Here is a 56,283-nt window from a genome sequence, read left to right as displayed (position 1 = left end):
GTCGGCGACCAGGTAGCTCTCGGTACCGTGGTCGAGCACCAGCTGGTAGCCGAACTCCTCGGCGATCCGGACCGCCGTCGCGATGTCGTCCGCACGATGGCAGTGCTGGCGCCAGGGGATCTCCCGGTCGAGCACGAGGCACAGCGCCTCGTTGACGAGGCTGTGCTCCGCGGGGGCGTCACCGTCCTCGCGGTGGGCCAGCCGCGCCTGGTAGTCGCGGGCCTCGGTGAACGCCTTGCGCAGCGTGAGCGCGACGCCCAACCGGGTCGAGGGTGTCTTCTTCTGCTCGCCGTAGACGCGCTTGGGGTTCTCCCCCAGCGCCGCCTTCAGGCCGGACGGCGAGCGCATGACCATCTCGTCGACATACCGGCCGTAGGTCTTGAGGGCGACGGCAAGCCCCCCGATCGGGTTGCCGGACCCCGGGTTGACGTTGACCGAGGTGATGCCCCCTGCCAGCGCGTCGTCGAAGCCACGCTCGCGTGGGTTGATGGCGTCCAGGGCGCGTGCCGCCGCCATCACCGGGTCGGTCATCTCGTTGGTGTCCTGGCCGGCCCACCCCTCGCCCTCCTCCCACACGCCGAGGTGGACGTGGGCGTCGACCAGCCCGGGCAGCAGCCAGCGCCCCTGCGCGTCGACGACCTCGGCTCCGTCGGGGACCGCGACGTCCGCCCCGAGCGCGGTGATGGCACCGTCGTCGACGACGACGGTGCCGTCGAACGCCGGCCCCTCCACGGGGACGACATGGGCGTGCGTGATGGCCAGGGTCATGAGGGCTCCTCGGAGTCGGTTGCGCGGGCAGGCCCACTCTAGGCAGGCCGCTGTGGCGGTGCGGTGTGAGGGAGACCTCAGCGACCTGGCCCGGAAATATCGCAGTAACCCTTGTGCTGGGTGACCGCGCCTGTGAGGATGGAGGACGCGCCACGCCGAGGTCTGCTCACGCGTGCGCAAGCGCTTTCGCGGGATGATGAGATGTCGCACGACGAGGTGCGACAGCGCGAGAGCCGCCGGACGAAGCGGGAAACAAACCCGCCACACCCAACGTTACACCGGTCGAAGTGGTGGTCGTGCACCGCTTCGGCACCGCACCAGACGAGCCACGACGACCACGCCTCGGTCAGGTCCCCGGACCGAGGAGCGACAACCAAGGAGCACCGACATGGACTGGCGCAGTCGCGCTGCCTGCCTGGACGAGGACCCGGAGCTGTTCTTCCCGATCGGCAACACGGGACCCGCCCTGCAGCAGATCGAGGAGGCCAAGGCGGTCTGCCGGCGTTGCCCGGTGATCGACACCTGCCTCAAGTGGGCGTTGGAGACCGGTCAGGACGCTGGTGTGTGGGGCGGCTTGTCCGAGGACGAGCGCCGCGCACTCAAGCGCCGCAAGGCGCGGGCCCGCCGAGCCGGCTGAGGAAGGCCTCTCCCGGACACATCACTCAACCGACCGTCCTGAGCCGCACGACGAACCTCGCAACGGTTCCGTGCGGCTCAGTGCTGTGCCACGCGATCTCCCCTCGAAGGTCCCCCAGCAGGGCCTCGACGATCTGGATGCCCAGCCCGGATCCCGGCGGGGCGGCACGACCAGCGGGCAGACCCTTGCCGTTGTCGCAGACCGTGACGGCCAGCAGCTCACCGTCGCTGCCCTGCCTGCGCTCCGCGTGGACCGTCACCGCGGCCCGGTCGCCCTGCTGCACCCACTGGTCGTCGAAGCCGTGCTCCACGGCGTTGTGCACCAGCTCTGCCAGGATCATCGCGAGAGGGGTCGCGTCCTCGGCGCGCAACCTGCCGAAGGAGCCGGTCGTGACCCACGACACGGACACCGCCGGTGAGGCGACCTCGACAATCCCCCGTGCCAGCCTCGAGGCGATGTCGTCGAAGACCACCGTCTCGTCGAGACCGTGGCTGAGCGTGTCGTGGACCAGGGCCACGGTGCTGAGCCGACGCCCCGCCTCGGCCAGCGCCGCGCGTGCCCCCGGGTCGTCCAGACGCCGTGACTGCAGACGCAGGAGCGCGGCCACGGTCTGCAGGTTGTTCTTCACCCGGTGGTGGATCTCCCGGATGGTCGCGTCCTTGGTGAGCAGCTCGCGCTCGCGCCGGCGCAGCTCGCTGACGTCCCGCAGGAGCAGGAGCGCGCCGACCCGCGTGTCGGTCTCGAGCAGCGGCACGCAGCGCAGGGTCAGGTTGATGCCCGGGGCCTCGATCTCCGTGCCCCAGGGCGCGCGCCCGGTCAGCACCAGGGGCATCGTCTCGTCCACCGTGGCGCCGGCAGGCAGCCGGTCGGTCACGATCTCGGACAGGTCGGCGCCCGCCACCTGGTCGGTGTGGCCGAGCCTGCGCAGGGCGGACACCGCGTTGGGGCTCGCATAGTCGATGCGGCCCTCGGCGGTCAGCCTCAGGACGCCGTCCCCGACGCGCGGTGTGCCCCTGCCCACCCCGGCCTGGCTGTGCGGCGTAGGGAAGTTGCCCTGGGCCACCATCGTCATCAGCGACTGCGCGATCTGGAGGTAGTTGACCTCCAGACCGCCCTGCTGACGCATGTTCTGCAGGTCCGTATGGCGCACGAGCACGCCGACGACGCGCCCCACCCGGACCACCGGGACGTACTGCTCGCTGACATGGCCGCCCCCTCGTGGAGTCGTCGGCCGGTCCTCCTCGGCGACCCGGTCGAGGTGGGCCGCGCGCTCGGGCTCGGCGGGCCTCCCGACGACGTCGTCGTGGTAGAAGTTGGGACCTGTGCTCGGACGTGCGTGCGCCGCGAGCACCCACGACCCGTTCTGCAGACGGACCCAGAGGGTCAGGTCGGCGAAGGACAGGTCGGCCACCATCTGCCAGTCGCCCACCAGCCGGTGCAGCCACTCCGCGTCGGCAGCACTGACGCCCGATCCACCGGAGAGCACATCGCGCAGGGTCGGCACCCCCGCAGACTAGCCCTAGTCCGCGGTCCCCTGGCGCACGAGTCCGCGCAGCGTGCGCAGGGCGACCGACACCGGCGCGAGGCCGGGCTCCTCCAGCCCGCGGACCGTCGAGAGCACCTGACCGACCCGCTGGAGGGCCTCACGCTGGTCGTCCATCCACGCGCGCACCCGTGCCGGCGCGGGCCGATCCGCGCCCGTGCCTTCCAGGACCGCCCGGGTGAGCGCACGCATCACGCCGTAGAGGTCGTCACGCACCGCCCCCCGGGCAAGGGAGGCCCAACGGTCCGCGCGCGGGAGATGGGAGACCTGGGTGAGCAGGGCATCGATGCCGAACGCCTCGGAGACCGCGAAGTAGGCCTCAGCCACCTGGCGCACGTCGCCGTCGGCCGTGCGCGCCAGCTCCGCAGCGTCCAGCAGGGAGAAGGAGTCGAGCAGGCCTGCATACCGCCGGGCGAGGTCCTCGGGCACACCCTTGTCGACGAGCTCCTGGCACTGCGCCGTATACCGTTCGCGCTCCGTCCCCTGCAGCATCTGCCCGATGTGCGGCACCAGGTCCTGCACCGGACCCGCGAAGCGCTCGATCTCTGCGGCCATGTCCCTGCTCAGCGACCGGTTGTTGAGGAACCATCGGACCGAGCGGTCCATGAGCCGGCGGAACTCCAGGTAGAGCTCGGTCTGGACGGCTGTGGGGACCTTGTTGTCGAGCGCCTCGACCTGGGTCACGAAGCCGGCCAGGTCGAACACCTCACGGCACACGACGAACGCACGGGCGATCTGCGTCGAGGTGGCACCGGTCTCCTCGATCGCCCGGAAGACGAAGGTGATCCCTCCCCGGTTGACGATGGCGTTGGCGATCTCGTTGACGACGATCTGACGGCGCAGGGGGTGCTGCTCGAGCTCATCCCTGGCACGCTCCCGCAACGGCTCCGGGAAGTAGGTGAGGAGGGTCGAGACCATGAACGGGTCGTCCGGGATCTCGGACTCCAGCAGGTCATCCTTGAGCGAGAGCTTCGCGTAGGCGACCAGCACCGAGAACTCCGGGGAGGTCAGGCCCTCCCGGTCCCGGGCGCGCCGCCGCAGCTCGGCGCCGTCCGGCAGGAACTCCAGCGCAGGGTCCAGACCCACCCGCTCGGTGAGGTACCGCATCAGTCGCTGGTGCACGGTGAGCATGCCACCGCCCTGGTCCCGTGCGTTGCCGATGAGCACGTTCTGCTCGTAGTTGTGCCGCAGGACCTTGCGCGCGACCTCCTCGGTCATCGAGGAGAGCAGCTCGTCACGCGACTCCGGGGTCATCTCGCCGCTCTTGACCAGCGGGGTCAGGGCGATCTTGATGTTCACCTCGTGGTCGGAGGTGTCGACGCCCGCGGAGTTGTCGATCGCGTCGGTGTTGATGCGCACCCCGTGCGCTGCGGCCTCGATGCGGCCCAGCTGGCTGAAGCCGAGGTTGCCGCCCTCGCCGATGACCTTGACCCGCAGGTCGGCCCCGTCCACCCGGATCGCGTCGTTGCTCCGGTCCCCGATCTCGGCTGCGCTCTCGCGGGACGCCTTGACATAGGTGCCGATGCCGCCGTTCCAGAGCAGGTCGACCGGCGCCAGGAGGATGGCCCGCAGCAGGTCCGTCGGACTCATGGCCTCGGTGTCGTCGGGCAGACCGAGAGCCTTCCTGACCTGGGCGCTGACCGGCACCGACTTGGCCGAGCGCGGGTAGACGCCGCCGCCCTCGCTGATGAGGTCGGTGTCGTAGTCCGCCCAGCTCGACCCGGACAGCTCGAAGAGGCGACGACGCTCGGCATACGAGGTCCTCGCGTCCGGCTGCGGGTCGAGGAAGATATGACGGTGGTCGAAGGCCGCGACCAGACGGATGTGCTCCGACAGCAGCATGCCGTTGCCGAAGACGTCACCGCTCATGTCCCCCACGCCGACCACCGTGAAGTCCTCCGCCTGGGTGTCGAGCCCCATCTCGCGGAAGTGCCGCTTGACCGACTCCCACGCGCCACGTGCCGTGATGCCCATCCCCTTGTGGTCATACCCCGCCGACCCACCGGAGGCGAAGGCGTCGTCCAGCCAGAAGCCGTACTCCCGCGCGACGCCGTTGGCGATGTCCGAGAAGGACGCGGTGCCTTTGTCGGCGGCCACCACGAGATAGGGGTCGTCACCGTCGTGACGCACCACCCGGTCCGGGGGCACGACCGTGGAGCCGTCCCGGTTGTCGGTGACGTCCAGCAGCCCGCGGATGAACGTCTTGTAGGCCGACACACCCTCGTCCATCCAGGCTCGGCGGTCCACCGACGGGTCGGGCAGCTGCTTGGCGAAGAACCCGCCCTTGGACCCCGTCGGCACGATGACGGCGTTCTTGACCATCTGGGCCTTCACCAGCCCGAGCACCTCGGTGCGGAAGTCCTCTCGACGGTCGCTCCAGCGCAGGCCTCCGCGTGCCACCTGGCCGAAGCGCAGGTGGACTCCCTCGGCCTGCGGTGAGTAGACCCAGATCTCGAAGGCAGGGCGCGGCTCGGGGAGCCCCTCGACCTGACGTGGCAGGATCTTCAGGCTCACGTGAGGGTGCGGACGTCCGTCGGCGGAGCGCTGGTAGAAGTTGGTCCGCACCGTCGCCTGCAGCACCTCCACCACGAACCGCACGATCCGGTCCTGGTCGAGGCTGGCGACGTCGTCCAGGGCGTCGTGGATCCGCGCCCCGACCTCCTCGGCCGCCGCGTGCCGGTCGTCGGCGAGACCGGCCTCGAGGTCGGGGTCGTAGCGCACGCGGAAGAGCTCGACCACCAGCCGGGAGATGCCGGGGTTGCTCGTGAACGCCTCCTCGATGTAGTCGAGGCTGAAGCTGGTGACCTGCCGCAGGTAGCGCACGAGGGCGCGCACGATGACCACGTCGCGCCACCCGAGCCCCGCGGTGAGCACCAGCGAGTTGAGGGAGTCGCTCTCGGCCTGCCCGTCCCGGACGGCCGCGAACGCGTCCTCGAACGCAGCCGCCACCTCGCCCGCGGTGCCGCGGGCCTCCCAGACCCGCGGGTCCGTGACCCGCAGACCGAAGTCGTAGATGTAGCTGCTCCCGTCGGCCGCCTCCAGCTCGTACGGGCGCTCGTCGGTGACCTCCACGCCGAGGTGCGCGAAGGCGGGCAGGACATCGGTCAGCGACATCTCCTCGCGTCGGTAGACCTTGAGCCGCCTCAGCTCCGGCGTCGCGCCGGGCTCGGCATACAGGTGCGGGCGCAGGTCCGACAGGTCACGGTCCTCGTCGAGCTCGGCGAGGTGCTTGAGGTCGTGGAAGGCCGTCGTCGCGTCGAAGTCCTCCTTGTAGGCCTCGGGGAAGGCCCGCGCGTAGCTGGCCAGCACGTCGCCGGCCACGCCGTCGTCGTCGTAGTGCCCCTCCACCACCTCCGCGAGCCGCTCCGCCCACGTCCGCGTGGCGTCGAGCAGCCGCTCCTGCAGGGCATCGACGTCGACGTCCGGGATGTCCCCTCCGCGGGGCATGTGGATGACGAAGTGCAGCTGCGCCAGCGCAGACTCGGACACCCGCGTGCGGTAGTCGACCGACTCGCCGCGGTAGGCCTCCTTGAGCAGGTCCTCCATGCGCAGACGAACCGCGGTGGTGTAGCGGTCCCGGGGGATGTAGAGCAGCGCCGAGACGAAGCGGCCGAACTCGTCCGGCCTGACGAACAGCTTGGACCGGCGACGCTCCTGCAGGTGCAGCACCTCGTGCGCGATGCCGCTCAGCGTGTCCGCATCCGCCTGGAAGAGCTCGTCACGGGGATAGGACTCCAGGACCCCGAGCAGGTCCTTGCCGGAGTGGCTGTCAGGGGCGAAACCGCTGGTCTCCAGGATGTGCCTGACCTTGCCTCCGATGATCGGCAGCCGTGTGACCGACTCGGCGTACGCTCCCGCAGTGAAGAGGCCCAGGAAGCGGCGCTCAGCCACCACCCTGCCCTCGTCGTCGAAGCGGCGCAGACCGATGTAGTCGAGGTAGACGGGCCGGTGCACGGTGGAGCGGGAGTTGGCCTTGGTGATGGTCAGCAGGCGCGGCTCGGTCGCGGTCCGCTGCGCCTCCGGCTGCAGGCGGCTGACCGTCGGCTCGGTCCCGCTGTCCCGCAGGATGCCCAGCCCGGAACCGGGCACCGAGCGCAGCGCGGGCTCCCCCTCGTGCTCGACCAGGTCGTACTCGCGGTAGCCGAGGAAGGTGAAGTGGTCGTCCTCCAGCCAGGTGAGGAACTCGATCGTCGGCTCGACGGTGGACGGGTCCACCGTGTCAGGCACCCCGGCGCGCAGGTCGTCGACGATGTCGAGGCAGGTACGACGCATCAGGCGCCAGTCCTCGCAGGCGCGCCGGACGTCCCCCAGGACCACCTCCAGCCGCTGCTGCAGCTCCTCGCGCTCGCCCGCACCGGGGATGCGGTCGATCTCGAGGTACATCCACGACTCGGTCCTCGTGCCCTCGGGCGCCTCCAGCGGGTCGACGTCGACGACCTCCACACCGCCGTCCTCGTCACGACGCACGACCATCTGCGGGTGCACGAGCAGGTGGACGGCCAGGTTGCGCTGCCGCAGCTCCCCCAGCACGGAGTCGACCAGGAAGGGCATGTCGTCCATGCATGCCTGCACCACGGTGTGGCGGCTGGTCCAGCCGTCCTCACGCGAGGGGTTGACGACGCAGACCACCGCCTGGTCGTCCGTCCTGGACGCCGACAGAGCACGCGCGGCCCGGGCGATCGCCGTCAGCGACACCTGGTCCCGGCCCTCGAGGTCGGCCTCCGCGACGTGGAGGAAGAAACGGTGGACGAGCGTCTGCTCCGATGACATGGCGGTGACAACTCCTGATCCTCGACCCTACGGTGCACGTCCCTGTGCACCAGCACCCCGAGCCTAGCCCCGCGCGCCTAGAGTGGCAGCCATGTCGACAGCGCCGGCCGCCGACCCGCGGCGGTTGCTCCTGCTCGTCGACGACCTGGCCTCCGTCCACGCCGAGGTCGGAGAGGCCCGCACGCACGCGTTGCTGGCGGCGGTGGTCGACGCGGCATCACACGCCGTGGTCGACCTTGCCGATGGTCGGGTCAGCCCGAGCACCGCGACCTCCGTGCCGCCCGAGAGCGGCGCCCACGGGCACATCGGTCGGCCCTCCTGCAGTGCCGCTGCAGCCTCCCTGCGCCGCGTCCGCAGCGAGGTGCTCCGGCTGACACCCTGCCCACCGCATCCGTCGTCGACCCTGCGGACCGACCTCCTGCAGTGCCTGGCCGACCTCGCCGACGCGCTGCAGCGCCTGGCGGTCGCCACCCCGGGCAGCCGGCCACGCTCAGTCCTTCTCGGGGTCCACCGCACGCTGCGTCGCTGCCACCGCTGCCTGCAGCCGCCGGATACGTTGTCCTCATGAGGATCACCGAGCGCATCGAGCACACGGCCGACCCCACCCGGGTCTACGCGATGCTGGTCGACGCGGACTACCAGCACGAGCGGTGTCGCCGCAGCGGCAGCACCGAGCACGAGGTCACGCTCGAGGAGGTCCCGGACGGCCTCATCGTCGTCACCCGCCGACGGATGACGACCGAGGAGTTCCCCGATGCCGTCAAGGGGTTCGTGGGCTCCAGCCTCGCGGTCGTCGAGACGATGCAGTGGGGCCCGGCCGACGAGGACGGCAGCCGCCAGGCCGCCTACACCCTGGACGTCGAAGGCACTCCTGTCGAGATGACCGGCGGCATCCACCTCACCCCGGGAGGAGCCGGCACCGTCCACCTGGTCGACGGTGAGCTCAAGGCACACGTGCCGCTGTTCGGGGCTCGCGTCGAGGAGGCCGTCAAGCCGGTCGTCACCCGAGCCGTGGCCCTGGAGAAGTCCTTGGGGCAGGAGTGGCTCGCACCCGAGTGAGACCTCCCGTGGCCCTCGCCGAGGAGGGCCACGGGACTCCACGGAGGATCAGCCCATGTGCGGGTAGCGGTAGCCCCTCGGGGCGTCGAAGGTCTCCTTGATGACGCGGTGGCTCATCCATCGCATCAGGTTGGCTGCCGAGCCGGCCTTGTCGTTGGTGCCGGAGGCTCGCGCACCGCCGAAGGGCTGCTGTCCGACGACCGCCCCGGTCGGCTTGTCGTTGATGTAGAAGTTGCCGGCAGCGAAGCGGAGGCGGCTGGTGGCGTCGGCGATGACCGCTCGGTCCCGCGCCATGATCGAGCCGGTGAGGGCGTACTTGGCGACGGACTCCATCTGGTCCAGGACGGCGTCGTAGTCCTCGTCAGGGTAGACGTGGACCGCCAGGATGGGGCCGAAGTACTCCTCCCGCAGCATCTCGTGCTCAGGATCCGTGACCACGGCCACCGTGGGCCGCACGAAGTAGCCGACGCTGTCGTCGTAGGTGCCTCCCGCCACGATCTCCACGGCCGGGTCCGCCTGCGCCGCGTCGATCACGGCCTTGTGCTTGGCGAAGGCGCGGTCGTCGATGACGGCGCCCATGAAGTTGTCGAAGTCGCGGACGTCGCCGACGGGGATGGAGTCGGTCGTCTCGACCAGCTCGTCCTTGACCTGGCTCCACAGCGACTCGGGCACGTAGGCGCGTGAGGCCGCCGAGCACTTCTGCCCCTGGTACTCGAACGCCCCTCGCACCATGGCGGTGACCAGGATGCCCGGGTCGGCCGACGGGTGCGCCACGATGAAGTCCTTGCCGCCCGTCTCTCCCACGATGCGCGGGTAGGCCTTGTAGTCGGCGATGTTGCGGCCGATCTCCGTCCAGAACATCCGGAAGACGGGGGTCGACCCGGTGAAGTGGATCCCGGCCAGGTCGGGATGGGTCAGGGCCACGTCGGAGATCTCCTTGCCGTGGCCCGTCAGCATGTTGATCACTCCGGGGGGCATGCCGGCCTCCTCGAGGACCTCCATGATCATCGAGGCCGCACGCTGCTGGGTCGCGGCCGGCTTCCAGACCACCGTGTTGCCCATCAGGGCAGGTGCCGTCGGCAGGTTGCCGGCGATGGCCGTGAAGTTGAACGGTGTGACCGCGTAGACGAAGCCCTCGAGCGGACGGTGCTCCAGCCGGTTCCACACACCGGTCGAGTTGCGCAGCGGCTGCTCGGCGAGAAGCTCGCGGGCGAAGTGGACGTTGAACCGCCAGAAGTCGATGAGCTCGCACGCGGCGTCGATCTCGGCCTGGATCGGTGTCTTGGACTGGCCCAGCATGGTCGCTGCGTTGATCCTCGCCCGCCAGGGCCCCGAGACCAGCTCCGCGGCCTTCAGCAGGATCGCTGCGCGGTCGTCGAAGGACAGCGCGCGCCAGGCCGGCGCGGCAGCGTTGGCCGCGTCGATCGCCGCGCGGGCGTCGTCGTGCGTGGCGTTGCGCAGCGTGCCGAGCACCTCGCTGTGGGCGTGCGGCTGCACGACGTCGATCGCCTCGCCCGCACCGGCCACCCGGCTCCCGCCGATCACATGCGGCAGGTCGACGGGGTGGGTGGCGACATCGGCCAGGGCCGACTCCAGCTCCGCCCGCTCGGCGGTGCCGGGGGCGTACTGGCGGACCGGCTCGTTGAAGGGCTCGGGAACAGTGGTGATGGCATCCATGTCGTGCGGGTCTCCCATGCGTCGTCGGTGCTCAGAGCAGGTCCACGAGGTGGTCCAGCTCCGTCGTGTCGTACCAGGAGAGCTCGATCTCCTGGCTGTCCGGGTCGATGACCAGGCCGTCGGCCACCACGTCGTCGCCGACGTGGAGAGCCGCCACGCGCGGCAGGGTCACCGTGCCGCTAACCTCTACCCTGGCACTCGTCCCTGAGTCGCTGTCCACCTGGTCGGTCTCCACGTCGGCCGCCGCGACGATCACCGGCTGGCCGGCGGCGTGCGCGTGGCCGGCTGCCTGCTGCAGCGCGGCGTACTCCCACTCCTCCGCGTCCGCGTCGGGACGGGCGTCCCTCATGTCCTGGGTGACGGCGAATGCCGTCAGGGGCGGCTCGAGACGACGGTCCTCGCGGAGGGCGAGGACCTGTTCCGGCCGCAAAGGCAGGTACAGCCGTGTGACGGGGGCCGTCATCGGCTCATCGGCAGGTAGGCCGCACTCGCACGTGGTGTCACGTCCGCCATGCTTGCAGACTTTTTCAGGAAGCACGCCATCGGTGGGCACGACGCCGCCTCCGGCGCTCGGCCACCGGTCCGCGAAGACCGTCCGCAAGCCGCACGATCGCCTGGTGCGCCGGGCTCCCCGGACGTGTCTCTGCCAGGGTGCGTCCCCGGAGCAGTGCGGTATCCACAGCGGCGGGGTCGTCGGGCACGACGTGGATCCGGGACACCCCCGCGAAGCGTTGCAGCGCATCACGGATGCGTCGGTCCGGGTCCCGGCCGACGGCGGCGGCTCGCACCCTGTTGACGACCACCGTCTGCGGAGCGACGGTGTGCGCGGCCAGCTCGTCCACCGCTCTGACCAGCCGCTGGAGGCCCACAGGGTCCGCACGGCCGACCACGACGACAGTGTCGGCAGCCGAGACGGCGGCCAGTGAGGCACCGTTGCGGCGCGGCGCCGCGGTGTCGAAGGAGAGCTCCTCGTCACGTTCGAGGCAGAACCCGGCGTCCACGACCGTCCACCGTGCGAGCCTCGTGCACTCCTGCAGGACGTCGGCCACGGCGTGCTCCCGCAGCTCGGGCCAGCGGTCCGCCCTTGGCAGGCCGGTCAGGACACGCACCCCCGGCTGCACCTGGGGGGCGAGCCGGGCCAGCGCCGGGCGGTCCAGCAACCCCTGGTCCGCTGCCCGCACAGCCGCCGCCAGCCCCGGAGCCTCGTCCAGCACACCGAGGCACTGGGCGACAGCCGCGCCGTAGGTGTCGGCGTCCACGAGCAGGCTCGGCGCGTCGGGGGTGCCGAGCTCGGCAGCCAGGTTGACCGCCACGGTGGTGCGGCCCGGGGCGCCCGTAGGACCCCAGACAGTGACGATGCTCCCCCGACCGCCGTCCGGCCCGGCCGGGTCCCGTCCCTCGACACCGCCGTCCCCGCCCTCCGGGTCCGCAGCGGGCCTCGGGTCGGCCGGTGCCAGGAGGGGTGACCCTGCCTCGGGCACGCGCACGGCGGGCTCGCTCACGACCACAGCGAGCGCGGCCTCGACCACCTCGAAGCCGGCGTCGGCGCTCACCACCTCGCTCACCCCCCACCGGCGCAGCGTCCGGGCGCCGACCTCGTCCGCGGGCGGGTGGACCCCGAGGACACGGACCCCGTAGCCACCGAGCTCGGCCACCGTCGAGGCGTCCAGGCCGCGGAGGTCGACCGAGACCGCGGCGACGCGGGCGATGCCGGCGGCAGCACAGCCCAGCAGCTCGGCGAGGTCCGCACAGCGCCGCGCGACATGGACGTGGCCGCTGCGGTCGAGATGGGCCGCGAGGTCGCTCTCCCACCGATGCGTGACCGCGGTGAGCGCCGGCAGCGTCATCGGCCCGGTCCCTGCGCAGCCCGCGGCGCCGGGACGAGCGTCATCCGAGCCTCCTGGTCGACACCGGCGATGACGGCGGCCACCTCGTCGGCGGGGACGACGACCTGGACCGCGGCGCGACCGACCCCCATCCCGAGAGCACCCGTCTCCGACGGCACCTGCGCCACCACGGCCTGCTCCAGCAGCAGCTCCGGCTCCAGGTAGCGCACCCCGGCCTCGTCCGGGTCGCGGCGGCTCACCCAGACGTCGACGACCGTGCCCGCTCCCAGCGTCGAGGCAGCCGCCGGGTCCACCGGCACCGTCACGGTCTTGTCCTTCGCCTCGCGCGCAGTGCCCAGGGCGGCCGCCGGCACCAGCTCGCCCTGCTCCACGGCACGCAGGGCGAAGGTGCCCGGCTCCAGTCCGCGGGACCCGTCGAGGTAGGCCGGCAGCGAGTCGTCCATCTGCACCGGGACAGGCACCAGGTCGGCGGCCATGACCTCCTGGCCAGGTAGGAGCGTCCGCGCCGCGGCGTAGACCGGCGTCCTGTCGTCCACCGCCGCGACCAGCCGGGCACCGGCCAGGACGGAGAGGAGGACGAGCAGCACGCCCACCACCAGACGGACATCCCGCCAGCCCGGTCGTTGCAGACGACGGGCCTGGGGCACAGCAACCTCGGACATGGTGTTCCCTCCCTGATGATCCCTCCCCGCCGCAGCGGGACCGCAGACATTATGCGGGGCTGCTCCACCCTGGCCGGCACCGGTGTCCACAGCGCCCGCGCGGCCGTGCGACCACGCGCCATAGAATCGCCGCAGCCCTGTCCGGTGCGCATCGAAGGAGGACCCGCTGTGGAGCGACGCTTCCTGACGCTCACGGACGTCTCGGAGATCCTCAACGTCACGATGGCGCAGACCAAGGCGCTGGTCCGCAGCGGTGACCTGCCTGCCATCAAGATCGGCGGTCGAGGGGCCTGGCGGGTGGAGCAGAGCGAGCTCGAGGCCTACATCCAGCGCATGTACGAGCAGACCCGGGAGTTCATCTCCCGGGACGAGGACAGCCGCCCTCACACCTGACGCACGGCCGCGACGGCCGTGAAGGGCACGGCATGGTACAGGCGAACGGCCCCGGGACGACGGGGGACGTCGTCGGGGTGGTCGGCGAGGTCGAGATGGTCCAGACCCACCCGGTCGATGGTCCCCGTCAGGTCCGCCCCGTCGACGTCCACCAGGCGGACCACGGCCCGGTCCCGGCTGAGCGCCCGGAGCGCGTGCCTCAGGTCCAGCCGACGCGGAGCATGGGTGGCCGGCCGGTCCGCGCGGACCGGCAGCCCGCCGAGCGTCGACACCGCCGGGAGTGCCACGAGGACCGGTCGGCGCCGCTCGGGCCCGGCCACCGAGGTCTGCAGGACGCACCAGCCGGACCCCACCTCCACGAGCACCCCCACGACGGTGCCGGCCCCGCGCACGCGCAGCCGCACCGTCGCGCCGACGGATGCGGCGAGCCGGTCTGCCAGCGCGACCTGCCCTCGCTCCGCACGCACGTGCTCGGCGACCTCGAGCCCGAGCTCCACGCGGTCGACCTCCGCCAGCTGTGCCTCGAGGTCGTCGAAGAGCAGGGACCAGCGCATGTCGGCAGTCTCTCAACAACCGGGGGTCCTCGAGCAGCTGGCGTCCACACCCTCTTGCGCGATGCGTCGCATCTGGTTTGATATGAACGCAAACGGACGCAAACGAACGCATTGGGGACAGACATGGGACGAGCGGAGCAGGTGCCGCAGTCGGGCCGGGCGGCCGCGCTGGGGCTGGCGGTCACCGGGGGGATGCTGGTGCTGGCTGGGTGGACGGCACAGCTGACCTGGACCGGTCTGGGCTCGGCCGGGCACGGGCACCCGGTGGAGGTCGAGGCGGGCATGCTCGTCCTGGTGTCGGCGGTCAGCACCGTCTGTGCCGGCGCCTGCGCCTGGGCGGCGCTGGTCGGCGCTCTGGCGGTCATGCCGCGCAGAGCAGGACATCCCCAGGCGCGGGTCCCCGCGCCTGGCTGGGCGCCGCGCGCGGCGGCGGTCCTGCTGGCTGTCAGCCTGGCCACACCCGCGACGGGGGCCGCGGCGACAGGGCAGACGACCGTCCAGGTCACGACCGCGGCGGCAGCGGCCGGTGCGGCGTCCGTGCCCGACGCGCCGCGCGAGTCGACGCAGGTGCCCGTCCCGGGGTGGACCCCACCTGCTGCCCCCGTGCCCGCTCATGCTCCGGACCTGGTCAGCCGGGGCAGCGCGCAGGACCGGACCGTGGTGGTGCACGGTGGCGACACCCTGTGGTCCATCGCCGCGCACCACCTCGGCCCCGACGCGACGGCCGAGGAGATCGCGGCGGCCTGGCCCCGGTGGCACGAGGCGAACCGCGGCGTCATCGGCGACGACCCCGACCTCGTGCTTCCGGGTCAGCAGCTCGTCGCTCCGCGGCCGCAGGGAGAGCTCCGATGAGCGTCCTGGCGCCGCTGAGAGTGCTCCCCGTCCCCCGGAGTGCTCCTCCTGTGGTGGTCCTCACCCCAGCGGACTGGAGCACCCCCGTAGAGGAGGAGTACGTCCAGGGCACGCTCGCCGTCGACGTGCACCCCCTCGACCACGACCCGCACTTCGGGCCCCAGGCCACCCGGGCTGCGGACCTGCCCGACCCCGCCCCCTGGGCGAGGCAGATCATCCGTGTCTGCCTCGAGGTGGTCGACGGTGTCAGGCCGGCCAACCAGCTCACTCGGAGGGTCAGCCCGGAGCTGCGGGAGAGTCTGGCACGACGAGGGGTCCTGGCCCGACGTCGACGGCAGCGGCAGCGGCATGCCGTCCGGGTCCGTGCGCTCCTGTGCAGCCAGCCGGCGGACGGGGTCGCCGAGATCTCGGCGGTCGTCACCCACAGCTCCCGCGTGCGCGCCCTGGCCTTGCGGATGGTGGGGGTCGACGGGCGCTGGGTGGTGACGGTGTTCGACCTGGGCTGAGGGCCCGGAACCGCCGGCGTCAGCGGCCGGTGCGCCCCGCCTTGCGACGCTCCGCCCGGTTGCCGGAGCGCTGGGGGGTGCTGCCGGACAGCGGGGTGCCGTCTCCCGACACGCGCCGTTCGGACACCGAGCCGTCCTCGCTGGGGGCTGAGTACGTCAGTGCGGTGGGGCGCCGCGGCTGCCCGAGGCCGCCGGTGGCGCCACCGGCCATGGCAGCGGCGGCGGCCGAGGATGCATCCAGCCGCACACCGGCCCCCGGAGTGGACGAGGTCTGCCCCTCCGCGTCGGTCTTCTTGATCTCGGCGTTGAACAGGAACCGGACCGACTCCTCCTTGATCGCCTCCATCATGGCCTGGAAGAGCTGGTAGCCCTCACGCTGGTACTCCACGAGCGGCTCCCGCTGGGCCATGGCCCGCAGGCCGATGCCCTCCTTGAGGTAGTCCATCTCGTAGAGGTGCTCCCGCCACTTGCGGTCGAGCACCTGCAGGACGATGCGCCGTTCGACATCCCGCATCAGCTCATCCCCGACGGTCTCCTCGCGCTCGTCGTAGGCGTGCTGGGCGTCGGAGGTCAGCTGCTCGAGCAGGAGAGCGGGAGTGATCGCCTGCTCACCTCCTGCCACCGCGGCGACGTCCGCGCGCGTGATGCCGACCGGGTAGACCTGGCCCAGCTGCGTCCAGAGCTCGTCCAGGTCCCAGTCGTCGACGAAACCCTGCCCGCTGGCGATCTGCACGTGGTCGGCCACGACGTCGTTGATGAAGTGCCGCACCTGCTCGTGCAGGTCCGCGCCGGCCAGGACCTTGCGCCGCTCGGCATAGATCACCTCGCGCTGCCGGTTGAGGACGTCGTCGTACTTGAGGACGTTCTTGCGGGTCTCGAAGTGCTGGGCCTCGACCTGGCTCTGAGCCGATGCGATGGACCGGCTGAGCACCTTGGACTCGATCGGCACGTTGTCGTCCATGCCCGCGGTCGACATCACCCGGTCGACCATGCCGGCGTTGAACAGCCGCATCAGGTCGTCCTGCAAGGAGAGGTAGAAGCGGCTCTCGCCCGGGTCGCCCTGGCGGCCGGCGCGTCCGCGCAGCTGGTTGTCGATGCGCCGCGACTCGTGCCGCTCGGTCCCCAGCACGTAGAGACCGCCGACATCACTGACCTCGTCGTGCTCGGCGGCGACGGAGGACTCCGCCCTCTCCAGGGCCGCGTCCCAGGCTGCCTCGTACTCCTCGGGCGTCTCGTGCGGGTCGAGCCCTCTCCGTCTGAGGTCCTGCACAGCCATGAACTCGGGGTTGCCGCCGAGCATGATGTCGGTGCCGCGACCTGCCATGTTGGTCGCCACGGTGACGGCTCCCTTGTGACCTGCCTCGGCGACGATGGCCGCCTCCCGGGCGTGCTGCTTCGCGTTGAGCACCTCGTGGGGGATGCCCCGCCGTCGCAGCTGCTCGGAGAGGTGCTCCGACTTCTCGACGCTCGTCGTCCCGACGAGGACGGGCTGGCCCTCGGTGTGACGCTCGACGATGTCGTCCACGACCGCCGCGAACTTCGCCTCCTCGGTGCGGTAGACCAGGTCGGCCTTGTCCGCACGCACCATGGGGCGGTTGGTGGGGATGGAGATCACACCCACCTTGTAGATCTGGTGGAGCTCGGCAGCCTCCGTCTGGGCCGTGCCGGTCATGCCGGCCAGCTTGTCGTACATCCGGAAGTAGTTCTGCAGCGTCACCGTGGCCAGGGTCTGGTTCTCGTTCTTGATGTCCACCCCCTCCTTGGCCTCGATCGCCTGGTGCATGCCCTCGTTGTAGCGCCGTCCGGCCAGCATGCGGCCGGTGTGCTCGTCGACGATCATGATCTGGCCGTCGACGTTGACGTAGTCCTTGTCGGCCTTGAAGAGCTCCTTGGCCTTGATGGCGTTGTTGAGGTAGCCGATGAGCGGGGTGTTGGCGCTCTCGTAGAGGTTGTCGATGCCGAGATAGTCCTCGACCTTCTCGATGCCGGCCTCGAGGACCCCCACGGTCTTCTTCTTCTCGTCGACCTCGTAGTCGCCGGTGCCGTCCTCGCCGCGTGTCAGACGCTGGGCGATCTTCGCGAACTCGTTGTACCACTTCGTCGCCTGGTCGGCCGGACCGCTGATGATCAGCGGCGTGCGGGCCTCGTCGATCAGGATGGAGTCCACCTCGTCGACGATCGCGAAGTGGTGCCCACGCTGCACCAGGTCGTCGAGGGACCACCCCATGTTGTCGCGCAGGTAGTCGAAGCCGAACTCGTTGTTCGTACCGTACGTGATGTCCTTGGCGTACTCGGCTCGCCGCTGGGTCGGCGTCATCGCGGAGAGGATGCAGCCGGTCTCCAGACCCAGGGCACGATGCACGCGCCCCATCAGCTCGGACTGGTACTCCGCCAGGTAGTCGTTGACCGTGACGACGTGAACGCCCTCACCGGTGAGAGCGTTGAGGTACGACGGGAGGGTCGCGACGAGGGTCTTGCCCTCACCCGTGCGCATCTCGGCCACGTTGCCCATGTGCAACGCCGCGCCTCCCATGATCTGCACGTCGAAGTGCCGCTTGCCGAGGGTGCGCTTGGACGCCTCGCGGACAGCGGCGAAGGCCTCGGGCAGGAGGTCGTCGAGGGTCTCGCCGTCGGCCAGTCGCTTGCGGAAGGAGTCGGTCTCGGCGCGCAGCTCGGCGTCGGAGAGTCCCTCGAAGTCGGGTTCCAGGGCGTTGACCTGCTGGGCGACGGCTTCGAGCCGTCGCAGGGTGCGGCCCTCACCGGCGCGCAGGAGCTTCTCGAACAGTTTCGGCACCCCCCTAGGCTAAGCCGTTCGGGGAGCAGATGGGGCAGGAGGCCCGATGACGACGCACGAGCAGACCGGAGCCGGTCCGGCGACCGCACCTGTGCTGCGCTCGGGCGAGGTCGTCCTACGCCCCCTGGCGGAGCACGACATCCCCGCGCTGGTGGAACAGGAGCGCGACCCGCAGACGCAGCGGTGGACACCGTCGGAGCCGCTGTTCGGACCCGAACAGGCACAGGCCAGGGTCCGTGCCGCGCGCGAGCAGTGGGCCGCTCGCTCCGCGACGACGCCCCGCCGCTGGGCCATCGGCCTGGGCGAGGGAGAGCCGGGCCATGCTCCCTATGCGGGCACCGTGGAGTACGTCCCCGACGGTCACGGTGGCGCCGAGGTCGGGTTCGTGGTCCACCCCGCCCGACGCGGACGCGGACTGGCGGTCCTGGGTCTGGGCCTGGCTCTGCGACACGCGCACACGACCGACCGGGTGGAGGTGGCCCACTGGCGCAGCGAGGTGGGCAACTGGGCCTCTCGCCGGGTGGCCTGGCGGCTGGGCTTTCGGGTCGAGGGGACGGTCCGGGGCATCGCGCCGCACCCCGACGGCCCGCGGGAGGGGTGGTGGGGCACCCGGCTCGCCGCGGACCCGCAGTCGCCTGCCCACGCGTGGTGGGAGACGCCGCGTCTGGAGAGCGACGCGGTGCTGCTGCGTCCATGGGAGGACCGGGACGCCGGTCGGGTGCCGGGCGCCACCTCGCTCGTCTCGGCCGGCGAGCAGGACGTCCGGCAGCCCGCGGAGGGTCCAGCCTTCACCTCGTGGCTCGACGCCTGCCGTGCCGGCGCAGCGTCCGCCTCCCGCGTGACCTGGTGCGTCGCCCGGGCCGACGACGGCCCGCCGCAAGGGGCCCTCCACCTGCGGGTGAGCAGCGGCGCCCGTCGCGGGAGCGGCGAGCTCGGCTGGTGGATGACAGGAGACCCCCGCACCCACGCGGCCCCGCTGCTCCTCGGCGGGCTGGTCGCGGTGGCCGGCCAGGTCCTCGGGCAGGGGGCGGCGCTCCCCCGCACGGGCCTGGCCGTCCCCAGGCTGCACCGTCTCGGGGCGACCATCGGGGTCGACGACGCGGACTCTGCACGCGCTCTCGAGGGGAGCGGCTTCCACCGCGTGGGTGTGGAGCACGCCACCTGGACGGGCCGGTCCCACGGCGTCCCGGAGGACACCGCACGCTATGAGCTGCTGGCCCTGCCCTGACCGAGCGCGGGGACGGCCTCAGGGCATCGCGACGCGCTCCAGGCCCAGCCACCGTGCCGTGCTGGCCAGCTCGGCGCGCAGATCGTCGACGGCGTGCGAGGGCGCCGACGCCTCGAGGTGGACCGCACGGACCACCAGCATGCCCGTCGCACGGTCGGCCTTGAGGTCCACCCGTCCCACCAGCTGCTCGTCCAGGAGGAAGGGCAGCACGTAGTAGCCGTGCACACGGCGGGCAGCCGGCACGTAGATCTCGAGTCGGTAGTGGAAGCCGAACAGCCGCTCGGTGCGCCGGCGCTGCCACACGAGGGAGTCGAACGGGCTCAGCAACGCCCGCCCCGGGACAGAGCGTGGACGCCTGGCAGTGACATCGAGGTAGGCCGGCTGGTCCCACCCCTGGATCCGCACGGCCTCGACCTCTCCCGCACGCTCGAGCACCTGCAGCGCCTGTCGCCCGGCAGCCGCGCCGAGCCTGAAGTAGTCACGCAGGCACAGCTCGGTGCCGATGCCGTGTGCCCGGACCGACCTGCGCATGAGCTCGACCGCGCAGGTGAGGTCGTCGGGTGCGTCCGGAGCGCCCGGCGCCATGGCTACCACCTCGGGCGGGAGCACCTGGGTCAGCGGTGCGTATCGCCGCTCGAACTGCGCCGTCCGTCCGGCGCTGGTGACGGCACCGACCCGGAAGAGGTGCTCAAGGCAGACCTTGACCGCCGACCAGTTCCACCCCCAGTGCTCACGCCGCGAGCCTGCCCCGTGCGGGAGATGAGCCTCGACCTCGCGCGCGGTGAGCGGGCCATGGCCATGCACGACCTCCTCCACGGCCTCCAGCAGCCCCGGATGTCGGGCTCGGATGCCGGCGGTCGAGGCGTCGACCCGTGGCCCCCTCATCCGGAACCCGAGCCAGGGCCACGTCTGGGGCGGGATGAGGCTCGCCTCATGGGCCCAGTGCTCCACCAGCCCCCGCGGGCGCGGCCGGCCACCTGAACGTCCGTCTCGAAGGCCGTCGAGCAGGCTCCGGTCATAGGGCCCGAGGCGGGACAGGAACGGGAGGTAGTGACTGCGTGCGACTACGTTGACACTGTCGATCTGCACCACCTGCACGCGGTCGACGACCCGGAGCAGATGTCGACGAGTCACCCTCCCACCGGGCAGTGGGTCGGCGAACCCTTGGGCCGCCAGGGCGATACGCCGAGCCTGGGCCAGGCTCACGGTCGCGGTCATGGGGTGACCCTAGTGCGAGGGCAGCCGACTGGACCGGCCCAAACCGACGGCGAGCGTCGGGTCACCCCTCGGAGACCCGACGCTCGCCGGACCGTGCCGGACGACGGTCAGCCCGCTGCCGCGGCCTGCTCCTCGTCGTGGGAGTCGTCGGTCTCGGTCAGGGCCTCGTCGAGCCGCAGCACCCCGTAGGACCAGCCACGCCTGCGGTAGACCACGCTCGGCAGCCCGGTGTCGGCGTCGTGGAACAGGAAGAAGTCGTGGCCCACCAGCTCCATCCGGCTGAGTGCCTGACCGACGGTCATCGGCGCCGACGAGTGGGTCTTCTCGCGCAGCTCGATCGGGCTGTTCCCCTCGGTGCCCAGGGCCTCGTCGACGGCCTCGGCCGGGTCGCGCGCCTCCTCCGGCTCGCTCTCCGCAGACCCCAGCGGGTCGGTGGGCAGGCCGAACGTCGCCTCGGCGACCGAGGGCAGGCGGTGCTTCCCGCTATGGCTGATCCGCCGCTTGTCGTGCGCCCTGCGAAGCCGCTCCGTCAGCTTGCTCATGGCCAGGTCGAGAGCGGCGTACTCGTCGTCCGCGGCCGCCTCGGCGCGCACGACGGTGCGCTTGATGTAGCAGGTGATCTCCACCCGCTCGCTCGTCTTGGCCAGCCGCGGGTTGGCCTCGTGCGTCAGCACGACCTCGGTGCGCGAGACGCGCGGGGCCAGCTGGGGGATCTTGTCGAGCTTGTCCTCGAGGTGGCGGCGGTAACGGTCGGAGACCGTCTTCTTCCGGCCGGTCACGGTCACGTCCATGGGTCCTCCTTGTGAGGGATGTGATGCAGGTCGTGGGCGTCCAGGTGCCCTCATACCGTCTGGCCCCACCCCCGTCCCGGAGCACCGTCGGGGTGCGTCTGCGGTGCGGGAAGTCTTCCCATGACCCCACCCTAGACCCGGCCCGGACCAGCCGGTAGAGCTGCCCCCGCGGGCGGCGCGTCGAGCCGTCGGTGGGTGGCCGCGAGGGTGACCGCGACCACGTCCTCGACCCCCGCCGACCCCAGTGCTCGTGCTGCCTCGCGCAGGGTGGCACCGGTCGTCACGACGTCGTCCACCACGACCACGCATGCCCCCTCGAGGCCGGCCAGACGGCGTTCGCGCACCCTCATCGCGCCAGTGAGGTTGTCCAGCCGGTCGGAACGCCGCAACCCCGCCTGGTCGCGCACCCGGCCCGTCATGACCAGCGCGGGCACCAGGCACACCGCGAGGTCGTCCGGCAGCCGGGACAGCACCGTATCGCAGAGCTCGGCCACCGGCCTCCAGCCGCGGGCGCGGGCTCCCGCGGCCGCCGACGGCACCGGCACGAGCGCCACCGGTGCCCCGGCGGCCAGCCGGGCCCTCCATGGACGGTGGTCCCGCAGGGCCACGCCGAGGCTTCTGGCCAGCACCGGCGCCAGGAGCTGGGTCAGGTCGGCGCGCCCACCGTCCTTCCACGAGACCACGCAGCCGCGGACCGGACCGCTGTACGGCAGAGCGGCCCAGGCCGGGGGAAACCCGGGGGGAGCCGGTGTGGGTGACCACGGGACGGGCACGGCGACCCGGAGGACACCGGCGCACGAGGAGCAGCAGCGCACGCCGGCCGAGCCGCAGCCGCCGCACTCCACCGGGAGGGAGAGGTCCGCCAGCGCCCTCAGCCCGCGGGCCAGGTGAGCGGGCGACGGCATACCGCCACCCTGGCACGCCGAGGGGACACCGGGCAGGCCCGTGGGCGTGCTGTGGACGACGTCACCCGGCAGGGATCACCAGGTCGTCCCCGTTGCGGTAGGAGAACCATCCGGCACCCTCGAGGGTGAAGATCTCTCCGGCGACGGTCACCAGGAACATCTCGTACCCCTCCTGCTGGGGAGCAGCCCGCAGCTGCACCGCCCCCGGCTCTGCACGGACAGAGGTCACCCAGCTGCCCAGCGGCACCTGGAACGGTGTCGGACCGTCGTCCTCGGCCCGCTGGCCCAGCACCACCAGTGAGGTCGTGGACGTCCAGGCCAGCGACGACACGGTGTCCAGGACGCCGGCGACCGGACGAGGCTCCTTGAGTGCACGGGGCCGGCCGTCGCTGTCGCGGACCACGCCGGACAACGCGAGCTCGTGTGTGCCGCTGGTGGGGTCCCAGATCTCCAGCACGACCCGCTGACCGTCCGGTGCCACCCGCAGCTTCTCGATCACGAGGTCCTCCCCCAGCCACTCGACCTCGATCCGGCGCGCCACCGTGTCCAGCGACCCGCCTGCGTCCAGCGCCCACACCCGCGACCCGGTCGCCGAGCGGCCGGCCAGCCAGAGGGAGCCCAGCCGGTCGAAGACCGGGTCGGTCAGCCCCACCCCGATCTCGGGACGCTCGACCTCCTCACCGTCCCGCCAGCGCCATAGAGTCGCGCGGTCGGCGCTGACGCCGGCGAGCTGGGCGATGTCGGGGTCGGTCGCCAGGGACTGCCACCGGACCGGCACGTCCGGCACCTCCGGCAGGCCCTCGGTGCCCGGGGGCACCGACCTCAGGGCGTAGTCGTCCGGGTCGACGAGGGTCAGCTGGTCCTGGACCCGCAGCAAGGCGTACTCGACCGAGGGGTCGACCTCGGTGAAGCCCAGATCCTCCGCGCTCTCCACCGGCCCGTCGACACCGGGCACCATGACCGACTGCCCGTTGATCTGCAGGTCCACCCGGCGCACACCGCCCGCCTGGGTGAGCGTGCGGGTGAACTGGGCCCACAGCCGGCGAGCACGGTCGGTGTCGTCACTGAGCCCAGGGCCCCGCAGGTTCACCACCGCCGTCGCGGTGGCGGAGTCCACCGGCACTGCACCCGCCACCAGCTCCATGTCCTCGGTGACGGCGGTCACCACCGCACCGTCCAGGTAGTCGGGCACGGGCTCCAGCAAGGCCCGGCTAAGCGCTGTCGGCAGGCCGTCGTCACGGGGGAACCAGCGCACGTCGGGCACGAACACGTCGCGTACGGGCGAGAGGTAGGCGACCGAGGCGGTGCGGAACTGCAGCTCGAAGTCCGTCGCGGACAGCCACAGCCCGAAGTCGTCCGGGAACTCCTCGATGCGCCACTCGCCCGAGACGAGGGTCAGACCGAACTCCACGCTGCGCCTGTTCCCCTCAGGCAGCTCGGAGAGCTGTCCCTCCTCGTCGAGCAGCCCTCGCACGTCCGCAGACACCTCGATCACGCCGGCGTCGACGGAGTCCAGCTCGTAGTCCCCGTCGTGGACGACGACGTTGTCGGTCGGCACCCACGATGCGGCGAGGTCGTCGGTGAGGTAGTCGCGTGCCACGTCGTGGCTGTCCACGAAACCGACGTTGGCCAGGAGGAAGCCGCGGACGATCTCCTCCTGGGAGGCGTCCGGGCGCGGTGCCTCCGGTCTCGCCTGGGGTCCAGGCCTGGGCTGGCCCAGCACCGGCTGACCGGGACGCGGTGTGGTGTCGGTGGGCAGACCTGCGCAGGCACCCAGTGCGAGCACCGCGAGCAGGACCACCCACACCGTGCCGACCCGACTCCGAGGACCCATCTCAGACCACCTCTCGCACATGGGCGGTCGCGACCGCCGGCGGGACGGGGTCGCGCTCGGGCTCCCAGGGCACCGCTCCGGGCTCCTCCGGAAGGCGGATGTCCTGGCTGAGCGGAAGCACGAGCCGGAAGCAGGCCCCCTGGCCCGGTCGTCCCGTCGCCTGCAGCCAGCCCCCGTGCAGGCGCGCGTCCTCCCGGGCGATCGAGAGGCCCAGCCCGGTGCCGCCAGTGGACCGGACCCGCGCCGGGTCGGCCCGCCAGAACCGCTCGAACACCCGCTCCACGTCTTCCGGGGACAGCCCGACGCCACGGTCCCGCACGGTCACGACGGCGATCTCCTCAGACCGGCAGACAGTGATGTCGATGGGTTCGCGCTCCCCGTGCTCGATGGCGTTGACGACCAGGTTGCGCAGCACCCGCGCGATCCGTCGGCCGTCCATGTCGACGAAGACCTCCGGCGACCCTGCGTGGACCCTCAGCGGGCTGCCGGCGCGCTCGGCCAGCGGCTCGACACCGTTCACGACCTCTCTGGTCAGCGCGACAAGGTCACCGCGCCGAGGCTGCAGCACCGTGGTGCCGGAGTCGTAACGGCTGATCTCGAGCAGCTCGTCGAGCAGGTCACCGAAGCGGTCCAGCTCGCTGTAGAGCAGCTCGGCGGAGCGGGCGACCGGGGCGCTGAAGTCCTCGCGCGCCATGTGCAGAACCTCACCTGCCATCCGGATGGTGGTCAACGGGGTGCGCAGCTCGTGGGAGACGTCCGAGACGAACCGCTGCTGCACCTGGGACAGGTGCTCCAGCTGGACGATCTGGTGCTGGAGGCTGTCGGCCATGGTGTTGAAGGACATCGCGAGGCGGGCCAGCTCGTCGGTGCCGCGGACCGGGAGCCTCTCGTCCAGCTCACCACGGGCGAGCTCCTGGCTCACCGCAGCAGCCTGGCCCACCGGTTCGGTCACCAGACGTGTCGCGAGCCATCCGATGCCACCGACCAGCAGGGAGAGCATGAGCCCACCGATGAGGAACCACTCGCGGACCAGGTCGAGGATCTCCTGCTCGCGCTGCATCGGGTAGATGAGCACGAGGTCGTAGGGACCTGCTCGGGGGATCTGGACGCGGGAGGCCACCATCACGACGGTGTCGCCCGCGTCGACCTGTCCCTCGGGCAGCTGGGTCACGAAGACCTGCTGGAGGTTGGGGTTGTCCTGAAGCGCCTCCCGGAGCTCCCGCGGCACGGCCGTGGCGGTGATGGGACCGGACACCAGTGGCGCGATGAGGGTGTCCCGGTCGCTGTCCAGGGAGCGCGCGAGCATGACCATCCGCTCGTCCCCCTGAGCGCCCGGCGAGATCTGGGAGATCGTCTGGAAGGCGGTCGCCGACAGGCCCACGTTGTCCCGCCGGTCGGTGCTGTCGAAGAGCTCCTGGGCCTGCTGCACCTCACGTGCGGCGTCGACCTCGGCGTTGGCGACGGCCTGTTCGACCAGGCCCGCCGCCACACGCTGGTAGAGAAGCGTCCCGGTCAGCGTGGTCAGCACCGTGCCCAGCACCACGGTGCTGACGATGACCCGCACCCGCAGGGAGGACTGCCACCAGCGCAGCAGCCGACCCCCGAGCGCAGCGAGCCAGGAGATGCCGGTGCTCTCCTCCTCCCCCGCGCGCGCAGGGCGGTCCTCAGCTGCCGCCGGCCTTGTATCCGACGCCACGCACCGTCACCACGATCTGGGGGTTCTCGGGGTCCTTCTCGATCTTCGACCTCAGCCGCTGGACGTGCACGTTGACCAGCCGGGTGTCCCCGGCGTGCCGGTAGCCCCAGACCTGCTCCAGCAGCGACTCGCGGTCGAAGACCTGGCTCGGCTTGCTGGCGAGGGCGACGAGCAGGTCGAACTCGAGCGGGGTGAGCGGCACGTCGGCGCCGTCGCGGGTCACCGAGTGTCCGGCGACGTCGATGACCAGGTCGCCGACCCGCAGCTCGACCTCGCGGTGCCGGTCCAGACGGCGGAGCCGGGCCCGCACCCGGGCCATGAGCTCCTGCGGCTTGAAGGGCTTGACCACATAGTCGTCGGCACCTGCCTCGAGACCCGCGACGACGTCCTGCGTGTCCGTGCGAGCAGTCAGCATGACGATCGGCACCCCGGACTCCGCACGCAGCTGGCGACACACGTCGACGCCGTTGACGGTCGGCAGCATCACGTCCAGCAGCACCAGGTCGGGGCGGTACTCCCGGAACATCGCGAGGGCCCGACCCCCGTCGGCGCAGTGAGCGACGTCGAGGTCATCCTTGCGGAGCACGATGCCCAGCATCTCGGCAAGGGCCTGGTCGTCGTCGACCACGAGCACGCGAGGGTTCACAGGATCCGGCCTCCCAGACGTCAGTAGCGGTAGTGCTCGGGCTTGTACGGCCCGGCCACATCCACACCAAGGTACTCGGCCTGCTCCTTGGTCAGCTCGGTGAGCTCGGCCCCGAGCGCCTCGAGGTGCAGTCGGGCCACCTCCTCGTCGAGCTGCTTCGGCAGCACGTGGACACCCAGGGGGTAGTCCTCGGGGCGGGTGAAGAGCTCGATCTGCGCCAGCGTCTGGTTGGCGAAGGAGTTGGACATGACGAAGCTCGGGTGGCCGGTGGCGTTGCCCAGGTTGAGCAGACGCCCCTCGGACAGGACGATGATCGAGCGCTCCTCCTCGCTGTGCTCGTCGGCCGGCAGCACCCACTCGTGCACCTGGGGCTTGATCTCCACCCGCTGCACACCGGGGATGCGGGCCAGCCCGGTCATGTCGATCTCGTTGTCGAAGTGGCCGATGTTGCCGACGATCGCCTTGTCCTTCATGCCGCGCATGTGCTCGGCGGTGATGACGTCGCGGCAGCCGGTCGTGGTGATGAAGAAGTCGGCCTTGTCGAGCACGTCCTCGAGGCGGACCACCTGGAAGCCCTCCATCGCGGCCTGCAGCGCGCAGATGGGGTCGACCTCGGTGACCACGACGCGGGCACCCTGCCCTGCGAGCGCCTCGGCGCAGCCCTTGCCCACGTCACCGAACCCGGCCACGACCGCGGTCTTGCCGCCGATGAGAGTGTCCGTCGCCCGGTTGATGCCGTCGATCAGGCTGTGCCGGGTGCCGTACTTGTTGTCGAACTTGGACTTGGTGACCGAGTCGTTGACGTTGATCGCCGGGAAGAGGAGCTTGCCCTCCTCGTGCAGCTGGTAGAGCCGGTGCACGCCGGTGGTGGTCTCCTCGGTGACCCCGCGGATGCCGTCGGACACGGTGGTCCACAGGTTCGGGTCCTGGGCCGTCGTGCCGCGCACGGTGTCCAGGATGACCTTCCACTCCTCCGGGTCGTCCTCCGCGGCCGAGGGCACGACACCTGCCCGCTCCCACTCCCGGCCCTTGTGGACCAGCAGGGTGGCGTCACCGCCGTCGTCGAGGATCATGTTGGGGCCGGAGCCGTCGGGCCAGCTGAGGATCTGCGTGGTGCACCACCAGTACTCCTCCAGCGTCTCGCCCTTCCAGGCGAACACCGGGACGCCGGCCGGCTCCTCCGCCGTGCCCCCCGCGCCGACGACGACCGCTGCGGCGGCCTCGTCCTGGGTGGAGAAGATGTTGCAGGACGCCCAGCGCACCTCGGCACCCAGAGCCACCAGGGTCTCGATGAGGACAGCGGTCTGCACCGTCATGTGGAGGGAGCCGGCGATGCGGGCCCCGGCGAGCGGTCGGTCCTCGGCATACCGCTCGCGCAGCGTCATCAGCCCGGGCATCTCGTGCTCGGCCAGACGGATCTGGTGGCGGCCGGACTCGGCCAGGGACAGGTCTGCGACCTTGTGGTCGAACGTCATCGCTATGTGGTCCTTGTCAGGGTGCGGATGGTGCGGGCGCCGGAGGACAGCCGCGAACAGGCTGGCCCCAGGGTGAGGCGTGTGCCTGGGAACGCGCTGCGAGCACGGGTGCTTCCCTCACGTCCCATGGTAGGGGCCGGTGAAGTCCAGCCCGAGCAGGGCGTTCTCCACGACCTCGCTGAGCGCGGGGTGGATCCAGTAGTGGGTGCGCGCCAGACCGTCGACAGGACGCCCGGTCTGCACCGCCTCGATGAGCGGCTGGATGAGGCTGGTCGCATGCGGACCCATGAGGTGGGCACCGAGCAGACCCCGGGTGCGACGGTCGGCCACGAGCTTGCACAGGCTCGAGGAGTCCTCCATGGCCCAGCCGTATGCCGTGTCGCCGTACATCTGGACCTTCACCGTGACGTCGTGTCCGGCCTCCCTGGCCTGGCGCTCGGTCAGCCCGACCGAGGCGAGCTGAGGGTGGCTGAAGACCCCTGCGGGGACGGCACGGTGGTCGAAGGACCTCAGGTCCTGCGGATGGGCCAGGTTGTGTGCCAGCACGCGCGCCTCGTGGTTGGCGACGTGCTTGAGCTGGTAGGGCGAGCTCACGTCACCCATGGCCCAGACACCCTCCACGCCGGTGCGTCCGTGCTCGTCGACCAGCACCCGCCCGTCCCGGTCGGTCCGCACACCGAGCGCCTCCAGCCCCATGTCGTCGCTGTTGGGCTGCCTGCCCGTGGCCACGAGCAGCTCCTGTGCCTCCAGGGCACTGCCGTCCGTCAGCTCCATGCGCACGACCCCCTGGGGGTCCCGGGTCACCGCGCGTGCCTCCACCCCGAGATGGACGTCCCAGTGCTGCTGGGCCAGTGCCGTGAAGCCGGCGCTCACGGTGTCGTCGAGGTGGCGAAGCAGCCCGGAGCCGCGGGTCGCGAGACTGACCCGGACCCCGAGCGCGGAGAGGATGTGCGCGAACTCGGACGCGATGTAGCCGCCGCCCAGGATGAGCATGGACTCGGGCAGCTCCTCCATCCTCATGACGGTGTCCGACGTGTGGAAGCGCACACCCGAGTCGAGGACCTCGTCGGGGACCCAGGGACGGGCGCCTGTGGCGATGACGACCTGGTCGCCCGTGATCCGCGCGGACCCACCTTCCGGGAGCCCCGTCACCTCGAGCTCGCGCTCGCCGGTGAACCTGGCCCGGCCGAGGTAGGCGGTGGTGTTGGGGCCCTCGACGCGGTAGTCGCGGCCCGCCTCCGCGATGGGGTCGATCCGGCCGAACACGCGGTCACGGATGTCGTCCCACCGCACCCGGTCGAGGGTGGCGTCGACACCGAAGCGTGCGGACTCGCGGACCGAGGTCGCGACCTCTGCTGCGTAGACGAACATCTTGGTGGGGATGCAGCCGACGTTCAGACACGTCCCACCGAAGACCCCCTCCTCCACGACGGCGACCCGCTTGTCGGCGAAGTCAGGGGTGACCAGGGAGTTGCCCGAGCCCGTGCCGATGATGACCAGGTCGTAGTGCGAAGACGTCACGCGGCGCAAGACTACCTGGACAGCTCCTCGAGCACGGCGCGGATCTCGGTCAGCCCGACCTCCACCTCGGCGAAGGTCGTGGACAGCGGTGACAGTCCCAGGCGGAGTCCGTCAGGCGCCCGGAAGTCGGGGATGACACCCCGCTGCCAGAGCACCGGCAGCGCCTCGCGGAAGCTCGGGTGCCGCAGGGTGAGATGACCCCCACGTCGCTGGTGCTCGCGCGGTGAGGCCACCTGCACGCCGAGCCGGGAGGGCCACTGGTCCACGATCGACCAGGCGTGGTCGGTCAGCGCGAGCGACTTCTGCCGCACCGCGTCGATGCCGGCCTCGGCGAGCAGCTCGACACCCCGCCACAGGGGCACCATCGACACGACCGGCGGTGTGCCGCTGACGAGGGCGCGGACGCCGGCTGCCGGCACGTAGCCGGGGCCCATCTCGAAGGGGTCCTGACGTCCGAGCCAGCCCTGCACCGGCTGTCGCACGCTGTCGTGGTGGCGTGCGGCGAGATAACCGAAGGCCGGAGCGCCGGGACCACCGTTGAGATACTTGTAGCCGCATCCGACCGCCGCGTCGGCGCCCCAGTCGTCCAGCTGCGCCGGCACGGAGCCGACGGTGTGGCTGAGATCCCACACCACGTGCCCACCGCTGTGGTGGACGGTGCGCGTGATGGCCGGTGCATCGGCCACGAACCCGGAGCGGTAGGCCACGTGGCTCAGCAGGACGACCGCGGTGCGCTCCCCCACGACCGCGGCCACCTGCTCGGCGGTCACCCCGGTGTCCGGGTCGGCCTCGACCCAGCGCAGGTCCAGTCCGCGCTCCGCGGCGATGCCCTCGGCGACATAGCGGTCGGTGGGGAAGTTGTCCGTGTCGACGACCAGCTCGCGCCGCTGCGGGTCCTGTGCCGTCCGGGCGTCCGCCAGCGCGCGGACCAGCTTGTACAGCATCACCGTGGTGGAGTCGGCCACGACGGTCTGGCCGGCCGCGGCGCCGAGGGCCACCTCCCCCAGCCGGTCGCCCAGACGCTCGGGCCAGGTCATCCAGCCTTCGTCCCAGCTGCGGATCAGCCGGGTGCCCCACTCCTCCCGGACGAACCGCGCCATGTCCTCCGCCGTGCCGGCGACCGGCCGTCCGAGGGAGTTGCCGTCGAAGTAGGCGCGGACCCCCGGCGCGGGCTCGAACCGGAGCGTGAAGCTGCGCAGCGGGTCGGCGGCGTCCAGCTCCGCCGCGGGCCGTGACGTGACGGTCATACCTGCGCCTCCTGGATGCGGCTGCGGACGGTGTAGAGCTCGGGGAAGAACGTGAGGTCGAGCGCCCGACGGAGGAAGGGCACCCCCGAGGAGCCGCCGGTGCCCGGCGTGGAGCCGATGATGCGCTCCACCGTCCTGAGGTGACGGAACCTCCAGAACTGCATGTTGTCCTCGACGTCGACGAGCTCCTCACACAGCTCGTAGACCCCCCAGTGCCGGGTCGGGTCGGCGTAGATGTCGGCGAAGACGTCGACCACCTCCTCGTGGGGGGTGTACGGCTGCGACCAGTCGCGCTCCAGCACCGCGGCCGGCACGGCATACCCCTGCCGCGCCAGCCAGGCCAGGACCTCGTCGTACAGGCTGCGTTCGTGCAGCAGCGCGGAGAGGTCGGTGTGCACCTGAGGGTCGTGCTCGAAGACGCGCAGCATCTCGGCGTTCTTGTTGCCCAGCAGGAACTCCACGGAACGGTACTGCCAGGACTGGAAGCCCGAACCCGTGGCCAGGAAGGCTCGGAACTCTGCGTACTCACTGGGGGTCAGCGTGGCCAGGACCGACCACTGCTCGGTCAGCGTGGCCTGGATCTGCTTGATCCGCGCCAGGCGCTTCAGAGCAGGGGGCAGGTGGTCCTCCCGCACGAGGTCCCGGGCGGAGACGAGCTCGTGGAGCATCAGCTTGAGCCAGAGCTCAGAGGTCTGGTGCTGCACGATGAACAGCAGCTCGTCGTGCCTCGGCGGCACGGCGCGCGGGTGCTGGGCGGACAGGATCCGTCCCAGGTCGAGGTAGTCGCCGTAGGACATCGCGCGCGAGAAGTCGCGCTGTATGCCGTCCTCCAGCTCGCGGTGGGTGCCCATGGAGCCCTCCTCAGCGGGTGCGGTCACGCAGGTCGGCCACGTGCGGCGAGACGGACGGGTCCAGACCCAGGCCGAGGGCCAGGTAGGTCGCGGTGAAGTCGACGGTGGCGACGAGGTCGGCCAGCCGGACGACCGGAGCCCCCGGTGCGGCCCGTCTCTCCATCACGCGGACCCCGGCCTCACGCGCGGTCTGCAGGACGGCGTCGGTCAGGGCCGCGGATTCCTCCGACTCCCGCGACGGTGGGTCGGCCGTGGCGTCGCGCAGCATCAGCAGGCCCAGCCGGGGCGGGACCGCCGTGTCCAGGTAAGGGTCGGCGAACAGGTCCCCCGTCTCTTCGCCGGGACCGCGGCGGCGCTCCATCAGCTCCCCCTCGGGCTCGTCGAAGTGATGCGGCTCCCAGCGGCTCGTGTCGATGTCACCCAGGCGGATCCGGCGCTCGTCGTAGGTGCCCGGGCGGCGGCCGCCGATGGCCGTGTAAGGCCCGTCGAAGCAGGCGACGATCTGGCTCGCGGCGTCGGGAAGCTCACCGAACGGAGCCGGGACGCGGGCGGTCCGGGCCAGCATCGAGCTCGCACGGGCGGCTGCGACGCCCCCGAGAGGACCGTCGCCGAGGACGACCGGCACGGTCTCGGCGAGCTGGACAGCCAGGAGCTTCGCCGGGTTGACGAAGGTCTCCGAGGAGGGGCGGAAGGACTCCGCACACTCGTCCAGCCGGTCCGCCGCCTCGGCCATCGTCCTGTCCGGACAGTCGATCAGGCCCAGGACGTCGGCCCCCAGCAGGACGGGGGTCAGCAGGCTCCACAGGGCCGTGCGGCTGTTGGCGCGGGGGCCCCTGCCGGTGCCGACATGGACCCCACGCGCCCGCCGGGAGACCTCTGCCAGAGGCGAGTCGTCGGCGCCGACGGTCAGCAGGCTGGCGCCGCGTCGCGCGGCCTCCGCGGCCACGGCGAGCGGACCGGGGGCCCGGCCGGAGAGCGACACCGCCACCACGAGGTCGAGCGGACCGACCCACCCCGGCAGAGGGAGGTTGCGGCGTGCCTGGACCGGCACCGGGGAGCCGGGCTCGGCCAGCAGCTCCAGCACGTCGGCGACCAGTGCCGACCCGCCCAGCGCCGCCACCAGGACCGACCGCGGACGGTCGAGGCGACCGAGCCTGTCGATCCCCGCCTCGTGGGTGAGCGCGACGGCCTCGCGGGTCTGCGCCCCGGCAGTGGCCAGAGCGCGGAGCGTCTTCAGCGAGTCCTTGCGCAGCAGCTCGTCGGTGTCGTCCAGCAGCGCGTCGTCGATGTGCGGAGCCACGGCGTCAGCGACCTGTCACGGTGCTCTCGGCCACCAGCAGCACCGGGATCCCGTCGGTGACGGGGTAGCTGCGCCGCTGGCCCGGCCCCGGGCAGTCCTCGGCACACACCATGACGGGGTGGCCGGCGTCGTCCGTGCCGTCGACGAGGGGATGGTGCCCGACCGGGCACCGCAGCAGCTCGCGGGCCCAGGCAGGGATGGTGGGGCTCATGGGCCTACCGTACCCATCCGGACGAGGTCGAGGACGGTGTCCCTCAGCCGCTCCATCGTCGCGGTGTCGTCGGCCTCCACGTTGAGGCGCAGCAACGGCTCCGTGTTGCTCGGCCGGACGGACACCCACCACCCCGGTCTGCCGGTGTGTCGGAGCATCAGGCCGTCCAGGTCCTCCATGACCACGCCCGGCTGGTCGGCACCCCAGGACCGCACCCGCGCGGTGGCGGCAGGGACGTCGTCGACCTCGGAGTTGATCTCCCCGGAGGCGACGTAGGGGTCGTACGGGGCCACCATCTGCGAGAGCGGGCGCTCGTCAGCACCCAAGGCTGCGAGCACATGCATCGCTGCGAGCATCCCGGTGTCGGCATACCAGAACTCACGGAAGTAGTAGTGCCCCGAGTGCTCGCCACCGAAGACCGCCTCGTGCTCGGCCATGCGAGCCTTGACGAAGGAGTGGCCCACCCGGGAGGGCACGGCGCGTGCGCCCAGCCGCTCGACCGTCTCCGCGACGGCTCGCGAGCTGATGATGTTGTGCACGATGCTGACCTCGTCCGGCGACCTGCCCGCGGCGAGCTCCCTGAGGATCTCCCGCTCGGCGACCAGGGCCGTCACGGCGCTGGCGGTGACGAGCTCTCCCTGCTCGTCCACGACGAAGCACCGGTCGGCGTCGCCGTCGAAGGCCAGGCCCAGGTCGGCGCCCTGATCCAGCACGGCCCGTTGCAGGTCGACCAGGTTGGCCGGGTCCAGCGGGTTGGCCTCGTGGTGGGGGAAGGTGCCGTCGAGCTCGAAGTAGAGAGGCACGACGCGCAGGGGCAGTCCGTCTCGCTGCAGCACCGCCGGCACCGTGTGCCCGGCCATGCCGTTGCCCGCGTCGATGACGACGGTCAGCTCACGGCCACCGGTGAGGTCGACCAGCGCGTGCAGGTAGGCCGCGTAGTCGGCCAGGATGTCTCGCACCGTCGTGCTGCCCGCCCGTGCCGCCGTCGGCAGGTCGTGCGCACCGCCCCGGTCGAGGAGCCACTGGGCGAGGTCGCGCACCTCGGCGAGTCCGCTGTCCAGGCCGACCGGGCGCGCTCCCGCGCGGCAGAGCTTGATGCCGTTGTACCTGGCCGGGTTGTGGCTGGCCGTGAACATCGCACCGGGGAGCCCGGTGACACCGCTGGCGTAGTAGAGCGCGTCGGTGGAGCACAGGCCGACCAGGGTCACGTCGACCCCCTGGCGACGGACCCCCTCGGCGAAGCCTGCGACCAGCGACGGCGAGGAGTCGCGCATGTCATGGCCGACGACCACGCCCTCGGCGCCCTCGGGCTTCACGACCACCTGGGCGAAGGCCGACCCCAGCGCCTCGCACACGCCGACGTCGAGCTGTTCGGGGACCAGACCCCGCACGTCGTAGGCCTTGATGAACTCCGACAGGCGCACGCTCACCAGAACGTGACCCTAGCCGTCCCGCAGCACCCGGAGGTGACCGCGCCGCGTCACCTCGGTGACCGTCGCGGGCGGCGATGCCGGCCGGCCCGATCCGGCGCGGCCCCGCTCGCGCACGGCCTCGGCCAGTGCCACCAGGTCGTCCGCCGGCGGGGCGGGCGTCCCGTCCGGGTCGTCCAGACGGACGATGTCCCACCCCCGGGGCGCGGTCAGCCGTATGGCGTGACCCGTGCAGAGGTCGTAGGAGTGCGGCTCGGCGTAGGTCGCCAGCGGCCCGAGCACTGCGGTCTGTTCTGCGTAGACGTACGTCAAGGTGGCGACAGCCGGGTGCCCGCAGGCGGTCCGGGAGCACTGGCGAGAGATCGTCACGATCACCAACTCTAGGTCCCCACGCCGACAGCAGCCCGGATCACCACGCCGCAGGTAGTGTCGGAACGTGCCTCCACGTCGCCGCGACCGCCACGACCGGGGGCTGCGGGGCCCGCTGGCCTGGCCGCCCGTGCCTGCCATGACCTCACGCCGGCAGCGGTTCGACGAGGCGGTGCTGGATGCCCTGCATGCCGTCGAGCAGCGGCTGCGTGACGACCTGCCTCCGCTGGAGCTCGCTGTCGAGGACGTGCCGCCGTCGGACCCAGCCCCGTGGGAGGACGGGGTGGCCCTGGGCAGGCTCTTCCCCGCCCAGGGTGAGCTGCCCGCACGGCTGGTCGTCTATCGCCGACCGGTGGAGGCCCACGCCCGCGAGCACGGCGAGACGGTCGCCGTCGTGCACCAGGTCGTCGCCGAGCAGATCGCGCAGATGCTGGGGATCGACCCGGACGAGGTGCTGTAGCCCTCAGGGCCGCGCCGGTGCCACCGAGGTGAGGCTGCTCACGAGCGGCAGCCCGCTCAGCGGCACGACCGCGCTCAGGTCGCCCCCGTCGTCGGTGACCCCGAGCAGCAACGCGGCACTCAGCTCACCCGACAGCGGACGCACCCAGACGCTCACCGCGTCGCCGACCGGCACCTCCGCCGTGGTGTCCGGCTCGACCTGCTCCTGCTGGACGGAGACCTCACCGTCGGCCCTCACCAGCAGCACCTCGGCGGTGCCGCCCGCGGTGCTCGCGAGCTGGAGCAGACCGTCCCAGTCCTGCTCGAGGTCCGGCAGCGGCGCACCGGCCAGTCCGGTCACCGGCGGTGACGCGGGAGCCCAGGCCTGGTCTGCGACCCCGTCCTCGGTCGAGCTCGTCGTCGACATCGCGCCGGCGACCACCGGCTCGTCGCTGAGGACCTCCAGGGCATAGGCCCCTGCCGGGAGGTCGCTGAGCTGGATGTCCTGTGTCCTGCCGCCGGGCACCAGTGTGACGTCCTGCTGCACACGGACCGGACCCGAGGGGGTCAGGGCCTTCACCTGGACGACCGCCTGTGACGGGCCGGGCACGGCCACCCGCAGGGCTGTCCCGGCCTCACCCTCTGCCACCCGCACTCCGGGGACCAGCTGGGCCGGCGAGGGAGGGAGGGTGGCGGACGTCAGGGCCAGGCCGCGGTCGGTGCTTCCCTGCAGCCAGCGGTCGCCCAGGAAGGCGCCGACCGGGCCTCCTTCGGAGGTGACACGGACGACGGGTGTGGCCAGCCCGGGGGCGAGCGCATCCAGGAGCGTGACGACGCGCCCTCCTCCCGGCACCACCAGCGACTCCCCAGCGGCCGTCTCGGGGGTGCCGTCGCCGCCCAGCACCTGCAGCTGCACGGTGACGGGGTCGGTCGCCGGGTTGACCAGCACGAGCCTCTCCACGCGGCCGGCCTCGCCGCCGCCGGCGACCAGCCAGGACTCCTCGGCCGGCACCGTGCACGGTGTCGCCGTCATGCCCCTGCGCTGCTCGTCGAGGGACAGGTGCCACTGTCCCGCCGCGAGCCCCGGCGCCAGCACTCCGTCGGCGAGCACCAGCACTCCCTCGGGCTCGCGCAGGTCCAGGCTCACGCGCTCGCCCCGCGAGCCGGTGGTCACCGCGGCGTCGTCGCCGGTGGGCATCAGGGAGAGCTCACCCGTGTGCTGGGCAGGGTCACCACCGGGCCCGGTCGCCGGCTCGTCGGGCAGTGCCTCGGCAGGCACCGTCACCCCGGCCACCGTGACCTCCTGGGGCTGCTCCGGCACCGTGGGGTCCACCAGTCCCTGCTGCTCGGGCCCGGGGCAGGCCAGCGCCGAGGTGCGCACCAGCGCCGTCTCCTCCCCGGGCGCCGCCACCTCGTCGGCCACGGTCGGGGGCAGGACCAGGGGCACCTCGAGCCAGCCTGCGCCGACCGCCAGCCCGGCGACCGCAAGGACCACCACGGTCCCGCGCAGCGTGGCGGCGGCACCGGGCCTCACGAGGTCCGTCCTTCCCGGCGGCCGCCGCCGACCGGCAGGGCGAGGAACCCCACGAGCGCCGCCAGGGCTCCGGTGGCGACCCACCAGGCGCGGTCCGCGCGGGGCAGCTCGACCTCCACCTGCTCGACCCCCTCGGGCAGGTCGTAGGTGGGCGGCCACCCCGGTCGGGCCGGCACCAGGTCGCCGTCGGCCCGCACCTGGGCGACCGCGGGCCACCCGGCCCCTTCGGAGACCACGAGGCGACCACCCGCTCCCCCCTGCGGGAGCTCCGCGGACACCTGGGAGTGGGAGCCGCGGACACCCAGGACCGCCACCTGGTCACCGGCGGGGTCCAGCACGCGCACCCGCCCCGGCACGGCGTCGGGAGCGTCCTCACCCGCGGTCACCCGCCAGAGGACCCCACCCTGGGGCGCACTGATCCTGGTCAGACCCGGGACCCTCTCCAACCCGGCCACGAGCGGGTGGTCCTCCTCCGCATCGAGGTACACGTATCCCACGGCGAGAGCGGCCAGCGCGGCCCCTGGCGCCTCACCCACCGCTCCGGCTGCCTCCACACCCACCAGCTCCTCGACGGCTGCCGACGCGGGCTCGGTGGAGCGGGCGGTGACTGTGCTCTCCTCCACACGGTCCCGCACCCAGGGGTCGACCTCGGTGCCGCGCAGGGCATAGCGCACCGCATAGGACTCGGCCGGCCCCTGCGTGGTGAGGCTCAGCCAGCGCACCGCGGTCGGGCCCGACGCCTGCTCTGCCACCACGGCCGGCACCGCCGGCGAGGCGACCGCGAGGGTGGGGTCCGGAGAGCCGACCGCCCGCCACACCACGACGCCGGCCGAGGCGGCCGCGGCCACCATGGCCAGGACTGAGACGGCACCGGCGAGGGCGCGCAGCGGCGGACGTGCAGCCCTCGGTCGCCCGTTCAGGACCGGCTCCACGGCCAGCACCGCCGCACCCAGGAGCGCAGCACCGGTCAGGCTCAGGAACACCCCCGGCCACAGGGTGACGACCCGTCCCGCCTCGGCGTACCCCGAGGGCGTGACGCCCAGATGCACCCACGGTGCGACGAGCGCCCCGGCCAGGGCGACCAGTGCACCGACGAGCAGCCACCCGGCGCGGCGACCACGCGGGTCCGGCCACAGCACGGCCGCGACGGCCAGCAGCCACAGCGGCGCCGTCCACCACAGGACGGGCGGCACCGGTCCACCCGGGTGAAGGAGCAGGGCCTGCCACGTCGGGACCACACCCTGGACCGTGCCCGTGCCGGCCCCGCCCAGCACGAGCAGTGGCTCCTCCCACAGGGTGCGCAGCCACGGTCCGAGCAGCAGGAGGGGCAGCACCCCGACGGCCAGGCCCCGCCATCGCACCCGGCGCGGACCGCGCGCCAGCATCACCAGCGCCATGACGCAGGTCCAGACCAGCACGGCCGGGACGAACCAGGCGACGATGCCGACGACCAGGACGGTCGCAGCGGCGAGTGTGGTCCCCGTGCGCCCGCCCACAGAGCTGTCCATGGCCGCCACCACCCCCGCGACGACGAGCGGAGCGAGGACGTGCAGGACCACCGGTCCCACACGGCCCTCGTCGACCCCGACGGCCAGGGGCGCCAGCCCGACCCACGCCAGTGCGGCGACGGCGCGGACACCGCGGCGCCTCGTGGCCACCCGCAGGGCGACATAGGCGCAGACACAGGCTGCCGGGAGGGCGGCCCACAGCAGCCAGGCCGTGACGACGTCGACGGAGGAGGACGCGCCAGGGCCGCCGGGGAGGCGCTCGGCCACCCAGGCCAGCCCGGCGAGCGGCAGGACCCACGGCGGCGCCTGGCCCGCTGACCCCAGGCCGGAGCCCGTCCACGGCAGTGCCCACAGCGCCCAGGCGTCACCGGCGCCTGCACCCGAGCTCAGCAGCTCGCCGCCACGCACCCCGTCCCCCGCGGGTGCCAACCCTGCCCAGATCTCCCGCCAGCGGGCCACGGACACCACGGTGGCAAGGACGAGAGCCGCGGTGAGCCACCAGCTCCACCGGCGTGCTCGCCCCCGGACGTCGTCGTCGAGGGAGACCACCTCCTCCCCGACGGGACCGGTCTCGACCCCCTTCCGTGCCGGCTCCGAGGCATCGCCCGCCGGTCGTGGCGACAAGGCCTCCTGCAGGGTCTCCCCGGTGCCCCGCCACCCGGCTCCGGCCGGCGCGAAGAGCCCTTGCAGGTCTCGCTCACGGACCGTCCGGCGACCCCGGAACCGCCAGCGTGCAGCGGTGCTGCGTCCCGGCGCCAGGACGGCGGTGAGGTCTGCCAGCTCTGCGCGCGCCTCCTGGGGTCGCTTGAGGAGCAGCAGGGCGAGCGTCGACAGCACCGCGGCCAGCGCGATGGCGGCGGTCCGCGCGGGGGTCCGCCACCATGAGCCCCGGGCCAGGGCCACCTGGCGCAGGCGACGACGGTGCTGCACGGGCGAGGTGATCCCTGGACCGTGGTCGCCCTGGGCCACGACAGCCTGGGTGGCGACCACGACGCGGTGACCTCGCAGGTGGCTGCGCCAGGACAGGTCGAGGCCCTCGGTGCCCTGGTCGAAGGCCGGTTCCACCCCACCCACCTCGGCGAGCACGTCGCTGCGCACGAGCATGCCGGCCAGCGGCACCCCGATGACGTCGGTGCGGGTGTCGAACTGGCCCTGGTCTACCAACCGCTCGGGCCCGTCGTCCGCCGACCGTCCGCCGCGGGTGACCCGGTGTCCGACACCGAGGAGCACCCGCGGGTCGTCCCTCCGGACCAGCTTGGGACCGACGACCCCCACCCGGCTGCTGCGCCGAACCGGCTCCAGCAGCGCGGTGAGTGCGTCCGGCCGGGGCAGGGAGTCGTCGTGCAGGACCCAGACCCAGCGTCGTGGGTCGTCGGGCAGCACGTGGAGCGCGTCGTTCACGGACGCAGCCCGAGGATGGTCGACCCCGATCGCCGGCGGACGCAGCAGCACCTCGACCCCGTCGAGGGTGATCGGGTGGGCCTGCGCCCGGGCAGCCTCCGGCGAGTCGGGCGCAAGACCCGTCACGACGACCTGGTCGGGGCGGGTCGACTGGGCCCCCAGGGCATCGAGCACCTCGTCGACGACGCCGCCACCGGGACCGGCCAGCAGGAGGACGCTGACCCCGTCGACGGCAGCACGACGCGAGGCCGGGCTCACGGGTCGGCTGGGGGTGGCAGGGCTCAGACGGCCCGCTTCTTCAGCTTGCGCCGTTCACGCTCCGACAGCCCGCCCCAGATCCCGAAGCGCTCGTCGTTCGCCAGGGCGTACTCGAGGCACTCCGCGCGCACCTCGCACCCGACGCAGACCTTCTTGGCCTCCCGGGTGGACCCCCCCTTCTCAGGGAAGAAGGCCTCTGGATCCGTCTGCGCGCACAGCGCGCGCTCCTGCCAGGACGCCTCCTCCGTCCCCTCTTCCACACTCAGCAGTGTCAGCATCTCCATCTCGTGCACGGCTCCTCCTCCGACATCGCCAGCACCTGTCGGACCCGCCCCTCCGGTGGACCGGAAGCAACATCACGACAAGTGAATTACACGCGTGTCATCCCGCCCCGTCAACCCCTGGTCTGCTACAAGCTCCCCGCCAGCGACAATGGAGGCATGCGCATCACAGCTCTGACCGGCGGCGTCGGCGGTGCCCGCTTCCTCCGCGGGCTCCTGCACCACCTCTCCGAGCGTGCCGAGGCGGACCGTGCCGAGGTGACGGTCATCGGCAACACCGGCGACGACATCACCCTCTACGGCCTGCGGGTCTGCCCCGACCTCGACACCGTCCTCTACACGCTCGGTGGCGGGGTCGAGGACGACCAGGGCTGGGGGCGCGCGGACGAGACCTTCCACGCACAGGAGGAGCTCGCCGCGCTCGGCGTGCGACCGCAGTGGTTCCGTCTGGGCGACCGCGACCTCGCGACCCACGTCGCCCGGAGCCAGTGGCTCGGGCAGGGTATGCCGCTCAGCGCCGTCACCACACGGCTCGCCACCCGGTGGGGCCTGCCCGAGCAGGGGGTGACGCTGCTGCCGGTCACGGACACTCCGATCGAGACCCACGTGGTGGTCCGCGACCAGGCCTCGGGGACAGAGCCCGGCGTCGAGCGTGCCGTGCACTTCCAGCAGTGGTGGGTGCAGATGAGGGCGGAGGTGCCGGCAGAGCGTTTCACGGTCGCCGGACTGGACCGCGCTGTCCCCGCACCGGGAGTGCTCGACGCGATCCGTGAGGCAGATGTCGTGCTGCTGCCGCCGAGCAACCCGGTCGTGTCGATCGGCATCATCCTCGGCGTCCCCGGGGTCCGGGACGCCCTGCGAGGGACCCGGGCGCCCGTGGTCGGGGTGAGCCCCATCATCGGGGGCGCCCCGGTGCGTGGGCACGCCGACGCCTGCCTGGCCCCCTTGGGCGTCGAGGTGAGCGCCGCCGGCGTCGCCGGCCTCTACGGGGACTTCCTCGACGGATGGCTCGTCGACACCCGCGACGCCGCCAGCCCGCTCCCTGCCGGCATGCGGTCCGTCCAGGTCCGCGACCGCGACCTGCTGATGCGCGACGTGCGGACGGCCGCCGGGATCGCGGAGGCCGCGCTGGACCTCGCTGCCGCCGTCGGGCCACGCACGGCGGGCGCCTCGGTATGAGCGTCGCCGGCACCGTCAGCCTCATCCCGCTGCACGACATCCCCGAGGTCGAGCAGCACCATGACCTCGGCAGGCTCCTCCGAAGCGCCCTCGACGGCGCCGGGGTGACGCTGCAGACCGGCGACGTGCTGGTCGTGTCGGGCAAGCTCGTCTCCAAGGCCTGGGGCCTGCACACCGACACGACGGACCGGGACGCGGTCGTGCTGGCGCAGAGCCGGCGCGTCGTGGCCGAGCGCCGTTCGCCGTCGGGGACGACCCGTGTCGTCGAGGCGCTGGCCGGTCCGGTCCTGGCCGCTGCCGGGGTGGACGCGTCCAACACCGGCCCGCGCGGCGGGCTGCTGCTGCTGCCCGCCGACCCCGACCTGGCTGCCCGTGCGCTCTATGCCGGTCTTCTTCACGCCTACGCGCCTGCACCGCTGCCGGAGATCGGGGTGGTCCTCAGCGACACCGCCGGGCGCCCGTGGCGCGAGGGACAGGTCGACTTCGCCCTGGGCGCCTGCGGTGTCGCAGTGCTCGACGACCTGCGCGGCGGAGAGGACGTCGACGGGCGACCGCTGAGGGTCACCTCTCGTGCCGTCGCCGACGAGATCGCTGCCGCCGCCGACCTCGTGAAGGGCAAGTCCGCAGCGGTGCCGGTAGCGCTCGTGCGCGGACTCCCCCAGGGCACGGTGACGCGTCCGGGCGCCCCAGGCGCCGCACACCTCGTGCGCACCGGCCCCGGGGACTGGTTCGGGCTGGGTCGGGCGGAGGCCGTCAGGTGTGCGCTGGGCGCACCACCAGGGTCGGCAGTGGCCGCCCAGGTCGGCATCGCCTCCGTGCTGCCCGAGCCCGAGACGGACAGGGTGTCGCGCGCGGTCGCGCTCGCGATGCTCGGCAGCGACGGCCGGGCGGAGGTCGAGGACACCGGGACGGTGCTCTGCATCCGGTGCGCCGACCCCTACGAACGAGGTCGGCTGGCGGCTCGTCTGGAGGTGGCCCTGCACTCCGAGACGGTGGAGCGGCGTGTCGAGGTCACCGCCTGAGGCACCACCGGTCGGGCGGGTCTCAGCGTGTCGGCAGATGGTGGCGCGGGGCCATCCGTGGCCCCCGGCGAGGTCTCCGGACTCCGACGAGCTCCAGGAGCCGCTGCACGCGGTAGCGATGACCCCGGTAGGGATCCAGCAGCTCGGCGAGACCGGTGTCGTCCACCTCGACCCCGGTGAGCGCCCACCCGATGTTGCGTGCCACGTGGTAGTCACCGAAGCTCACGGCATCAGGGTCGCCGAGGGCACGCTGCGCCGTCTCCGCGGCGGTCCACACCCCGACCCCGGCCACCGCGGTCATCCGCCGCCGGGCAGCCGCCCGGGTCAGCTGGGGCAGCTCCTCCAGGCGGTCGGCCAGGTGCACCACCCGCATGACCGTGTCCGCACGCTGCGGGCTCACCCCCAGCTGGAGCCACTCCCACGACGCGACCGACCGGAGCCGGTCGGCACCGGGGGGCGCGACGAGGCCGAGACCGGCACCCGGCCCCGGAGCCGGCGTGCCGTGCTTCCGCACCAGCCTGCGCTGCCCACCGAAGGCCTCCTGGCCGGTGACCTTCTGCTCGATCACGGCCGGCACCATGGCCTCCAGGACCAGCCCGGTGGCCGGCACCCTCCACCCCGGGTGCAGCCGCAGGGCGCGCTCGAGCACCGGATGACGAGGCTCGAAGCCCGCGGGGTCGTCATCGGCGCCCAGCATGCGCGGGAGGGCGTCGAGCAGGCGGTCCACCGACTCGGCCGGCCCCCAGGCCCGGGCGACCACCCGCTCGTGCCGGGCGTCCACACCGACCCTCAGGGTGACTGCTCCGAGCGGAGTCGCGAGAGCACGCCACAGGACTCCCCCCGAGACCAGCCACGCGGGGTCGCCCGCACCGCGACGCAGCGTCCCCCACGTCGCGAGCACGTCCACCGGACGTCCCGGGTGCCAGACCCGCGAACGGGTGGGGGGCGCCGGCACGGTCGACATGCTCGTAGCGTCGCACGGCCGGGTCCGCGGCCCGCCGCGGGCCCCGGGGCCGTGCACTAGGTTGGTGCGGGTGCACACTCCCGCCGACGTGCTGGCCCAGCTGCTCGCCGACGACGCGAGCCGGCCGGCCCTGACCTTCTACGACGACTCTCCGGGGCCGACCCAGGGCGAGCGGATCGAGCTGTCGCGCAAGGTGTTCGCGACCTGGGTGGCCAAGGCCGCCAACGCCCTGCAGGAGGACTACGACGTCGCTCCCGGCAGCGTCGTCCGGCTCGAACTGCCTGCCCCCCACTGGCGCAGCCTCTACTGGGCCTTCGCGGTCTGGTCCGTCGGAGCCACGGTCACGGTCGACCCGCACGAGGGCGCTGACGTGCTGGTGACCACGGATCCGGCCGGCCGGGCTGCGGAGGACGCCGACGAGGTCGTCGCGGTCGCCCTGCCTGCGCTGGCGCGGAGCTTCGGAGCCGAGCTGCGCTCGGGAGTCATGGACGAGGCGCGCGACCTCGCGAGCCACGGTGACGACTTCACCCCCTGGGACGAGCCGGATGCCGAGGACCCCGCCCTCGTCGCCGACGGGGTGCGCACGGCATACCGCGCGCTGATGCCGCGCGCAGTGACGCCAGGCACGCGTGTGCTGGTCACGACCGACCGGACCGACACCCTGCTGCACCAGGCACTGGCGGTCTGGGCGGGGCACGGCTCCCTCGTGATCGTGCGTGGCGGCTCCCCGCAGGCGGAGGACCAGCGGATGCGGTCCGAGGCGGTGCAGCGCGTGGCGGGCCCCGGAGCGGACCTCGGCACCGCCGACTAGAGTCCCCGGCATGGACAAAGTCGTCGCCACTGCTGCCGAGGCCGTCGAGGGCATCTCCGACGGCATGACCCTGGCCGTGGGCGGGTTCGGCCTGTGCGGGATCCCCTCCGTGCTGATCGCCGAGCTTCTCGCCCGCGGCACCGGTGACCTGGAGGTCGTCTCCAACAACTGCGGTGTCGACGACTGGGGCCTGGGCGTGCTGCTCGGGGCGGGGCGGATCCGCCGGATCATCGGGTCCTACGTCGGGGAGAACAAGGAGTTCGCGCGGCAGTACCTGTCCGGCGAGCTGGAGGTCGAGCTCACCCCGCAGGGCACCCTGGCCGAGAAGCTCCGGGCCGGCGGCTCCGGCATCCCCGCCTTCTTCACCGCGACCGGTGTCGGCAGCCAGGTCTCCGAGGGTGGCATGCCCTGGCGCTACGACAGCGAGGGCAACGTCGTGCTCGCGTCCCCGCCGAAGGAGACCCGTCGGTTCGACTTCCTCGACCAGACCCGCGACTACGTGCTGGAGGAGGCCATCACCGCCGACTTCGGCCTGGTGCGCGCGTGGAAGGGCGACCGCCACGGCAACCTCGTCTTCCGGCAGAGCGCCCGCAACTTCAACCCGCTGTGCGCCATGGCCGGACGCGTCGGTGTGGCCGAGGTCGAGGAGCTCGTGGAGCCGGGGGACCTCGACCCCGACAGCGTGCACCTGCCCGGCATCTACATCCAACGCGTGCTGCCGCTGACCCCCGACCAGGCGGCCGACAAGCGCATCGAGAAGCGCACGGTGCGCCCCGCGACCACCCCCGCGACAGCACAGGAGTCCTGACATGGCGCTGACCCGTGAGCAGATGGCTGCGCGCGCGGCCCGGGAGCTGGCCGACGGCGACTACGTCAACCTCGGCATCGGGCTGCCCACCCTCGTGCCGAACTACGTGGCCGACGACGTGGAGCTCGTGCTGCAGTCCGAGAACGGCATCCTCGGTGTCGGCGCCTACCCCGTGGAGGGCCAGGAGCACCCCGACCTCATCAACGCCGGCAAGGAGACCGTGACCGTCCGGCCCGGTGCGTCCTTCTTCGACTCGGCGACGAGCTTCGGCATGATCCGGGGTGGCAAGGTCGACGCGGCGATCCTGGGCGCCATGCAGGTCTCGGAGGGCGGCGACATCGCCAACTGGATGATCCCCGGCAAGATGGTCAAGGGGATGGGCGGGGCGATGGACCTGGTCCACGGCGCCAAGAAGGTCATCGTGCTCATGGAGCACGTGGCGCGCGACGGCTCCTACAAGCTCGTGCGGGAGTGCACCCTGCCGATCACCGGGCTGGCCGTCGTCCAGCGCATCATCACCGACCTCGCCGTCGTCGACGTGACCGACGAGGGGCTGGTGCTGCGCGAGCTGGCTCCCGGGGTCACCGAGGACGAGGTGCGGGCCAAGACGGAGCCGGAGCTCCGCTCCGCCCTCTGAGCCCCACGAGGAAGCCCGTCCCCCAGCTCAGGTGCATGGTCGCCAGAGCCGCCGGCACGCGCACCCGGACCGCGACCGGCTCGCGCCGCGCGATCCACCAGCCGCCGAGGGCGACGGCAGCGGCATACCCCAGCGGCAGCACGGCCAGGGGCCGGTATGCCGTTGCCCCCACCGCCCCGAGCGTCACCGCCAGCACGGTCAGCGGCGGGGCGAGGAAGCGTGGGCCCAGGGCGCCCTGGTGCTCTCGCGCGAGGCGACGCCGCCACTGTCCTGTGCTGTAGAACTGGCGAGCCAGCTCGCGCAGCCCGGCGCGCGGCCGGTAGGTCACCCGGAGCGCGGGCGTGAACCAGACCACGCCCCCCGCCTGCCGGATGCGCAGGTTGAGCTCCCAGTCCTGCGCCCGGTCATAGCGGGGGTCGAAGCCGCCGACCCGGTCGATCCACTCACGACGGAAGACGCCGGGGAAGACGGTCTCCGCCTCGCCCTCGGCCCCGCCCACCCGGAATCGCGCGCCCCCCATGCCCAGCGGTGAGCCCATCGCGGTCGCGATGGCGCGTTGCATGGGTGTCCGCCCCTCGGGCAGAGCCACCCCTCCCACGTTGGCGGCACCGGTGCGCTGCAGCACCTCGACCGCTGTGCTGAGGTAGTCCGCCGGGAGCGCCCCGTGGCCGTCGACCCGGGCGACCACCGGATGGCGTGCCCGGGCGAGAGCGAGGTTGAGACCGTCCGGGGTGCGCCCTCCCGGGTTGCCGACCACGACCACCCGGGCGTCCCCGCGGGCCAGGGCCTCGGCCACCTGCTCGGTGGCGTCCTGGCTCGGGGCGACGGCGAGGACGACCTCGATCTCGCCGGCGTAGTCCTGGGCGAGCACGGAGCCGACCGACTCGGCGAGGTGGTGCTCCTCGTTGCGCACCGGCATCACGACCGACACGGCGAGCGGGCGGTGTGCCCCGTCGGCGGGGTCGGTCGGTCGGGTCGGCACGCGTGCAGGGTATCGGGCAGAGGCTCGCATACCCTGAAGGGCGTGCCGCACCGCCCCGAGGACGACTGGACCCGCCCGCTGCCTCGCACCCGTCGAGGTGAGCCGGCCCCGTGGCCGACCGACGACGGCTGGGACCAGGCGCCCGACGAGCACTGGGACCAGGCCTCCGACGACGGTTGGGACCGGGCTGACGACGAGCGCTGGGACCAGCCCTCCGACCCGTGGGAGGACGGAGGCTGGGTCGAGCCCCGCCGGCGACGGGAGGGTCCGCGCGACCTGGCCGAGGACCGTGCGGCCTACCGCGTGGCCACGACACAGCGCCCGGCACCCTCCCGGCAAGCGGCTCAGCCCCCGCCGCGGCCGCCCCGCTACGGCGCCCGACGCGTCCTCGTCGTGGTGACCGCAGTGGTGCTGGTGTATGTCCTGGCCCTGGTCTGGGCAGCCGCGGCGAGCTGGCTGGCCATCGGACGGGTCGACGCCACTCCGGACAACCCCGCCCGCCCCTCGCCCGCCGCCGGCACGAACATCCTGCTCGTGGGCACGGACAGCCGCGCAGACCTGACCGACGAGCAACGCCGCGAGCTGCGGACGGGCAGCGTCGAGGGTGCACGGGCCGACACCCTCATGGTGCTGCACATGCCCGGGCTCGGGCAGGACCCCACGCTGCTCTCGGTGCCCCGCGACTCCTACGTGGAGATCCCTGGCTACGGGTTCAACAAGATCAACGCCGCCTACGCCCTGGAGGGCCCCGCGCTGATGGTCGACGCCGTCGAGCAGTCCACGGGGCTGGCGATCGAGGGGTACGTCGAGATCGGCTTCGACGGGTTCGTCGGCGTGGTCGGCGCCGTGGGCGGCGTGCGTATGTGCCTGCCGGAGCCCGTCGTCGAGGAGCGCAGCGACCTCGACCTCGCGGCAGGCTGCCAGGAGCTGGAGGGCAAGGACGCGCTGGCCTACGTGCGGATGCGGTACGCCGACCCCCGCGGGGACCTCGGCCGGGTCGAGCGGCAGCGCCAGTTCCTAGCCGCCCTCGTGCAGGAGATGACCCGGCCCAGCACGCTGCTGGTGCCCTGGGCGCTGCACGAGGCCGGCACCGCCACCGGGTCGGCGCTGCGCATCGGTGAGGACACCTCGCTGGTCGACATGGTGCGCGTGGGCCTGGCGATGAGGAGCATCTCAGGCGGTGACGGCACCTCCCTCACGGTGCCGGTCGCAGACTCCAACTACCAGACGGAGGCGGGCAGCTCGGTGCTGTGGGACGAGACGGAGTCCGCTCGGCTCTTCCAGGCCCTGCGCGACGGCGAGTCCCTCACCATCGAGCCGTAGTCCGTCCCGGGACCAAACCCTAGGCGTCCCAGGACCTTCGCCTCTGGAGTTCGTCCGCCTGCCAGGCCATCCTGAAGGTGTCCCGTTATCCCACCAGGAGGTCGCCATGACACACCACATCAGTCCCCGTCCCGTCGTGGTCGGCTACGACGGATCAGCCACTGCGGACGCCGCTGTCGACTGGGCCGCCCGCGCCGCCGTGCACGCCGGTGCGCCCTTGGTCGTGCTGCACGCCGCAGACCGCATCACCTACGCGCACGACGTGAGCGTGGGCCTGTGGAAGCCCGACCGTGTGCACGAGGCCGCACGAGCGGTCGCGGCACGTGGGGTGGACCGGGCGCGCGCAGCTGCTCCGGAGGTGGTGGCGGATGTCGCCAGCTCACTCGTCGGACCGGCCCTGGCGCTCGACGAGGCGTCCACCGGCGCCGCGATGGTCGTCGTGGGCAGCCACGGCCGCGGTCGTGTGCGCGGCGCCCTGCTCGGCGCCACGGCATACGCCGTCAGCGGTCACGCCCGCTGCCCCGTCGTCGTGGTCCGTGAGGGCGACGCCGAGGTGCCCGGCCCCGACCACCGCATCGTCGTCGGCTCCGACGGCTCCGTCGGCGCCGACCGCGCCGTCGACAGCGCCGCAGACCTCGCCGCCAGCTACGGCGCGGAGCTGCACATCGTCACCAGCTGGCACCCGCCGCACCCGGACCCGTGGGACCTGCCGCCTGTCGGATACTCCTCCACGGCCGAGGCGGTCAAGGACCGGCAGGACGGCGCCGAGCGCACCGCCAAGGACGCCGCCGCGCGGGTCACCGCGAAGCACCCGGACCTGGTCGTCACGACCGAGACGCCGGAGGACCGCCCGGAGGACGCGCTGCTCAAGGCTGCCGAGGGCGCCAGCATCGTCGTCGTCGGCTCCCGCGGCCACGGAGCGCTGGCCGGGCTGATGCTCGGCTCCACGTCCCGTGCGGTGCTCCACCACACGCGGATGCCGGTGATGATCGTCCACTGACGAGCCCGCCGACCGGCCGCACGGACCGGATCCCCCTGGGGCGTTGGCCCCAGGGGGATCCGGTCCGTCAGTCCTGGTCCGTCGGTCCTGGCTCTACCGCAGCAGCTGGCGGGCCATGACGACCCGCTGGATCTGGTTGGTGCCCTCGTAGATCTGGGTGATCTTGGCGTCGCGCATCATGCGCTCGACCGGGAAGTCCTTCGTGTAGCCGTAGCCACCGAGCAGCTGCACCGCATCGGTCGTGACCTCCATCGCGACGTCCGCCGCGTAGCACTTCGCCGCGGCACCGAAGAAGGTCAGGTCGGCGTCCCCGCGCTCCGACTTGGCAGCCGCCACGTAGACCAGCTGCCGCGCCGCCTCGAGCTTCATGGCCATGTCGGCGAGCATGAACTGCACACCCTGGAAGTCGGCGACAGCCTTGCCGAACTGCCTGCGCTCCTTGACGTAGCCGAGGGAGAAGTCGAGCGCTCCCTGGGCGATGCCGATGGCCTGCGCGCCGATGGTGACCCGGGTGTGGTCAAGGGTGTGCAGCGCCAGCCGCAGACCTTCACCGCGCTCCCCCACGAGCCGGTCACCGGGGATGCGGCAGTCGTCGAAGAGCAGCTCCCGCGTCGGCGACCCCTTGATGCCCATCTTCTTCTCCGGAGCACCGAACGTGAAGCCCTCGTCCGAGCGCTCGACCACGAACGCACTGACGTTGCGCCCTCGCGGTGCGTCGGGCTCGGTCACCGCCATCACGGTGTAGAACTCCGACTCCCCGGCGTTGGTGATCCACGACTTCTGGCCGTTCAGCACGAACGAGCCGTCCGGCTGCTCGACGGCCTTGCAGGTCATGCCGGCGGTGTCGCTGCCGGCGTTGGCCTCGGACAGACCGTAGGAGAACATCGCCTCCCCACGTGCCACCGGCGGCAGGTAGCGCTGCTTGAGCTCGTCGGAGGCGGCCAGGATGACCGGCATCGTGCCGAGCTTGTTCACCGCCGGGATGAGGGAGGACGAGGCGCAGACGCGGGCGACCTCCTCGATGACGATGCACGTGGCGAGAGCGTCGGCGCCGACTCCGTCGTACTCCTCCGGGATGTGCGGGGCATGGAAGTCGGTCGCGGTCAGCGCCCGGAGCGCCTCGGAGGGGAAGCGGCTCTGCTCGTCGACGGCCGCGGCGTGCGGGCCAATCTTGGCCTCGCACACCTCACGCACCGCCTCGCGCAGTGCCTCGTGGTCCTCGGTGGTCCGGAACAGCTCGACGTCGCTCACACTCGCACCTTACTCGCCGGTAGGGACAGCTGTCACCGCAGCTCGGGCATGACCTCGTGCTCGAAGAGCTCGATGGCCGAGATGTCGTAGGCCGCCTCGGCGAAGTAGGTGACCGCATAGGTCATCCCGGCGTCCTGCAGCTCGCGCAGGGTCTCCACGACCTGTTCGGGGGTGCCGACCGCGGGGCCGGCGCGCAGCCCGGCGACGACCTCGTCCGCCTTGGCGTCGCTGAGGCCGGCCTCGAGCACCTTGCCCCGGATCATCGCCAGCCGGTCCTCGACCTCGGCCTCGGTGCTGCCGATGACCACGTTGTAGTTGGCGCTGCGGACGATCTCGTCCATGTCCCGCCCGATGTCGGCACAGTGCCCGGCGAGCACCTGGGACTTGTGCCGGAAGCCCTCCAGGGAGCCGTCGAAGTTGGTGTAGTCGGCATACTCGGCCGCGATCCGCAGGGTCTTGCGCTCCCCGCCCCCCGCGACCCACAGGGGTATGCCGTTGCGCGCGGACCCCGCGTGGCTCGTGCCCTGCAGCGGCTGGGGGTGACACAGGGCGCCGTCGACCTGGTAGTGCTCCCCGTCCAGGGTCGCCGACCCGGTGGTCCACATCTGCCGGAAGATCTCCACGCCCTCCCGCAGCCGCGCCAGCCGCTCGCCCGCGGACGGGAAGCCGTAGCCGTAGGCCCGCCACTCGTGCTCGTACCACCCGGCGCCGATGCCCATGTCCAGACGCCCGGCCGAGATGGCGTCGACCGTCGCCGCGACCTTCGCGAGGTAGGTCGGCTCGCGGTAGCTCATGCAGGTGCACATCTGGCCCAGACGGGCCCGGAAGGTCACCACGGCCAGGGCGGACATCAGGCTCCAGGCCTCGTGGGTGGCGTGCTCGCTGGGCTCCGGCACGGTGTGGAAGTGGTCGTACACCCAGATGGACTCCCAGGCGTCGTGGTCGTCGGCCCGGCGGGCCAGGTCGGCGATGACCCCCCACTGGTCCTGCGGGTCGATCCCGACCAGGTCCATCCGCCATCCCTGGGGCACGAAGATTCCGAATCGCATGCGCTCAACCTACTCCGCCACACTGGTCCCATGACGACCGCACCAGCCCCCCACCAGAACGACCCCGCCGTCATCACGCGGGTCCTCACCACGCCCGGCACCTGGGCCGTGGTGGGCCTGTCCGGCAACACCTCCCGCACCGCCTACGGGGTCTCACGCTTCCTGCAGGACCAGGGCCACCGACTGGTCCCCGTGCACCCGCGTGCGGAGACCGTGCACGGGGAGACCGGCTACGCGCGGCTCGCCGACATCCCCGACGGCCCGGTCGAGGTGGTCGACTTCTTCGTCAACTCCGCGCGGGTGGGTCGCTGCGTGGACGAGGCGGTCGAGCAGCGGGAGCGCCTCGGCATACGCACCCTGTGGCTGCAGCTCGGCGTCGTGGACGAGGAGGCCGCCCAGCGGGCGCAGCAGGCCGGTCTGGAGGTCGTGATGGACACGTGCCCGATGATCGAGTGGCCCCGTCTCAGTCGCTGACCCGCGAGCGGAGCCGCTCCCCCTTGGCCTGGGCCAGCACGCGCAGCTCGTCGGCGAAGACCTCGAGACGACCGCGCAGCGCGAGAGCCTCCTCGTCGGTGCCGGCCGCGAGGATCCGCGCGGCCAGCAGGCCGGCGTTCCGGGCGCCCCCGATCGACACGGTGGCCACCGGGATCCCGGCGGGCATCTGCACGATCGACAGCAGCGAGTCCATGCCGTCCAGGTGCTTCAGCGGCACCGGCACCCCGATGACCGGCAGCACCGTCACGGAGGCGAGCATGCCGGGCAGGTGGGCCGCTCCCCCGGCGCCGGCGATGACGACCCGGAGCCCACGCCCGGCGGCCGACCGGCCGTAGTCGACCATCTCCACGGGCATGCGGTGGGCGGAGACGACGTCGGCCTCGTAGCCCACGTCGAGCTCGTCGAGCACCAGCGCAGCCTGCTCCATCACCGGCCAGTCGCTGTCACTGCCCATGACCAGCCCCACCGGGACCTGTCCGCTCATCGGCCTCGCACCGCCCTCACTCGTCGATCACCCCGCGCAGGTAGTCGGCAGCGTGCCCGGCGCGCTCCCGCAGGTGGGTCAGGTCGTCGCCGTACACGGTGACATGGCCGATCTTCCTGCCCGGCCGCACGCCCTTGCCGTAGAGGTGGACCCGCAGCCCCGGGTCGCGCGCCATGAGGTGCCGGTAGGTGGGGTAGAGGTCGGGCTGCTCCCCCCCGAGCACGTTGGCCATGACCGCCCACCGCTCCCGCGGCGAGGTCTGCCCCAGCGGCAGGTCCAGCACCGCCCTCAGGTGCTGCTCGAACTGGCTCGTCACCGCCCCGTCGATGGTCCAGTGCCCGCTGTTGTGCGGGCGCATCGCCAGCTCGTTGACCAGGTATGCCGGGGCACCGGTCGCCGGGTCGGTCACCTCGAAGATCTCGACCGCCAGGATGCCGGTCACGTCGAGCTCGCCGGCGATGCGCAGCGCGGCCTCGGCGCAGGTGACCGCCAGGTCGTCGTCGAGGTCCGGCGCCGGCGCCAGCACCTCGGTGCAGATGCCGTCGGTCTGGACGGTCTCCACGACGGGGTAGGCCGCCGCCTGCCCGCTGGGGCTGCGTGCGACCACAGCGGCCAGCTCGCGGCGGAAGCCGACGGCCTCCTCGAGCAGGATGCCGTCGGCCAGCGGCCCCGGCTCACCGACCACGGCCAGCCAGTCCGACAGGTCGGCGGCCGCGCGCACCAGGCGCACCCCCTTGCCGTCGTAGCCCCCGCGCGGGGTCTTGGCGACCACCGGCCAGCCGACCCGGTCACCGAACGCCTGGACCTCGTCCTGGCTGCGCGCGGCGGACCACCGGGGGCACGGGATGCCGAGCTCGGTGAGCCGCCTGCGCATGGCGAGCTTGTCCTGAGCGAACAGCAGCGCCTCGGGTGAGGGGTGCAGGCTGGTCCCGTCCTCGACAAGGGCCCGCAGCACGTGCGCAGGGACGTGCTCGTGGTCGAAGGTGACGACGTCGCACGAGCGGGCGAAGGCCCGCACGGCCTCGACGTCGGCGTGGTCACCGACCGGGCTGTGCGGCACCACCAGCGCCGCCGATCCCGTCGAGGTCTCGGCCAGCACCGAGAGGGTGAGCGACAGCGCGACGGCCGGCGGCTGGCACATCCTGGCCAGCTGGCCCCCGCCGATGATGCCGACGACGGGGAAGCCCCCCTCTGCGCGCAGCGGCGGGTTCGGGTCCTCGGACGCGGGCACACCAGTCACGACCGCACAGCCTAGCCTCCACGACGTATGCTGCGAGAATGCCCGGCCCGTTCTCCACCCTGCTGCAGCGTGCCCGCGGTGTCTACGACCTGCTGGCCCTGGAGGTGGGCAAGTTCGGGTTGATCGGGCTGGGCGCGTTCGTCATCGACACCACGCTCTACAACCTGGTGGTCTTCGGCGTCCCGGGCACCCCCGGGGTGGGCCCGATGCACGACATCCCGCTGCGTGCCAAGATCCTCGCGACTGCGATCGCGATGGTGTTCGCGTGGCTGGGCAACCGCTACTGGACCTTCCGCCATCGGCGTCGCAGCCGCAAGTCGCACGAGTTCGTGCTCTTCGTCGTGTTCAACGTGCTGGGCCTGGCGATCGCCCTGGCCTGCCTGGGCTTCTCGCGCTACGTCCTCGGCCTGGACAGCCAGCTCGCCGACAACGTCAGCGCCAACGGCATCGGCCTGGTGCTGGGCACCGTCTTCCGGTTCTGGGCCTACCGCACCTACGTGTTCTCCCACGTCGGGGACGCTCAGGGCGCGGGGGCCATGGAGACGTACAGCACGAACACCGCCGGCGACGCCTGAGCCAGCTCGAGGCGTCCCCCGAAGGACTCAGCGGTCTCCCGGGCGACCGCCAGGCCCAGACCCGTCCCCGCCCCGCTCGTGACGGCACGGTCGAAGACGTGACGGGCGAGGTCGACGTCGATGCCCGGGCCCTCGTCCCGGACCTCGATCATGGCCGAGGGACCGCTGCGGACGGCCGAGACGGTGAGCAGGCCGGCCCCGTGCTGCAGGGCGTTCTCGACGAGCGTGTTGAGGATCTGGGAGATCGCCGACGCGCTCGAGCGCACGATCATGGCGCGCTCGGCACTCACCACGATGGAGCGCCCGGCCGCCTCGAAGGCCGGTGCCCACTCCTGCTCCAGCCCGGACAGCACCGTGTCGAGCGACACGGACCGGCCACCGTCGGCGTGGCCCGCCCGGGTGCGGTGCAGCAGGTCGTCGACGACCCCCGCGAGCCGCTCGGTCTGGCCGATGGCGACGTCCGCCTCCACCTTCGCCTCGGCGAGGTCGTCGGTGTGCACGATCTCCTCCAGCCGCATCAGCAGTGCGGCGAGGGGGGTGCGGAGCTGGTGGGAGGCGTCCGCGGCGAACGACCGCTCGGCGGACAGGGCCCGGGACAGCGCCCGGTGGTTGCGCTCCAGGATGCGGCCGACGGTGTCGACCTCGGCGACCCCCGTCTGCCAGTCGTCCTCCCCACGCCCGAGCTGCTGGTCCAGGCCTGCCACCGGGTCGATCGAGAAGCCACCGGCACCGAAGTCGTCGGCCCGTTGCGCCAGCCGCTGCATGGCCCTGGTCAGGGTGCCGGCCGTGCGGTCGGCCAGGGCCGTCGCGCTGGCCAGGGTGACGAGCGCCGTGACCACCACCGTGATGACCAGGGCCCCCGCGATCCACCAGCCCGGCACCGGCGGTCGACCCTGGTCGTTGCGCAGCTGCTCCTCCGCCAGCAGCAGGCCGGCGGCGAGCGCGCCGACCAGCAGGGCCGTCCCGGCACCGATGCCGGCCCCCTGCAGCGCGGTCCGGCGCACCAGCTGCCGCATGCCGGTGCCGGTCAGCGCTCCGGCTCGTTCTGGAAACGGAAGCCCACACCGCGCACGGTGACGATGTGCCGGGGGCGGTTGGCGTCGTCGCCGAGCTTGCGGCGCAGGACGGAGATGTGCATGTCCAGGGTCTTGGTGGAGCCGAACCAGCTGTCCCAGACCTCGCGCATGAGGGCCTCGCGGGAGACGACGCGCCCCTCCTCGCGGGTGAGCACCCGGAGCAGGTCGAACTCCTTGGCCGTCAGCGCCAGCTCCTGGCCGTCGAAGAACGCCCGGCGCGCCTTGATGTCGATGACCACGGGCCGGTCCCCCGCCTGCTGGCTGTCGGTGCCCCGTCGCAGCAGGGCACGCACCCGAGCGAGGAGCTCGGCCAGGCGGAAGGGCTTCGTGACGTAGTCGTCGGCGCCGGCGTCCAGGCCGACGACCGTGTCCACCTCGTCGCCGCGCGCCGTGAGGATCAGGACCGGGGCGGTCAGCCCTTCCTGGCGGATCCGGCGGCACACCTCCAGCCCGTCCAGGTAGGGCAGCCCCAGGTCCAGCACCACCAGGTCAGGGGTCTCCTGCTCGGCCAGCGTCAGGGCCGCGCGCCCGTCGGGGGCGACGTCCACGACGTAGCCCTCGCGACGCAGCGCGCGGGCCAGCGGTTCGGAGATGGTCTCGTCGTCCTCAGCCAGCAGTACCCGGGTCATGGGGACGATGATACGGACGTGACGCTCAGATGCCCGGCCATCGGGGCGCGCGCTTCTCCGCGAAGGCCGCCACCCCTTCCCGGCGGTCGCCGGAGAAGGCGGTGGCACGCCAGCACGCGTCCTCCACCTCGAGCCCGGTGGTGAGGTCCACGTCCGAGCCCAGACGCATGGCCCGCTTCGCGTTGCGCACCCCCACCGGGGAGTGTCGGGCGACGAGCGCGGCCAGCGCCAGCGCGCGCTCGCGTGCGCTTCCCGCCGGCACGACCTCGTCGACGACCCCGAGCCGGCCCGCCTCGTCGGCGGGCACCTTGCGCGCGGTGAAGATGAGCGAGGCCGCCCGCGACCAGCCGACCCGACGGGTGAGCAGCTGGGTGCCTCCCCCACCGGGGACCACCCCCACGGACACCTCCGGCAGGCCCAGGGTGGCCCGCTCGCCGGCGACGATGAGGTCACACGACAGGGCCAGCTCCATCCCTCCGCCCAGCGCATAGCCCTCGACCGCGGCGACGGCCGGCACGGGCAGCGCCAGCACCCCGCCGTAGGCGCCTCGGGTG

At 72.3% G+C, this 56,283-nt stretch carries 52 protein-coding genes (2 of these 52 running past the window's edge); 17 read left to right on the top strand and 35 right to left on the bottom strand.

Annotation, left to right across the window (positions count from 1 at the left end):
• On the bottom strand, positions 1–768 hold the 5' portion of the coding sequence (locus tag LVO85_RS06520; protein WP_232746596.1) for an amidohydrolase. Its footprint begins 423 nt before the window's first position; only the first 768 of its 1,191 coding nucleotides appear in the window; it begins with the start codon at positions 766–768; its stop codon lies beyond the left edge, outside the window.
• Between the two features lie 388 nt (positions 769–1,156).
• Between LVO85_RS06520 and LVO85_RS06515 the strand changes: the two genes are divergently transcribed.
• Entirely contained in the window at positions 1,157–1,405 is a 249-nt protein-coding gene (locus tag LVO85_RS06515) for a WhiB family transcriptional regulator (RefSeq protein WP_153396354.1), read from the top strand.
• 25 nt (positions 1,406–1,430) lie between these two features.
• Here the strand turns inward: LVO85_RS06515 and LVO85_RS06510 are convergent, their stop codons facing one another.
• Both LVO85_RS06510 and LVO85_RS06505 read right to left on the bottom strand, forming a co-directional pair.
• The gene (locus tag LVO85_RS06510) at positions 1,431–2,909 is read right to left on the bottom strand and encodes a sensor histidine kinase (protein WP_232746595.1); all 1,479 of its coding nucleotides are present in this window, start codon (positions 2,907–2,909) and stop codon (positions 1,431–1,433) included.
• Positions 2,910–2,924: 15 nt separating this feature from the next.
• Positions 2,925–7,718, bottom strand: a complete 4,794-nt coding sequence (locus LVO85_RS06505; protein WP_232746594.1) for an NAD-glutamate dehydrogenase — start codon at positions 7,716–7,718, stop codon at positions 2,925–2,927.
• A gap of 91 nt (positions 7,719–7,809) precedes the next feature.
• Between LVO85_RS06505 and LVO85_RS06500 the strand changes: the two genes are divergently transcribed.
• Positions 7,810–8,286: a hypothetical protein gene (locus tag LVO85_RS06500; RefSeq protein ID WP_232746593.1), complete on the top strand. Its 477-nt coding sequence runs from the start codon at positions 7,810–7,812 to the stop codon at positions 8,284–8,286.
• The gene (locus LVO85_RS06495; RefSeq protein ID WP_232746592.1) at positions 8,283–8,777 is read left to right on the top strand and encodes a DUF2505 domain-containing protein; all 495 of its coding nucleotides are present in this window, start codon (positions 8,283–8,285) and stop codon (positions 8,775–8,777) included. Before LVO85_RS06500 ends, LVO85_RS06495 begins: the two co-directional genes overlap by 4 nt.
• A gap of 48 nt (positions 8,778–8,825) precedes the next feature.
• Here LVO85_RS06495 and pruA read toward each other — a convergent pair whose 3' ends face one another.
• The 4 genes from pruA to LVO85_RS06475 all read right to left on the bottom strand — a co-directional run bounded on the left by pruA (position 8,826) and on the right by LVO85_RS06475 (position 12,963).
• Positions 8,826–10,454, bottom strand: a complete 1,629-nt coding sequence (pruA, locus tag LVO85_RS06490; RefSeq protein WP_232746852.1) for an L-glutamate gamma-semialdehyde dehydrogenase — start codon at positions 10,452–10,454, stop codon at positions 8,826–8,828.
• A 31-nt stretch (positions 10,455–10,485) separates the two neighbouring features.
• Positions 10,486–10,917, bottom strand: a complete 432-nt coding sequence (locus tag LVO85_RS06485; protein WP_232746591.1) for a DUF6912 family protein — start codon at positions 10,915–10,917, stop codon at positions 10,486–10,488.
• A gap of 64 nt (positions 10,918–10,981) precedes the next feature.
• Positions 10,982–12,301, bottom strand: a complete 1,320-nt coding sequence (locus tag LVO85_RS06480) for an AAA family ATPase (RefSeq protein ID WP_232746590.1) — start codon at positions 12,299–12,301, stop codon at positions 10,982–10,984.
• Positions 12,298–12,963 carry a hypothetical protein gene (locus LVO85_RS06475; RefSeq protein ID WP_232746589.1) on the bottom strand — a complete coding sequence of 222 codons (666 nt, stop codon included), beginning with the start codon at positions 12,961–12,963 and terminating at the stop codon, positions 12,298–12,300. Before LVO85_RS06475 ends, LVO85_RS06480 begins: the two co-directional genes overlap by 4 nt.
• Positions 12,964–13,131: 168 nt before the next feature.
• Here LVO85_RS06475 and LVO85_RS06470 point away from each other — a divergent pair, with 168 nt between their 5' ends.
• The gene (locus tag LVO85_RS06470; RefSeq protein WP_232746588.1) at positions 13,132–13,356 is read left to right on the top strand and encodes a helix-turn-helix domain-containing protein; all 225 of its coding nucleotides are present in this window, start codon (positions 13,132–13,134) and stop codon (positions 13,354–13,356) included.
• Here the strand turns inward: LVO85_RS06470 and LVO85_RS06465 are convergent.
• The gene (locus LVO85_RS06465; protein ID WP_232746587.1) at positions 13,347–13,910 is read right to left on the bottom strand and encodes a hypothetical protein; all 564 of its coding nucleotides are present in this window, start codon (positions 13,908–13,910) and stop codon (positions 13,347–13,349) included. The two genes, LVO85_RS06470 and LVO85_RS06465, sit on opposite strands and share 10 nt — an antisense overlap.
• A 123-nt stretch (positions 13,911–14,033) precedes the next feature.
• Here LVO85_RS06465 and LVO85_RS06460 point away from each other — a divergent pair, with 123 nt between their 5' ends.
• Together LVO85_RS06460 and LVO85_RS06455 are read left to right on the top strand one after the other, a co-directional pair.
• Entirely contained in the window at positions 14,034–14,762 is a 729-nt protein-coding gene (locus LVO85_RS06460) for a LysM peptidoglycan-binding domain-containing protein (protein ID WP_232746586.1), read from the top strand.
• A complete protein-coding gene (locus LVO85_RS06455; protein ID WP_232746585.1) occupies positions 14,759–15,268 on the top strand; it encodes an Rv3235 family protein in 510 nt (169 codons plus the stop codon). Before LVO85_RS06460 ends, LVO85_RS06455 begins: the two co-directional genes overlap by 4 nt.
• A gap of 19 nt (positions 15,269–15,287) precedes the next feature.
• On the opposite strand, the gene secA is transcribed toward LVO85_RS06455, so the two are convergent.
• Complete coding sequence (secA, locus tag LVO85_RS06450) at positions 15,288–18,062, bottom strand: preprotein translocase subunit SecA (protein ID WP_232746584.1); 2,775 nt, start codon at positions 18,060–18,062, stop codon at positions 15,288–15,290.
• A gap of 46 nt (positions 18,063–18,108) precedes the next feature.
• Here secA and LVO85_RS06445 point away from each other — a divergent pair, with 46 nt between their 5' ends.
• Positions 18,109–19,290, top strand: a complete 1,182-nt coding sequence (locus LVO85_RS06445) for a GNAT family N-acetyltransferase (RefSeq protein ID WP_232746583.1) — start codon at positions 18,109–18,111, stop codon at positions 19,288–19,290.
• 18 nt (positions 19,291–19,308) lie between these two features.
• Here the strand turns inward: LVO85_RS06445 and LVO85_RS06440 are convergent, their stop codons facing one another.
• From LVO85_RS06440 to LVO85_RS06375, 14 genes are all read right to left on the bottom strand, one after another.
• The gene (locus LVO85_RS06440; protein WP_232746582.1) at positions 19,309–20,508 is read right to left on the bottom strand and encodes a winged helix-turn-helix domain-containing protein; all 1,200 of its coding nucleotides are present in this window, start codon (positions 20,506–20,508) and stop codon (positions 19,309–19,311) included.
• 107 nt (positions 20,509–20,615) lie between these two features.
• Positions 20,616–21,299, bottom strand: coding sequence for a ribosome hibernation-promoting factor, HPF/YfiA family (gene hpf / locus LVO85_RS06435; protein ID WP_232746581.1), 684 nt, complete (start codon positions 21,297–21,299; stop codon positions 20,616–20,618).
• 131 nt (positions 21,300–21,430) lie between these two features.
• Positions 21,431–22,204: a ComF family protein gene (locus tag LVO85_RS06430; protein WP_232746580.1), complete on the bottom strand. Its 774-nt coding sequence runs from the start codon at positions 22,202–22,204 to the stop codon at positions 21,431–21,433.
• 61 nt (positions 22,205–22,265) lie between these two features.
• Entirely contained in the window at positions 22,266–24,038 is a 1,773-nt protein-coding gene (locus LVO85_RS06425; protein WP_232746579.1) for an LpqB family beta-propeller domain-containing protein, read from the bottom strand.
• Between the two features lies 1 nt (position 24,039).
• Positions 24,040–25,734 carry an MtrAB system histidine kinase MtrB gene (mtrB, locus tag LVO85_RS06420; protein WP_232746578.1) on the bottom strand — a complete coding sequence of 565 codons (1,695 nt, stop codon included), beginning with the start codon at positions 25,732–25,734 and terminating at the stop codon, positions 24,040–24,042.
• Positions 25,703–26,380 carry an MtrAB system response regulator MtrA gene (gene mtrA, locus LVO85_RS06415; protein WP_232746577.1) on the bottom strand — a complete coding sequence of 226 codons (678 nt, stop codon included), beginning with the start codon at positions 26,378–26,380 and terminating at the stop codon, positions 25,703–25,705. Before mtrA ends, mtrB begins: the two co-directional genes overlap by 32 nt.
• Positions 26,381–26,400: 20 nt before the next feature.
• Positions 26,401–27,855 (bottom strand): adenosylhomocysteinase, encoded by a 1,455-nt coding sequence (gene ahcY / locus LVO85_RS06410; protein WP_232746576.1) that lies wholly within the window; start codon positions 27,853–27,855, stop codon positions 26,401–26,403.
• Positions 27,856–27,972: 117 nt separating this feature from the next.
• Positions 27,973–29,376 (bottom strand): mycothione reductase, encoded by a 1,404-nt coding sequence (mtr, locus tag LVO85_RS06405; protein ID WP_408637673.1) that lies wholly within the window; start codon positions 29,374–29,376, stop codon positions 27,973–27,975.
• Positions 29,377–29,387: 11 nt separating this feature from the next.
• Positions 29,388–30,623 carry a kynureninase gene (locus LVO85_RS06400; protein WP_232746574.1) on the bottom strand — a complete coding sequence of 412 codons (1,236 nt, stop codon included), beginning with the start codon at positions 30,621–30,623 and terminating at the stop codon, positions 29,388–29,390.
• Positions 30,620–31,474, bottom strand: coding sequence for a tryptophan 2,3-dioxygenase (kynA, locus tag LVO85_RS06395; protein WP_232746573.1), 855 nt, complete (start codon positions 31,472–31,474; stop codon positions 30,620–30,622). The genes LVO85_RS06400 and kynA overlap by 4 nt, the downstream gene beginning before the upstream one ends.
• 10 nt (positions 31,475–31,484) lie before the next feature.
• Positions 31,485–32,774 (bottom strand): SIS domain-containing protein, encoded by a 1,290-nt coding sequence (locus tag LVO85_RS06390; protein WP_232746572.1) that lies wholly within the window; start codon positions 32,772–32,774, stop codon positions 31,485–31,487.
• Between the two features lie 4 nt (positions 32,775–32,778).
• Positions 32,779–32,985, bottom strand: coding sequence for a Trm112 family protein (locus LVO85_RS06385; protein WP_232746571.1), 207 nt, complete (start codon positions 32,983–32,985; stop codon positions 32,779–32,781).
• Positions 32,982–34,415 carry a phosphomannomutase/phosphoglucomutase gene (locus LVO85_RS06380; protein ID WP_232746570.1) on the bottom strand — a complete coding sequence of 478 codons (1,434 nt, stop codon included), beginning with the start codon at positions 34,413–34,415 and terminating at the stop codon, positions 32,982–32,984. The genes LVO85_RS06385 and LVO85_RS06380 overlap by 4 nt, the downstream gene beginning before the upstream one ends.
• Positions 34,416–34,427: 12 nt before the next feature.
• Positions 34,428–34,784, bottom strand: coding sequence for a DUF3499 domain-containing protein (locus tag LVO85_RS06375; RefSeq protein WP_232746569.1), 357 nt, complete (start codon positions 34,782–34,784; stop codon positions 34,428–34,430).
• 67 nt (positions 34,785–34,851) lie between these two features.
• On the opposite strand from LVO85_RS06375, the gene LVO85_RS06370 reads away from it, so the two are divergent.
• Positions 34,852–35,244, top strand: coding sequence for a metallopeptidase family protein (locus LVO85_RS06370; RefSeq protein WP_232746568.1), 393 nt, complete (start codon positions 34,852–34,854; stop codon positions 35,242–35,244).
• Positions 35,245–35,247: 3 nt separating this feature from the next.
• Here LVO85_RS06370 and LVO85_RS06365 read toward each other — a convergent pair whose 3' ends face one another.
• Genes LVO85_RS06365 through LVO85_RS06355 form a run of 3 tightly spaced genes read right to left on the bottom strand, consistent with a single transcriptional unit; the run spans position 35,248 to position 40,207 of the window.
• On the bottom strand, positions 35,248–36,756 hold the full coding sequence (locus LVO85_RS06365) for a DUF5719 family protein (RefSeq protein ID WP_232746567.1): 1,509 nt from the start codon (positions 36,754–36,756) through the stop codon (positions 35,248–35,250).
• Positions 36,753–39,923, bottom strand: a complete 3,171-nt coding sequence (locus LVO85_RS06360) for a glycosyltransferase (RefSeq protein WP_232746566.1) — start codon at positions 39,921–39,923, stop codon at positions 36,753–36,755. The genes LVO85_RS06365 and LVO85_RS06360 overlap by 4 nt, the downstream gene beginning before the upstream one ends.
• A 23-nt stretch (positions 39,924–39,946) precedes the next feature.
• Entirely contained in the window at positions 39,947–40,207 is a 261-nt protein-coding gene (locus tag LVO85_RS06355) for a WhiB family transcriptional regulator (RefSeq protein WP_232746851.1), read from the bottom strand.
• A 156-nt stretch (positions 40,208–40,363) separates the two neighbouring features.
• Here LVO85_RS06355 and cofD point away from each other — a divergent pair, with 156 nt between their 5' ends.
• Both cofD and LVO85_RS06345 read left to right on the top strand, forming a co-directional pair.
• Complete coding sequence (gene cofD, locus LVO85_RS06350; protein WP_232746565.1) at positions 40,364–41,383, top strand: 2-phospho-L-lactate transferase; 1,020 nt, start codon at positions 40,364–40,366, stop codon at positions 41,381–41,383.
• Positions 41,380–42,405 carry a coenzyme F420-0:L-glutamate ligase gene (locus tag LVO85_RS06345; RefSeq protein WP_232746564.1) on the top strand — a complete coding sequence of 342 codons (1,026 nt, stop codon included), beginning with the start codon at positions 41,380–41,382 and terminating at the stop codon, positions 42,403–42,405. The genes cofD and LVO85_RS06345 overlap by 4 nt, the downstream gene beginning before the upstream one ends.
• A 22-nt stretch (positions 42,406–42,427) precedes the next feature.
• Here LVO85_RS06345 and LVO85_RS06340 read toward each other — a convergent pair whose 3' ends face one another.
• Positions 42,428–43,369 (bottom strand): DNA-3-methyladenine glycosylase family protein, encoded by a 942-nt coding sequence (locus tag LVO85_RS06340; protein WP_232746563.1) that lies wholly within the window; start codon positions 43,367–43,369, stop codon positions 42,428–42,430.
• Between the two features lie 70 nt (positions 43,370–43,439).
• Between LVO85_RS06340 and LVO85_RS06335 the strand changes: the two genes are divergently transcribed.
• Genes LVO85_RS06335 through LVO85_RS06325 form a run of 3 tightly spaced genes read left to right on the top strand, consistent with a single transcriptional unit; the run spans position 43,440 to position 45,625 of the window.
• Positions 43,440–44,180, top strand: a complete 741-nt coding sequence (locus LVO85_RS06335) for a TIGR03089 family protein (RefSeq protein ID WP_232746562.1) — start codon at positions 43,440–43,442, stop codon at positions 44,178–44,180.
• A 10-nt stretch (positions 44,181–44,190) separates the two neighbouring features.
• A complete protein-coding gene (locus LVO85_RS06330) occupies positions 44,191–44,988 on the top strand; it encodes a CoA transferase subunit A (RefSeq protein WP_232746561.1) in 798 nt (265 codons plus the stop codon).
• Position 44,989: 1 nt separating this feature from the next.
• The gene (locus LVO85_RS06325) at positions 44,990–45,625 is read left to right on the top strand and encodes a CoA transferase subunit B (protein ID WP_232746560.1); all 636 of its coding nucleotides are present in this window, start codon (positions 44,990–44,992) and stop codon (positions 45,623–45,625) included.
• Here LVO85_RS06325 and LVO85_RS06320 read toward each other — a convergent pair.
• Entirely contained in the window at positions 45,570–46,607 is a 1,038-nt protein-coding gene (locus tag LVO85_RS06320) for a glycosyltransferase family 2 protein (protein ID WP_232746559.1), read from the bottom strand. The two genes, LVO85_RS06325 and LVO85_RS06320, sit on opposite strands and share 56 nt — an antisense overlap.
• 42 nt (positions 46,608–46,649) lie before the next feature.
• Between LVO85_RS06320 and LVO85_RS06315 the strand changes: the two genes are divergently transcribed.
• On the top strand, positions 46,650–47,930 hold the full coding sequence (locus tag LVO85_RS06315) for an LCP family protein (RefSeq protein ID WP_232746558.1): 1,281 nt from the start codon (positions 46,650–46,652) through the stop codon (positions 47,928–47,930).
• Between the two features lie 106 nt (positions 47,931–48,036).
• Entirely contained in the window at positions 48,037–48,930 is an 894-nt protein-coding gene (locus LVO85_RS06310) for a universal stress protein (RefSeq protein ID WP_232746557.1), read from the top strand.
• Positions 48,931–49,023: 93 nt separating this feature from the next.
• On the opposite strand, the gene LVO85_RS06305 is transcribed toward LVO85_RS06310, so the two are convergent.
• Positions 49,024–50,181, bottom strand: a complete 1,158-nt coding sequence (locus tag LVO85_RS06305) for an acyl-CoA dehydrogenase family protein (protein ID WP_232746556.1) — start codon at positions 50,179–50,181, stop codon at positions 49,024–49,026.
• Positions 50,182–50,213: 32 nt separating this feature from the next.
• Entirely contained in the window at positions 50,214–51,230 is a 1,017-nt protein-coding gene (locus LVO85_RS06300; protein ID WP_232746555.1) for an LLM class F420-dependent oxidoreductase, read from the bottom strand.
• A 30-nt stretch (positions 51,231–51,260) separates the two neighbouring features.
• Here LVO85_RS06300 and LVO85_RS06295 point away from each other — a divergent pair, with 30 nt between their 5' ends.
• The gene (locus LVO85_RS06295) at positions 51,261–51,704 is read left to right on the top strand and encodes a CoA-binding protein (protein ID WP_232746554.1); all 444 of its coding nucleotides are present in this window, start codon (positions 51,261–51,263) and stop codon (positions 51,702–51,704) included.
• Here LVO85_RS06295 and purE read toward each other — a convergent pair.
• Positions 51,694–52,209 carry a 5-(carboxyamino)imidazole ribonucleotide mutase gene (gene purE, locus LVO85_RS06290; RefSeq protein WP_232746553.1) on the bottom strand — a complete coding sequence of 172 codons (516 nt, stop codon included), beginning with the start codon at positions 52,207–52,209 and terminating at the stop codon, positions 51,694–51,696. The genes LVO85_RS06295 and purE overlap by 11 nt on opposite strands.
• Before the next feature lie 16 nt (positions 52,210–52,225).
• The gene (locus tag LVO85_RS06285) at positions 52,226–53,440 is read right to left on the bottom strand and encodes a 5-(carboxyamino)imidazole ribonucleotide synthase (protein ID WP_332875418.1); all 1,215 of its coding nucleotides are present in this window, start codon (positions 53,438–53,440) and stop codon (positions 52,226–52,228) included.
• Between the two features lie 47 nt (positions 53,441–53,487).
• Between LVO85_RS06285 and LVO85_RS06280 the strand changes: the two genes are divergently transcribed.
• Positions 53,488–54,024 carry a GtrA family protein gene (locus LVO85_RS06280; RefSeq protein WP_232746551.1) on the top strand — a complete coding sequence of 179 codons (537 nt, stop codon included), beginning with the start codon at positions 53,488–53,490 and terminating at the stop codon, positions 54,022–54,024.
• Here the strand turns inward: LVO85_RS06280 and LVO85_RS06275 are convergent.
• The 3 genes in view from LVO85_RS06275 to LVO85_RS06265 are tightly spaced (at most 25 nt apart) and all read right to left on the bottom strand, a layout consistent with a single transcriptional unit that may run on beyond the window.
• Entirely contained in the window at positions 53,970–55,040 is a 1,071-nt protein-coding gene (locus tag LVO85_RS06275) for a sensor histidine kinase (protein WP_232746550.1), read from the bottom strand. The genes LVO85_RS06280 and LVO85_RS06275 overlap by 55 nt on opposite strands.
• A gap of 11 nt (positions 55,041–55,051) precedes the next feature.
• Positions 55,052–55,729: a response regulator transcription factor gene (locus tag LVO85_RS06270; protein ID WP_232746549.1), complete on the bottom strand. Its 678-nt coding sequence runs from the start codon at positions 55,727–55,729 to the stop codon at positions 55,052–55,054.
• Positions 55,730–55,754: 25 nt separating this feature from the next.
• On the bottom strand, positions 55,755–56,283 hold the 3' portion of the coding sequence (locus LVO85_RS06265) for an enoyl-CoA hydratase/isomerase family protein (protein ID WP_232746548.1). 272 nt of this gene lie beyond the right edge of the window; 529 of the gene's 801 nt are visible here — the last part of the coding sequence; its start codon lies beyond the right edge, outside the window — the gene reads right to left on this strand; it ends in the stop codon at positions 55,755–55,757.

Source organism: Ornithinimicrobium sediminis, assembly GCF_021272345.1.
In the GTDB taxonomy this organism is placed as follows: Bacteria; Actinomycetota; Actinomycetes; order Actinomycetales; family Dermatophilaceae; genus Ornithinicoccus; species Ornithinicoccus sediminis_B.
Note: the sequence above shows the minus strand (reverse complement) of the source record. Positions and strands in the feature narration are given on the sequence as shown.

What these genes read in the sequence shown, in the direction of transcription:
- LVO85_RS06345 (WP_232746564.1), top strand. Translation starts at nt 41,380, where the DNA reads ATGAGCGTCGCCGGCACCGTCAGCCTCATCCCGCTGCACGACATCCCC.
- LVO85_RS06340 (WP_232746563.1), bottom strand. Translation starts at nt 43,369, where the DNA reads ATGTCGACCGTGCCGGCGCCCCCCACCCGTTCGCGGGTCTGGCACCCG.
- LVO85_RS06480 (WP_232746590.1), bottom strand. Translation starts at nt 12,301, where the DNA reads ATGACGCTGCCGGCGCTCACCGCGGTCACGCATCGGTGGGAGAGCGAC.
- LVO85_RS06270 (WP_232746549.1), bottom strand. Translation starts at nt 55,729, where the DNA reads ATGACCCGGGTACTGCTGGCTGAGGACGACGAGACCATCTCCGAACCG.
- kynA (WP_232746573.1), bottom strand. Translation starts at nt 31,474, where the DNA reads ATGGGCACCCACCGCGAGCTGGAGGACGGCATACAGCGCGACTTCTCG.
- LVO85_RS06355 (WP_232746851.1), bottom strand. Translation starts at nt 40,207, where the DNA reads ATGGAGATGCTGACACTGCTGAGTGTGGAAGAGGGGACGGAGGAGGCG.
- LVO85_RS06400 (WP_232746574.1), bottom strand. Translation starts at nt 30,623, where the DNA reads ATGACCGTCACGTCACGGCCCGCGGCGGAGCTGGACGCCGCCGACCCG.
- LVO85_RS06330 (WP_232746561.1), top strand. Translation starts at nt 44,191, where the DNA reads ATGGACAAAGTCGTCGCCACTGCTGCCGAGGCCGTCGAGGGCATCTCC.
- LVO85_RS06500 (WP_232746593.1), top strand. Translation starts at nt 7,810, where the DNA reads ATGTCGACAGCGCCGGCCGCCGACCCGCGGCGGTTGCTCCTGCTCGTC.
- LVO85_RS06445 (WP_232746583.1), top strand. Translation starts at nt 18,109, where the DNA reads ATGACGACGCACGAGCAGACCGGAGCCGGTCCGGCGACCGCACCTGTG.
- LVO85_RS06430 (WP_232746580.1), bottom strand. Translation starts at nt 22,204, where the DNA reads ATGCCGTCGCCCGCTCACCTGGCCCGCGGGCTGAGGGCGCTGGCGGAC.
- LVO85_RS06280 (WP_232746551.1), top strand. Translation starts at nt 53,488, where the DNA reads ATGCCCGGCCCGTTCTCCACCCTGCTGCAGCGTGCCCGCGGTGTCTAC.
- pruA (WP_232746852.1), bottom strand. Translation starts at nt 10,454, where the DNA reads ATGGATGCCATCACCACTGTTCCCGAGCCCTTCAACGAGCCGGTCCGC.
- LVO85_RS06515 (WP_153396354.1), top strand. Translation starts at nt 1,157, where the DNA reads ATGGACTGGCGCAGTCGCGCTGCCTGCCTGGACGAGGACCCGGAGCTG.
- LVO85_RS06275 (WP_232746550.1), bottom strand. Translation starts at nt 55,040, where the DNA reads ATGCGGCAGCTGGTGCGCCGGACCGCGCTGCAGGGGGCCGGCATCGGT.
- cofD (WP_232746565.1), top strand. Translation starts at nt 40,364, where the DNA reads ATGCGCATCACAGCTCTGACCGGCGGCGTCGGCGGTGCCCGCTTCCTC.
- LVO85_RS06325 (WP_232746560.1), top strand. Translation starts at nt 44,990, where the DNA reads ATGGCGCTGACCCGTGAGCAGATGGCTGCGCGCGCGGCCCGGGAGCTG.
- ahcY (WP_232746576.1), bottom strand. Translation starts at nt 27,855, where the DNA reads ATGACGTTCGACCACAAGGTCGCAGACCTGTCCCTGGCCGAGTCCGGC.
- hpf (WP_232746581.1), bottom strand. Translation starts at nt 21,299, where the DNA reads ATGGACGTGACCGTGACCGGCCGGAAGAAGACGGTCTCCGACCGTTAC.
- LVO85_RS06485 (WP_232746591.1), bottom strand. Translation starts at nt 10,917, where the DNA reads ATGACGGCCCCCGTCACACGGCTGTACCTGCCTTTGCGGCCGGAACAG.
- LVO85_RS06465 (WP_232746587.1), bottom strand. Translation starts at nt 13,910, where the DNA reads ATGCGCTGGTCCCTGCTCTTCGACGACCTCGAGGCACAGCTGGCGGAG.
- LVO85_RS06495 (WP_232746592.1), top strand. Translation starts at nt 8,283, where the DNA reads ATGAGGATCACCGAGCGCATCGAGCACACGGCCGACCCCACCCGGGTC.
- LVO85_RS06460 (WP_232746586.1), top strand. Translation starts at nt 14,034, where the DNA reads ATGGGACGAGCGGAGCAGGTGCCGCAGTCGGGCCGGGCGGCCGCGCTG.
- purE (WP_232746553.1), bottom strand. Translation starts at nt 52,209, where the DNA reads ATGAGCGGACAGGTCCCGGTGGGGCTGGTCATGGGCAGTGACAGCGAC.
- LVO85_RS06385 (WP_232746571.1), bottom strand. Translation starts at nt 32,985, where the DNA reads ATGAGCCCCACCATCCCTGCCTGGGCCCGCGAGCTGCTGCGGTGCCCG.
- LVO85_RS06440 (WP_232746582.1), bottom strand. Translation starts at nt 20,508, where the DNA reads ATGACCGCGACCGTGAGCCTGGCCCAGGCTCGGCGTATCGCCCTGGCG.
- LVO85_RS06310 (WP_232746557.1), top strand. Translation starts at nt 48,037, where the DNA reads ATGACACACCACATCAGTCCCCGTCCCGTCGTGGTCGGCTACGACGGA.
- LVO85_RS06505 (WP_232746594.1), bottom strand. Translation starts at nt 7,718, where the DNA reads ATGTCATCGGAGCAGACGCTCGTCCACCGTTTCTTCCTCCACGTCGCG.
- LVO85_RS06475 (WP_232746589.1), bottom strand. Translation starts at nt 12,963, where the DNA reads ATGTCCGAGGTTGCTGTGCCCCAGGCCCGTCGTCTGCAACGACCGGGC.
- LVO85_RS06455 (WP_232746585.1), top strand. Translation starts at nt 14,759, where the DNA reads ATGAGCGTCCTGGCGCCGCTGAGAGTGCTCCCCGTCCCCCGGAGTGCT.
- LVO85_RS06300 (WP_232746555.1), bottom strand. Translation starts at nt 51,230, where the DNA reads ATGCGATTCGGAATCTTCGTGCCCCAGGGATGGCGGATGGACCTGGTC.
- LVO85_RS06295 (WP_232746554.1), top strand. Translation starts at nt 51,261, where the DNA reads ATGACGACCGCACCAGCCCCCCACCAGAACGACCCCGCCGTCATCACG.
- LVO85_RS06425 (WP_232746579.1), bottom strand. Translation starts at nt 24,038, where the DNA reads ATGGGTCCTCGGAGTCGGGTCGGCACGGTGTGGGTGGTCCTGCTCGCG.